Source organism: Kribbella sp. NPDC051952 (assembly GCF_040680855.1).
Classification (GTDB): domain Bacteria; phylum Actinomycetota; class Actinomycetes; order Propionibacteriales; family Kribbellaceae; genus Kribbella.
Map to the genome: position 1 here is coordinate 1 of NZ_JBFAXQ010000034.1, position 54,937 is coordinate 54,937.

Sequence of the window (54,937 nt, forward strand, 5' to 3'; positions counted from 1 at the left end):
GAGCCTGAATGTGTTGGTTTTGGACGATTGGCGCAGCGGTAGCGCGCTTCCCTGACACGGAAGAGGTCACTGGTTCGATCCCAGTATCGTCCACGCAAGACAAGGCGGTGTGTGCGCAAAGCACACACCGCCTTCGTCGTTCCACGGACGCGTTAGGCCCATGGCTCGGCGGGTGGGCTCTACTCGCGGAGCGCCTGGAGTAGCACGGCGGCTAGGAGTACGGCGATGCCGGCGAGGCTTCGTGGGGTCAGGTGTTCGTGGAAGAGGAGTACGCCGAGGGTGGCGGCTACGGCTGGTTCTATCAGGGCTACTACTGCGGCGGTGGAGGCTCTGAGGGTGGTCAGGCCCGCGTAGAACAGGGTGTAGGCGAGGGCTGTGGGGACCAGGCCGAAGTACGCGATCAGCGGCCAGCCGATGTGGGTCGGGAGGATGGTGCCGGTGAGCGTTAGGGGCAAGAGGATTGCGGCTCCGTAGGCGAAGCCTAGGAACGCGCCGGTGATGGGGTCCGCTTCGGTGCGGTTGAGGAGTGTGGTCAGGGCGTAGCCGGCTGCGGAGAGGAGGGCGAAGGCGATGCCTGCGACTTCGGCGGAGCCTGACTGGCCGCCGGAGACCAGTAAGGCCAGGCCTATGACCGCGAGCGCCAGGGTGCTGGTGACTCGTTCGCGGGCGCCGAGGGCGATGAAGAGCGGGCCGGCGCCCAGGGCGATGACGGTGGCGACCGCTACGCCTACTCGTGGGATGGCGGCGAAGTAGCCAAGTTGGCAGAGCGCTAGTCCCAGGCCGCTGAAGAGGTAGCGCGGTGCGAAGCCGTGGCGGAGCCGGCCTCGGCGCAGGATGCGGCGGGCGAGTGCTAGCCAGAGAGCAGCTGCGGCGAGGCGCCAGAACGAGACCGCGGTTGAGTCGAGGCCGGTGTACTGGAAGAGCAGCGCGCCGGTAGGGCCGCCGGTCCCCCAGGCCAGGCCGGCAATGACGACGTACAGGAGACCGCGCGCGGTTGAGCGCGCGACAGGGTGGTGCATCAGACACTCCAGGGTGTTCGCAACGAGAGATTGGGGCGTCTGCGAACAGCCCGAAGAAGCCCAGGTCAGTGACCTGGGCGGGGAAGCCGTCCGCTAAGCGGCGGCCGGCGGAGTGATGATGCGATGCACGAAGTGGACCTTAACCAGCCAACCGAAGCGCGGCGAACGATTTACATCCGCAGGTACGAACCACCGTTGAAATCCAGGACAGTGCCGGTGGCGAACTCGGCCTCGGGCGACGCGAGGTACAGGATGGCGGCGGCGACCTCGGACGGATCGGCGACGCGTTCCAGCGGACTCTCCAGACGGCGACGGTCGTAGCCCTCGCCGACCAGATTCACAGCCGCCATATCGGTCACCGTCCAGCCCGGCGCGATCGCGGTGACGGCAATCCCCTCCGGACCGAGGGCGCGGGCCAGGGATTGCGTGAAGGACACGATCGCGGCCTTGGAAGCGCCGTACGCGGGCTGGTTCGGTTCGCCGCGGAAGGCGCCGCGCGAGGAGACGTTGACGATCCGGCCGCCGCGACCCATGTGCCGGACCGCACACCAGGTGACGTTGGAGGGTCCCACCAGGTTGACCGCGAGAGTGTCCGCCCACGCCTGCTGCCATTCGGCGTACGTCGTCTCCCGGATGCGGTGCGGGTGGTAGACGCCGGCGTTGTTGACCAGTACGTCGATACTCCCGAGCGTGCTCGCAGCATCCGAGACCATCGTCTGGATCGCGTCAGGATCGGCCAGATCCGCGTGCACCAGCACATGACCGTCGCCGGGTAGCTCGTCGAGCACCCGGGCAGCGGCATCCTTCGACGAGCTGTAATGCACCGCAACCCGGTCGCCGGCTGCGGCAAACGCCCGAGCCGCGGCCGCGCCGATTCCTCGAGACGCACCTGTGATCAGGACTGCACGATCCATGCCGCCAATCCTTGCATCCCCGCCGAAGCTACTGCCGTGGCTTGATGTCCCGGCGGTAGGACTTGCTTGCACGAACCCAGTCCTTCTTGGCCTCGGTGCGCAGCCGCACGTCCGCGCGGCGAGCCATGTACGCCGCCTCCCGCTGAAGCTTCACCCAGCTGTCATAGCGCCGGTAAGGCAGCGACCCGTCCTCCAGAGCAGCCTGCACCGCACAGTCCGGCTCGGTGACGTGCGCGCAGTCCTTGAACTTGCACTGCTCGGCCAGCGAAGTGATATCCGGGAACGCTGCCGCCAGCCCCTCCCCTGACTCCTGCAGACCGATCCCCCGCAGCCCAGGCGTGTCGATGACGACGCCACCATCAGGTAGCGGGATCAGCTCGCGCCGGACCGACGTATGGCGGCCCTTGCCGTCGTCACGGATGTCCTGCACGTCCAGAAGCTCAACACCGGCCAGTGCATTCACCAACGACGACTTACCCGCACCACTCGACCCCAGCAGCGCCAAGGTCGCGTTGCCGTCCAGCAACGACCGCACTGCCTCAATGCCGTCACCAGTGGTCGCACTGCACACAAGTACGTCGGCACCCGGCGCAGCATTGGCCACGTCCTCAGCAATAGCGTCCGCGTCCCCTACCAGGTCGGCCTTGGTCAGTACGACGACCGGCCGGGCACCGCTCTCCCACGCCAGCGCGAGGAACCGTTCGATCCGGCTGATGTTCGGCTCCGGATGCAGACCGACCACGATCGCGATCACGTCCACGTTGGCCGCGAGCACCTGGCCTCGCGACGAACCGCCGACCTCCGCGCGGACGATCGACGTACGGCGTGGTGCGACCGACTCGAGCGTGATCCGGTCGTCCGGCCAGAACCGCAGTACGGCCCAATCCCCTGTACATGGGCCGGCCTGGGCATCACTCGCGATCGCGGCGAGCAGCGCGCCGGACCAGGTCGCGCGGACCGGTCCGTCCTCGGTGAGTACCGTCGCCAGGCCCTTGTCGACCCGGGCGACGCGGCCCGGGACGAGGTCCTCCGGGACGGACTGCAGGAATTCGGCCGTGGAACCATCGAGTCCCAGGGCTTGGAGTGTGACTGACATGCGGCGAACCTTTCGGAGGGTCCGGCCGCGAGATCAGCTCAGCGGACGGACAACGTGGGAGACAACGGCCCGTCGGGCCCGTTGATGGCTCATGGCGGTGCCTCCCTTCCGGTCCTGCGGTCCTGATCGAGGACCGCTTGTCGCGATGCCGTCAGCGTAGGTCGTCGCCGTCGCTTTGCGCACCGGATTTTCCGACCGGCGCCGGCTTACGCTCCGGCGGGTCCTCGGCCGGAGCCTTGGGAGCAGCCTCAACAGCCGGAGCCTTCGCAGCAGGCTCCACAGCCGGCTCCGCGGCAGGCTCAACGGACGGCTTCTCAGCCGGCTCGCCCATCTTCTCGATCTTCTCCGCGACCCCGACCTCTGGCCGCTCCTGCACCAACGGGCTCACCGAGTCGTGGTGCGGGTCGTGCTCGGCCTTCATCACCGGCTCGACCTCCGCGTCCGCCTCCGCGGCCGCCTTCTCGATCACCCGCGCCTTGTGCGGCCACAGCCGGTCGACGACAGCATTCAGCGCTGCCCCGATCAGTACGGCGATCGCCGTCATGTACAGCCACATCAGTACGGCGATAGGCGCGGCCAGCGGCCCGTAGATCGACGTACCGCCGACTGTGCTCTGCAGGACCCAGCGGAGCACGAAGCTGCCCAGGATCCAGATCGACAGCGCGAGGAACGACCCCGGCAGGTCCGAGACCCACGGCGTCCGGATCGGGACCGACAGGTGGTACAGCGTGTTCAAGAAGCCCGCGGACAGGATCGTCACGACGGGCCAGTAGAGCTGGTTCAGGAAGTCCAGCCGGTGCGGCAGCAGCGCCTCGACCGCGTCCGGGCCGGCCAGCACCAGTGGCAGGACGATCACGCCGATGACGAGGGCCGCGCAGTACAAGCTGAACGACAGGGCGCGGGTCCGGACGATGCCGCGCTTGCCGCCCATCCCGTACATGATCGTGATGGTGTCGACGAACACGTTGAGCGCGCGGCTGCCGGACCAGAGGGCGAGGACGAAACCGATCGAGATGACGTCCGGGCGCCCGCCGTTCAGGACCTGGTTCAGCGTCGGCACGATCACGCTCTGGACCGAGTCGTCGGTCAGCGCGCGGGCGGCCAGCTGCGCGATCTGCAGCTTGATGTCGTCGATGGTCTCGACTTCGAAGTACTTGCTCGCGATGTAACCGAGACTTCCGGCCAGCCCGAAGATCAGCGGCGGCAGCGAGAGGATCGCGAAGAACGCTCCCTCGGCGGCCAGACCGGTGACGCGGTAGCGCAGACACACCCCGACCGTCTGGGTGAGGAGCTTCCAGGTGGTCGCGGGGACTTTGCGGACCCATGCCAATGAGAGGGAGCTCCCACCAACGGGTCCTGCCCCTGAGCGTGCCATACCGCTTACCGTACTGACATGGCGGACCCTTTCGCGGTAACGAATCAGGCTCCCCCACTGCGGGGCGTGAACTTCTTCACCCAGGACAGGGCGCTCGGTGACGCTCTGCGCCCGTACGCCGACCTCGCCGACGACCCCGGTCTGCACCGGATCGGAGCGGTCGCGGGGTCGGCGGAGGCGCTGTCCCAGGCCCTCCCGGCGAACCAGAATCCGCCGGTCCTGCGCACCCACGACCGCTACGGGAACCGGATCGACGAGGTCGAGTTCCACCCGTCGTGGCACTGGCTGATGGAGCGGGCGGTCGGGTTCGGGCTGCAGGCGGCGCCGTGGACGAGCGACCAGCCGTCGCCGCACCTGACCCGGGCGGCCGGCTTCTACGTCTGGTCGCAGGTCGAGCCGGGCCACGCGTGCCCGATCTCGATGACGTACGCCGCCGTACCCGCGCTCAGGGCGGATGAGCGGTTGGCCAAGGAGTGGATCCCGCAACTCGCGTCCAAGGAGTACGACGTACGACGCCTGCCTGCCGCGGAGAAGACCGGGGTCCTCGCCGGGATGGGGATGACCGAGAAGCAGGGCGGGTCGGATGTCCGGGCGAACCTGACCACGGCCACGCCCACCGGTGGCGACGGTGAATACCAGCTCAACGGTCACAAATGGTTCTGCTCGGCGCCGCAGGTCGACGTCTTCCTCGTACTGGCGCAGGCGCCGGACGGACTGAGTTGCTTCGTCGTGCCGCGGGTGCTTGCTGACGGCAACCGGAACGCGTTCGCACTGCAGCGGTTGAAGGACAAGCTCGGGAATCGTTCCAACGCCTCGAGTGAGGTCGAGTTCCACGGGACCATCGGCTACCGATTGGGTGACGAGGGCGCCGGCGTCCGCACGATCATCGAGATGGTTGCCGCGACGCGATTGGACTGCGTGCTGGGGTCCGCGGCGCTTCAACGTCGTGCGTTGGTCGAGGCGCTTTGGCACACCCGCCACCGCTCCGCGTTCGGTGGATTACTGGCCGACAAGCCGGCCATGCAGAACGTGCTCGCGGACCTCGCCCTGGAGAGCGAGGCGGCCACGGCCCTCGCCATGCGCCTCGCCGCAGCCGTCGACAGCCCGCTCCCCGAGGCCGCGGCCTTCCGCCGCATCGGGCTTCCGTTGGCGAAGTTCTGGGTCTGTAAGCGGACTCCGTTCATGGCTGCCGAGGCGCTCGAGTGTCTGGGTGGGAACGGTTTCGTGGAGGAGTCCGGGATGCCGCTGCTCTTCCGGGAGTCGCCGTTGAACTCCATCTGGGAAGGCTCGGGGAACGTCAACGCATTGGACGTTCTCCGGGCGCTCCGGCGACCGGAGTCGTTGGAGGCCTGGCTGCTCGAGGTTGGCGCGGCGCGTGGTGCCGACGATCGGCTCGACACCGCGGTGAACGACGTACTGCAAGCGCTTGCAGACGTCGAAGGGGCCGAAGCGGGAGCCCGTCGGCTGGCGGCCCGGATGGGCTTGTGCGTGCAGGCATCGCTGCTCGTGCGGCACTCGACACCGGAGGTGGCCGACGCGTTCGTGGCGTCCCGGTTGGCCGGGGATTGGGGCGGTGTCTTCGGCACCCTCCCGCGGACCACACCGTTCCAGACGATCCTCGACCGCACGATAGGGTGAGGCGTCGCGACTGGCGCGCTGAGGTGGAGAACCACCGGGGAGCGAAATCCGTCGGCACCGTGCGCCTGGGTGCCTTCGACCCACTGCAACCGCAGGAGAGACAACGATGACTCAGACCTTCGACGCAGCCGCCGCGTCGGCCGCGTACCGCAACGCGCTCGAGGTGATCGGCGCGGTGGAGCCCACCATCGCCGGCGCGATCAAGGCCGAACTGGCCGACCAGCGGTCCTCGCTGAAGCTGATCGCGAGCGAGAACTACGCCTCCCCCGCCACCCTGCTCACGATGGGCAACTGGCTCTCGGACAAGTACGCCGAGGGCACCATCGGCCACCGCTTCTACGCCGGCTGCCAGAACGTCGACACCGTCGAGCAGACCGCTGCGGATCACGCGCGGGCACTCTTCGACGCGCCGCACGCCTACGTCCAGCCGCACTCCGGCATCGACGCGAACCTGGTCGCCTTCTGGGCGATCCTGGCCCAGCGGATCGAGTCCCCGGCGCTGGCCGAGGCGGGCGCCAAGCACGTCAACGACCTGTCCGACGAGGACTGGACCAAGCTCCGCAAGGCGCTCGGCGACCAGAAGATGCTCGGCATGTCGCTCGATGCCGGCGGTCACCTGACCCACGGCTTCCGGCCGAACATCTCCGGCAAGATGTTCAACCAGCACTCGTACGGCACCGACCCGGAGACCGGGCTGCTCGACTACGACGAGGTCGCCCGGAAGGCGCGCGAGTTCAAGCCACTCATCCTGATCGCGGGCTACTCGGCGTACCCGCGGAAGGTGAACTTCGCCAAGATGCGCGAGATCGCCGACGAGGTCGGCGCGACGCTGATGGTCGACATGGCCCACTTCGCCGGCCTGGTCGCGGGCAAGGTGTTCAGCGGCGACTTCGACCCGGTCCCGCACGCGCACGTCACCACGACCACCACGCACAAGTCGCTCCGCGGCCCGCGCGGCGGCATGGTGCTCTGCCAGCCCGAGTACGCCGATTCCGTCGACCGCGGGTGCCCGATGGTCCTGGGTGGCCCGCTCAGCCAGACGATGGCCGCGAAGGCGGTCGCACTGGCCGAGGCCCGGCAGCCGTCGTTCCAGGAGTACGCGCAGGCGGTCGCGGACAACGCGGTCGTGCTGGCCGAGGGTCTGATGAAGCGCGGCGTGAAGCTCGTGACGGACGGCACCGAGAACCACCTGGTCCTGCTCGACGTCTCGTCGTACGGGATCACCGGCCGGCAGGCCGAGTCCGCTCTGCTCGACGCGGGCATCGTGACGAACCGGAACGCTGTACCGCGCGACCCGAACGGCGCCTGGTACACCTCGGGCGTCCGGATCGGTACGCCGGCGCTGACCACGCGCGGCTTCGGCGCCGACGAGTTCGACCGGGTGGCCGAGCTCATCGTCGACGTGATCTCCTCCACCACGCCGACCACGACGTCCGCCGGTGCTCCGTCGAAGGCGAAGTACGTCCTCGCCGACGGTGTCGCGGACAAGACCCGCGCCGCCTCGGCCGAGTTGCTCGACAAGCACCCGCTGTACCCGGGCCTCGAGCTCAGCTGACCCGAACGACAGCGCCCGCTCCCCCCTCCGGGAGCGGGCGCTGTCGTGTTCACGCGTCCTGCTGGACTCCCATCAGAACCTCCGGCGACGCCTTCTTCGCGCGCCGCGGCATCAGCAGCGCGGCCAGTACGGCGCCGACGACCGCGATGCCCGCTGACACCCACATGGTGGTGTTGAGGCTTGTCAGGAACGCATCGCGTACGTCGTTCAGCAATTCACCCGACCCGGTCTTCGCAGCGACCGCGAGCCCGCCGCCGACACCCTTCTCGACCGCGTCTGCCGCCTGACCGGGCAGCCCGGTCGTGTCCACGTTGTTGCGGTAGACCGAATTGAGCACCGTCCCCAGCACCGCGACGCCGACCGTGCCGCCGACCTGGCGGAACGCCTGCAGCAGACCGGATCCGGTCCCGGCCCGCTCCGGGTCGAGCACCCCGAGCGCCGCGTTCATTGCCTGCGGCATCGAGCAGCCCAGCCCGAATCCGACCACCACGAACCAGATCGCCGTGTACCCGTACCCGGTGTCGAGATCCGTGAAGGCCCCGAGCGCGAACCCGACCGCCATCACCACGAACCCGATCATCACGACCAGCCGCGTCCCTGCCTTCGCCTCCACCGGCTCGGCCAGCTTCGCGCCGAGCGTCATCCCGCCGATGAACGGCAGCAACTTCAGACCGGTGTGCAGCGCGTCGGATCCGTTGATGCCTTGGAAGTACTGCGGCATTGTGAACAGCAACCCGAAGATCGCGAACACCGAGACCGTGAGCAGGACCGCCCCGCCGGTGAAGGTCCTCTCGGCGAACAACCGCAGCTCGATCAACGGCTGCGTGTTGCGCCGCTGCCACACCAGGAAGCCGGCGATCAGTACGACGGCCAGCCCGAGGAACAGCACGGTCTCACCATCGCCCCACGAGGTCTCGCCGGCCTTCGTCACGCCGTACACCAAGGCGGCCAGACCGGCGCTGGACAAGATGATGCCGAGCCAGTCGATGGCGGGCCGCCTGGAGCTCCTGGTTTCGGGGATCAGCAGCGTGACCGCAAGGGCCGCGATCAGGGCGATCGGAACGTTCATGAAGAAGATCCACTGCCAACCGGCGTGGTCGAGCAGCAGGCCGCCGACGATCGGGCCGAGCGGCATACCGATGCTGTTGGCAACGACGAAGAACCCGATCGCCTTCTTCCGGTCCTCCTCGGTGCGGAACAGCACCGTGATCAGCGAGAGCGCCACCGGGACGATCATCGCGGCGCCGATCCCGAGGAAGGCGCGGGCCGCGATCAGGGTCTCGGCCGAGTCGGCCAGCGCACAGGCGAGCGACGCGGCGCCGAACAGGGTCAGCGCGATCGCGATGATCTTGCGCCGGCCGTACCGGTCGCCGAGCAGGCCGGCCGGCAGCAGGAGCGCCGCGAGGACCAGGTTGTAGCTGTTCGCCATCCACTGCAGCTGGCTGGTGGAGGCATCCAGATCGGAGGCCAGCGTCGGCAGCGCGACGTTGAGCACCGTCGTGTCCAGGCCGAGCACGAGCACGGCGAGGCAGAGCGCGATGAGTACGCCGAAGCGGCGGGCGCCGGTCAGCGTCGGCCCGTCGGCATGGGAGGTCGTGGTCATGGATTCAAGTTATCAAAAGTTTGTGATAGTTGCGATATATAAAATTACTGTAAGCTTCAACCATGGCGCCGCAACCCAGCCCGCAGGAGACCAGCCAGTTCGTCGAACGGTTCGCGGGCGTGCTCGCGAACAGCGGCGTACCGACCATGTCGGCCCGGGTGATGGGCGCGATGCTGGTCAGCCCGACCGGCACGATGACCGCCGCCGAGCTGGCCGAGTCCCTGAAGATCAGCCAGCCGGCCGTCTCCGGAGCGGTCCGCCAGCTGCTGCAGGTGTCCTTCATCTCGCGCGAGCGACTGCCCGGCTCGCGCAAGGACCACTACCGGATCCGTGACGACGTCTTCGCCGCGATCCTGGAGCGCCGCAACCAAATGCTCGGCGAATGGGAGTCCACCAGCCGCTCCGGCGCCGAACTCTTCGGCCCCGACACCACCGTCGGCCGGCGCCTCACCGAAGCAGCGGACTTCTTCGCCTTCATCCACGAAGACATGGACCTCATGATCAAAGGCTGGCGCGCCGAGCACCCACGCTGACCGGCGGCCGAGGCAGCCCGGCCTGAACCCGCCGAGCCACCGCCACCGCGGCATCGTCCGCCCAGTGCGGCGCGACGATCTGCGCGCCCACCGGCAGGCCGTCCAGCAGCCCGACCGGCACACTCACCGCGGGATGACCGGTCACGTTGAAGTACCAGCACGGATCGCCGGTGACGATGTTCGGCTCGTGCTGGTCGTAGCCGTGGGCAACATCCAGCGTGGTCGGGGTGACGAGCGCGTCCACCTCGGCGAACAGGTCGGCAAGCGCGGTGTTGTTGTGGTCACGGATCTCGCGAGCCCGGTTCGAAGCCGCCGCCTCCGCGCCTCGACCGGCATCCAGCCCTGACAACACCAACCACGCCTCCTCGGTCGGTAGAAGCTCGAGCGGTACGTCGACCACCGTCACGTCGGCCGCGCTGAGCCGGTCACGCACGACCTGATCGACCGCGGGATTGGCGGGACAAGCCCCCAGCGTCGAGTGATACGCAACGCGCCACGGCCGCTCGGACTCGACCGGCACCGGCCAATGCGGCAGAGCGGCTGGGTCCAGGCGATGCGGACCGCTGGCGATGCTCGTCGCCAGGATCACGTCATCGAGGTCCGCACCGATCAGCCCGATCGTGGTGAGTCCGCCGAGCGGACGACCGCCCGGCCGCGGGACCCGTCCGTAAGTCCCCTTCAAACCAACCACTCCGCAGAACGCCGCGGGAATCCGGAGCGATCCGCCCGAGTCTCCCCCGGTCGCCAGCGGCACGACCCCGGCCGCGACAGCCGCCGCACCACCCGCCGTCGAGCCGCCGGACGAGCGCGTCAGGTCCCACGGATTGCGCGTGTAGTCGGACCCGGTCCAGCCGAAGGTCTGCGACACCGCCCCGGGTCTGGCCCGCGTCGAGCGACCAATCGGTACGGCGCCCGCGGCCACCAACCGAGTCACGATCGGCGCGTGAACAGGCGTCTGCCCCTTGATCAAGAACGGAACGCCGGCAAGCGCACCACCCGGATCCACCCGCTCAGCGGCCGCGCGGGCACCACCAGGATCGAACTCCTCCAGAAAGTGCAGGACCGGGTCGAGGCGGCGAGCAGCGTCCAGCGCCGCTTCAACCACCTCGACCGCAGTCCGCGCACCCGAGTAGACGTCGGCCACGATCGCCGCCGCAGGACCGATAGCCACCGGGTGAGTCTAAATGTCAGCGCGTCAACGCATAGACCGCGATCGCGGCGAAGTCGTCGGCCGGTTCGGAAGCCTGCCAGGACCGTACGTCGTCGACGTACCGCGACCCGTGTCCGGTGAACTCGGCGTACCGATCGACACCATCCGCAGGACACGGCGTCATCCCGTCCAGGTGATCACCCAAACCTTCCTCGAACAGCTCCTCCGAGTTCGGCCCGTTCACGACCGCACCGACCAGTTGCTTACCGGTGATGTTCGCGATCTGGTGATGCGGGCACCGCTCGGCGTTCGTCCCGACGCCGACCATGAACGACACTCCCCAGGCATTCGCGCCGAAATTCCAGGCCAGCTGCTGTTCGCCGAAGTCGTCGTACCGACGGTCTCCCGTCACCTTGCGATACAGCTGCGCGGTCGCCGCGAGCCCGAACGCATGCGGTACGGCGTCGAAGTTGTCGTACTGCGCTCCGGCCCGGAACGGGTCCGCCGACGCACGCTCCAGCCCGATCTCGAGCTGCGCCTTCAGATCGCCCACCAACTGGCGAACCAGCGGCCGGTCCGACCGCGCGGCCTTGATCAGATCCGCGTGAGCCAGTGCGCTCACGTCGTACAGGTTGAGTGTGTCGCCGCCCGCTTCGTGCTCGATGTACTGCGTGGCCCAATAGCCGGCCTGCTTCAGCCAAGCACCCGCCCGCGGATCACCCAGCCGCCGCGCCGCGAGAGCAAGTTCTGTCGCGCCGAGCTCGAGGTCATCCCGCCACGCCGACTCCGGATAGAAGGCGAAGGGCAACGAAGTGACGAGCTGACCGACGTTCTTGGTCTGCGCCTGTGCGTAGATCTGCGCGGCCGTCTCCAGGTGACGACGCGCCTGCGCCCTGTTCGTCTCGACCTGCGCGGCCAATGCGAACGCTGCCGCCGTACGACCGGCCAGGTTCGGACTGATCGGCTTGCCCGGCGCCGCGGCCCGGAAGACCGGGCGGTTGCGCAGGAAGCGTTCGGACGGATCGGTCAGGTGATCGTCGACCTCGGGCAACCGCCACACATCGTGGTCACCGACGAACGTCTCCTCGACGTTCCCCGCACCGGCGCCGACCTGGATGTACAGCGTCTTCGTGCGCGAGTCCCACATCTTGTCCAGCCAGTTCAACCCGTGCCGAGCTTCGTCCAGCACCTTGCGATCCGGCGTCCGCGCATCCCGGGCCGATGCCCACAGCAACGATTCCGAGTACGCCGCGATATGGGTGAACTTCAGGTAGTCGCCGGCGTCGTACCAGCCGCCCTCGACATCCACCGGACCACCGATCCGGCGGAGCTCACCAACGGTCTGATCGCTGTCCGGATCGACGAACGTCGGCGTCTCGTACACGTACGCCGCCCGGTCCGTGAGGTGCGCCGGCTTGCGCCCGAGCGACCCGGGTACGACGTTCTTCCCGTCCCGCTGCTCGGTGAAGAACGTGACCGCCTTGTCCTTCGCACCGGTCGCCAGCGCGGCACCGTTGGCCCGCACGACGAAGCTCGACGCGGACGCGACCCCAGGCACCTCGAGCCGGTAGTTCCCCGGCACCTTCAGCGCGGACAGATCCAGCTGATAGACGTGCTGGTACGTCGCATTCCACTCCCCCGCGTCACCGCCGACCCGCCCGGTCAGCACCCGGCGCCCGTGCCCGTCGACCACTTGATAGCGAGCCCCCGCCGCGGCCGCCCGCGTCATCACGTACGCCGCTTTGCCGTCGAAAGCGCCGTACCCCAACTGGTTCACCCGGACCACACCATCGGCCGCGGCAGCTGCTACCGGGACGCTGCTGCTCATCGGTCCCACCACCAGACCCGCCGCCACCACCATCGATCCGACCCGACGCAAGGACCTCACGATTGCCGCCTCCCACCAATCGTTAGGAAACTTTCCTATTGCTTGGACGGAAGGTAGCGCACGCGATCCCCCGGAGTACAGAGTTCAGCTGCGCAGGCGCGAGGCCGACCACACCATCAGCCCGGCGAACGCGGTCCCGAGCAGGGCACAGGAGACCGCCACATCGGCCAGCGAGATCAGCGCACCGAAACCCGTCATCGCCAACGGCATCAGGCCGTCGTCGGAGAGGCTGACGATGCTCGAGGTACGGCCCAGGTACGCCGGCTCGATGGTCTGCTGGAACGCGCCGGACAGGTACGCCGACGCGAGGCCGGCGGTGAACCCGATCATCCCCATCGCAACGAGCACCAACGGCCGCGGCACGAACCCGATCATCACGCAGCCGGCCGCCTGGGGAATGAGCGCGAGCAGACCGGCCCGCGCGGGCCGTTGCGGCTTCCAGCGCATCGCGATCAGCGCGCCCGCCGCGGCGCAAATCCCGGAGCAGGCCTGGAACAGACCGAGCGACGCCGATCCCCACCCATCCAGCTGAGTGCGCTGGACCAGGCCCACGGCCAGCACCGGCCCGACGCAGAGGTTCAGTCCGAAGAACGCGATCACCAGCGTCCGGGCGACCTGGTCGCGACGCAGGTACTTGAAACCCTCGGACAGGTCGCGGCGGATCGAGTGTCCGCTGGGCGCGGGCCGCGGAAACCGGGGCCGGACCACGAACGCCAGCGCAAGCGCGATCACCCCGAACGAGACCGCATCCACGACCATCACAGTCATCAGTCCGCCGTGTGCCACGAGCAGACCGCCAAGCGGCGCACCCACGAACACGGCCAGCCGGTTGGCCAGCTGTCGTCCCGCCGCCAGCGGAACGAGGTCGTCGGAGCGCACCATCCGTCGCGGCAGCGTGCCCGACGCCGGGTTGTAGAGCGCATCCACAGCGCCGAAGAGAACCGCCACCGTCAGCAGCAGCGGCAACGAGACGCCGGCGGAAGCCACGACGACCGCGGCAGCGACGAGTACGGCGATCCGCCCGAGGTTGGCCGCGATCATCGTGCGGCGGGCATCGAGGCGGTCGGCCAGCGCACCGCCGAACAGCAGGAACAACGCCCGCGGCAGTGCACCGATACCCATCACCAGACCGGCGGCAGCCGGTGAGGCGACCTGCGCCGCACTCCAGGCCAGGCCGATGTACCAGGCGACGTCACCGGCCTCCGACACCGCGCCGGACAGGATCCAGGCATGCACTCGCCGATCCCGGCGCAGCGGTGGGAGGGTGCCCGTCTCGGGGGCAGCGGTGCTCATGGCCTGGCCGGAACACCGTGCGAGAACACGTACACCGGCACGGCGGACGGCTCGTCCGAGGGACTCTCGTAGTACTCCTGGATCAGATCCGTGATCCGGGTGGACAACTCGGTCAGCCGCTCCGGCGTCAGGGTCAGCCAGCTCTCGGTGGCGAACGCGGCCCGGACCCACTCGTCGCCGTACTCGCTGCGCCGCTCGAACCACTGCCGGACCTTGTCCGCGTGGTGAGTGAGATTCCTCTCCTCGGCCACGGTTGCGATCAGCTCGGCGGCCGGTTCACCACCCGCGTCGGCGACCGACCAGGAGTACGACGACCGGGTGCTGCGCCACCAGCGCTCGCGGCGGTTCTTGGCCAGCTCCGGCGCCTCCTCGATCACTCCGGCGGTCGCCAGCACCTTCAGGTGGTGGCTGATGTTGCCGACCAGTTCGCCGGTCCGCTCGGCCAGTTGTGAGGCGGTGGCGGGCCCGTCCACGCCGATCAGGTCGATCAGTCGGCGGCGCAGCGGATGGTGGATCGCGGCGATCACCGACGGGTCGGCCGGGCGCCTGTTCCGGGGGCTCATGCGGTCACCCTAGATTCCACAAGAGCTCTTGCACAAGAGCTCTTGTGAATCAGATTTCACGCTCGCGGCAATCCACACCCGACTGGTAGAGATAGCCACATCGTGAGATCTGGTCTCAAGATGCAGGATTGACAGTTGCAATGTACGGCTCTGGGACTGACGCTTGTGAGCATGCTCGCTGCCCGCTCCACTCACCTCGTAGGTCGGATTCATGTCGACCTCGGGCGGATGCGCAGCGCCATCTGTTGTCCTTCGATGTTCTGACAGCGACCCCGCCGGGCCCGACGACGGCCCCTGATCACCCCCGATCACCGCTGGGTGCGCACCGCGCGGAACGCATCGAACCGACGACGCTTCGATCCTGCCGCCAGCGGACGCACCTGTCACGAGGACTAGGACACCCCTCCGGATGACTGGCGTCACCTCTGCTCCTGCCTCCCGCAAGCCCGCCCGCCCGCGTAAGGGAAAGGGCGAAGGCCAGTGGGCGCTCGGCTACCGCGAGCCGCTCAACAAGAACGAGGAGAACAAGAAGAACGACGACGGCCTGAACGTGCGGGCCCGGATCGAGAACGTCTACGCGCACCGCGGCTTCGACTCGATCGACCCGGCCGACCTGCGCGGCCGCTTCCGCTGGTGGGGGCTGTACACCCAGCGCAAGCCCGGGATCGACGGCGGCAAGACCGCGACGCTGGAGCCGGAGGAGCTGGACGACAAGTACTTCATGCTCCGGGTCCGGATCGAGGGCGGCCAGCTCAGCACCGAGCAGCTGCGCGTGATCGCGGAGATCTCGACCACGTACGCGCGCGACACCGCCGACATCACCGACCGGCAGAACATCCAGCTGCACTGGATCCGGATCGAGGACGTACCGGCGATCTGGCACAAGCTCGAGTCCGTCGGTCTCTACACGACGGAGGCCTGTGGCGACGTACCACGCGTCGTCATCGCCAGTCCGGTCGCCGGGATCGCCGCTGACGAGATCATCGACCCGACGCCGGCCATCGACGAGATCGTCGAGAAGTACATCGGCTCGACCGAGTTCTCCAACCTGCCCCGGAAGTTCAAGACCGCGCTGACCGGTCACCCGTCGCACGACGTCGTACCCGAGGTCAACGACATCGCGTTCGTCGGCGTCGAGCACCCCGAGCACGGACCGGGCTTCGACCTCTGGGTCGGCGGCGGTCTGTCCACCAACCCGATGCTCGCGGTGCGGCTCGGCACCTGGATCCCGATCGAGGAGGTGGCCGAGGCGTGGTGGGGTGTCACCAGCATCTTCCGCGACTACGGCTACCGGCGGTTGCGGACGCGGGCCCGGCTGAAGTTCCTGGTCGCGGACTGGGGTGTGGAGAAGTTCCGCGAAGTTCTCGAATCGAAGTACCTCAAGCGGAAGCTGATCGACGGGCCTGCGCCGGAGGTTCCCGCCGTACAGGGTGATCACATCGGCGTGCACAAGCAGAAGGACGGCAAGTACTTCGTCGGCATCGCGCCGGTCGTCGGACGGGTGTCGGGTGCCAAGCTCGCGCAGGTCGCGGACGCCGTCGCGAAGCACGGGTCGGACCGGATCCGGACCACCGCGCAGCAGAAGCTCCTCGTGCTGGATGTCGAGGAGGCGGAGGTCGAACCGCTGATCGCCGACCTGAACGCGCTCGGGTTCCAGGCCCGGCCGTCGGCCTGGCGGCGGAACACGATGGCCTGCACCGGGATCGAGTTCTGCAAGCTCGCGATCGTCGAGACCAAGGCGAAGGCGGCCCAGCTGATCGACGAGCTGGAGGAGCGGATCCCGGAGCTCGACGTACCGATCACCGTGAACGTGAACGGCTGCCCGAACTCGTGCGCCCGGATCCAGGTCGCCGACATCGGCCTGAAGGGCCAGCTGGTGATGGATGCCGATGGCAAGCAGGTTCCCGGCTACCAGGTTCACCTCGGTGGTGGGCTCGGGCTGGACGCCGGCTTCGGCCGGAAGCTGCGCGGCCACAAGGTCACCGCGGACGGCCTGACCGACTACGTGGAGCGTGTCACCCAGAACTACCTGAAGGAGCGCAACGAGGGCGAGCGCTTCGCCCAGTGGGTCACCCGTGCTGATGAGGAGGCTTTGCAATGAGTGAGCGTGCGGCACCTCTTTACTGCCCCTACTGCGGAGATGAGGACCTTCGTCCTTCCGAGGAAGGCCATGGCGCGTGGGAGTGCCGGCCGTGTGCACGGGTGTTCCAGCTGAAGATGATCGGACTGCGGGTGAATGTGAAGTGAGTATCCGATGAACGCAGATCTGAAGACGCTGGCCGAGGAGGCCAACGAACGACTAGCCGACGCCTCGCCGCAGGAACTGCTGGCGTGGGCGCGGGAGACCTTCGGTGACGAACTGGTGGTGACCGCCTCGATGGCAGACGGGGCACTCCCCCACCTCGCGGCCGAGGCGGCCCCCGGTGTCGACGTCCTGTTCCTCGACACGGGCTACCACTTCGCCGAGACGATCGGCACCCGGGACGCGGTCGCGGCGACGCTGCCGATCCACCTGGTCAACGCCCTGCCGAAGCAGACGGTCGAGGAGCAGAACGCGGAGTACGGCGAGAAGCTGTACGAGCGCGAGCCCGACAAGTGCTGCGCGCTCCGCAAGGTCGAGCCACTGAACCGGTACCTGTCCGGCTACAAGGCCTGGGTCACCGGCATCCGCCGCGAGGAGGCGCCGACCCGCGCGAACACCCCGGTGATCGAGTACGACGCCAAGCGGGACATGGTCAAGCTCAACCCGATCGCACCGTGGACCCAGGACGACCTGGACACCTACATCTCGGACAACGGCGTACTGGTCAACCTGCTCCAGTACGACGGGTATCCGTCGATCGGCTGTGAGCCGTGCACCCAGCGCGTTGCCCCAGGTGAGGACCCGCGCAGCGGCCGTTGGGCCGGCCAGGGCAAGGTCGAATGCGGGTTGCACACATGACGGCGACTGTGGAGACGCCGACTGTCACCGAACTTGATGCGCTCGAGAGTGAGTCCATCTTCGTGTTCCGCGAGGTGGCGGCGGAGTTCGAGCGGCCGGTGATCCTGTTCTCCGGCGGCAAGGACTCGATCGTCATGCTGCACCTGGCCCGGAAGGCGTTCGCGCCGGCCGGGGTGCCGTTCGCGCTGCTGCACGTGGACACCGGGCACAACTTCCAGGAAGTACTGGACTACCGCGACGCGACCGTGAACACACTCGGGCTGCGGCTCGAGGTCGCCAGCGTCGAGGACTACATCGCCGACGGCCGGCTGCGCGAGCGGTCGGACGGCACCCGGAACCCGCTGCAGACCATTCCGTTGCTCGATGCAATCAACGGGCACCGGTTCGACGCGGTGTTCGGTGGTGGCCGGCGGGACGAGGAGCGGGCCCGGGCGAAGGAGCGGATCTTCAGCCTGCGGGACGAGTTCGGTCAGTGGGATCCGCGCAACCAGCGGCCGGAGTTGTGGTCGCTGTACAACGGCAAGCACCGGCCGGGCGAGCACGTGCGGGTGTTCCCGCTGTCGAACTGGACCGAGCTCGACGTGTGGAACTACATCGAGCGCGAGGGCATCGAGCTGCCGAGCATCTACTACGCGCACGAGCGGGACGTGTTCGAGCGCGACGGCATGTTGCTTGCCGTCGGCCCCTACTCGCAGCCGCGCTCGGGTGAGGTCGTGGAGCGCCGGGTGGTTCGCTACCGCACGGTCGGCGACATGTCCTGCACCGGCGCGGTCGCCTCGACCGCCTCGACCCCGGCCGAGGTCGTCGTCGAGGTCGCGGCCAGTGAGCTGACCGAGCGCGGCGCCACCCGCGCCGACGACCGGGTCAGCGAAGCAGCCATGGAAGACCGCAAGCGAGAGGGGTACTTCTGATGAGCACCCTGTTGCGGCTGGCAACCGCCGGATCAGTCGACGACGGGAAGTCCACGCTGGTCGGACGGCTCCTGCACGACTGCAAGGCGATCCTGGCCGACCAGATCGCGCACGTGAAGACGGTATCCGAGGCTCGTGGTGGTGACTTCGACTTCGCACTGCTCACCGACGGTCTCCGGGCCGAACGCGAACAGGGCATCACCATCGACGTCGCCTACCGGTACTTCGCGACCGACAAGCGCTCGTTCATCCTGGCCGACTGCCCCGGGCACGTGCAGTACACCCGGAACACCGTGACCGGTGCCTCCACGGCCGACGTGGTGATCATCCTGGTCGATGCCCGTCACGGCGTACTGGAGCAGACCCGGCGACACCTGGCCGTGGCCGGCCTGCTCCGGGTGCCTCACGTCGTACTCGCGGTGAACAAGATCGACCTGGTCGGGTACGACGAGGCCGTGTTCACCAAGATCGCCAAGGACGTCAGCGGGCTCGCCGACCAGCTCGGCATCGCGGACCTCCAGGCCATCCCGGTCTCCGCACTCGTCGGGGACAACGTGGTGGAGCGCTCCGCCGCGACCGGCTGGTACGACGGTCCCACGCTGCTCGAGCTGCTCGAGAACGCCTCCGGGCGGATCGACATCTCCCGCCAGCCGCTGCGGTTCCCGGTGCAGTACGTGATCCGGCCGCAGACCGAGGACGAGTACCGCGACTACCGCGGCTACACCGGAACCGTTGCCTCCGGCACCGTTTCGGTCGGTGACCCGGTGATCGTGCTGCCGGCCGGACGCCGTACGTCGATCGCCGGGATCGACCGCCCGGTCGTCACGGCCACCTCGACCGCGGTCGCCGAACGGCCGTCCGCGGTCGCCGGCGAGGCGGTCACCGTCCGGCTCACCGACGACATCGACGTCGCCCGCGGCTCGGTGATCGTCGCCGCGGAGGACTCTCCCGGCACCCGCCGGGAACTCGCCGCCACCGTGTGCTGGCTGTCGGACCGTCCACTGACCGTGGGCCACCGGCTGCTGATCAAGCACACCACGACCACCGCCCAGGCGATCGTCACCAAGATCACCGGGGCCTTGGATCTGGACACGCTCGGAGTCATCGACGCCACCGGGCTCGACCTCAACGACATCGGCAAGGTGCAGCTCAAGGTCGCCGCACCGCTGGCCGCCGACCCGTACTCCAGCAACGCCATCACCGGATCGTTCCTGCTGATCGACGCCCACGACGGGTGGACGCTCGCGGCCGGCATGATCGACGACGAAGAAGGGGAACTGCTGTGACTGCTCCAGCGCTCGTGATCCTCGCCCACGGCAGCCGCGATCCGCGTTCGGCCGCCACCGTCCACGCCCTCGTCAAGTGCCTGCGCGACCTGCGTGACGACCTGCGGATCGAAGCTTCCTTCCTCGATCACTGCCCGCCCACGCCGTACCAGGTGATCGGCAAGCTCGCCGCCGAAGGTGTGGAGGAAGTCGTCGTACTGCCGCTGCTACTGTCGTCCGCGTTCCACGCGCGGGTCGACGTCCCGGCGGTGGTGGACGAGGCGAGCAGCCGGTTCCCGTCGCTGCGGATCATCGCCTCTGACGTGCTCGGGTACGACGATTCGCTGCTCGACGTGCTGGACCGGCGGATGCGGGCCGAGCTCAAGGGCGGCCGGGTGCGGGAGCTGGACGCGCTCGTACTGGCGTGCGCCGGCTCGAGCGACTCGCAGGCGAACGCGAGCGTGACCCGACTCGCCCGCCTCTGGGGCCAGCGCCACAAGCTCCCGGTCACGGCAGCGTTCACCTGCGCGGCAACCCCGTCGCCGGCCGAGGCCGTACTGCAGTGGCGCCTGGAGGGCCGGCGTCACGTAGCCGTCGGCTCGCTCTTCCTGGCTCCCGGCGTACTCCCCGACCGAGCCGAGTCCACCGCCCGCCGCGCCGGTGCGGTAGCAGTGTCCGGCCCGCTCGGCGTCAGCGCCGAGGTAGCCCGCCTGGTCCTCCTCCGCTACGGCGTAGCCGGCCTGGACCTCCTAACCCTCACCCCAGCCCCCCGCACAGTAATCGCCCGCCCAGAACTGGTCCGCACCGCGTAAGACCAACTGCACGAGGAAGGCGTCTGCCCCCGCCCTTCCTATAAACCCAGTGCAGTTTGTTTAGCTGAAGCGAGTTGGGTCGACAAAGGAGACGTCGGTAAACGGCGTCTCCTTTGTTGTTATCTGGGCGAGCAACTCCCCCACGCCCGCACAGTGCTTGAAGCCGTGCCCGCTGTCCCCACCCGCGACCACCAGCCGCTCGTCGTACCGCCCGACCAAGAACTGCCCGTCGGGTGAGTCCGTCACCATGCACGGCGCCACCTTCACCGGCTCCGGATCGAGCTCCGGGAACCGATCCGCGATCACCGCGGACAACTCCGCGATGTCCTCCCGCGGATGGATGTACCGATCCAACTCCTCCGGATCGACAGCCGCAGCGGACTCGTCCCCATGCAACCCCACCTTGACGAGAAACTCCTCGTCCGACCCATGCCCCCACAACCCGCGCCCATCGTCGAACTCCCAGATGAACGACGGAAACCTCTCCAACTCGAACGCACGTGACCCCAGCTCCCGAGGCTGGAACCAGAACAACGGCGTACGCCGAGGTGACAACGGCAACCCGGGCACGAGCTTGCTCAACCAGGCTCCCGTGCTCACCACAACCTGCTCAGCCACGATGTCGACCATCGGCGTATGCACGGTCACCTCGCCGGCACCGACATCGATCCCGGTCACCATCGTGTGCGGATAAACCGTCGCCCCCAGCCGCTCAGCCTCCGCAACCTGCGCGCGCACCGTCGGCTCGGCGAAACAGATCCCAGCCCCCGGATCCCAAACAGCCACATCATCAGACCCCAGCCGGTACTGCGGAAACCGCTCAACAACCTCGTCGTGAGTCAGGTCCGTAGTAGGCGCCCCAGCCTCGGCAGCCGCCCGACGCGCACCCTGCACCGGCCGGCTCTCCGGCCCACCCACATTGAGCGATCCAGTCTGACGAACGTACGTCGCCCCGTTCCGCTCCCCCAGATCCGTCCACAACTCCAGCGACTTCCGCGCAATCGTCGTCAGCCCCGGATGCTCCATACAAGCCACCCGGAAGAGCCGGGTAGTCCCATGCGAGGACCCGAACGGATGCCCGATCCCCTGCCGCTCAACCCCGACAACCTTCACCCCCCGCTCAGCCAGCCGCCACAAAGCAGCCGACCCGAACGCCCCCAGCCCAACGACGACAACCTCGGTCCGCAGATTCTCCACTCCCCAACCCTCACTCATCTCCGCGCCTACTGCGACCGCAGATAGCGTGATATCTTGATAGCTATGACGAAGGACGGGACCAAGAACATCCTGTTGCGGCTTGATCCGGAGTTGGCCGAGCGGCTGCAGACGGTGGCGTCGGTGGAGGGCCGGTCGGTGTCGGATGTCGCGCGGGAGGCGATCACCGCGCTGGTGGATCAGCGGCGGCAGGACACGCGGTTCAGCCGGCTGCTCGAGGAGAACCTGGCGCGCCACGAGGAGTCGCTACGCCGGCTCCGCGGGGACGACTGATGCGTTATCTCGGCACGTACGACGTCGTCGCGATCGCGGCCCGGGTGTGGCAGTGCGAGTCGGAGGACGCCGTACGACGGACTGATCTGGATGCGGTCGATCGCGTGCTGAGCGACGTGCGGCATGCACTCGGGTTGGCCGAGGCAGCTGGGGTCCTGCTGGCAGGGCTGGTACGGGCGCGGCCGTTCGACGGAGCGAATCGGGTCGTCGCCGTCGCGGTGATGCTGCAGTTCGGATCGCTCAACCGGGTCGAGTTGCGACTCGAGCCGGTGGACGAGGTGGACGAACTGCTCGACCGGGTCGCTACCGGTAGCGCGACCGACCGGGAGGTCGGCGAGTTCCTGGTGGGCCGGCTCGAGCACAGCCCGGTGACCGCGGACGACCTGCAGGAGCATCTCCGGCTCGATCTGGTGCTGGAGGACGAGCTCGCGCGACTTGATGTCGGAGCTGAGAGGGAGTGGCACATGTTCGAGAAATTCACGGATCCGGCCAGGCGGGTCGTCGTCCTGTCGCAGGAGGAGGCCCGCGGGCTCGACCACGTCTACATCGGGACCGAGCATCTCCTGCTCGGGCTGCTCGTGGAGGGCCGGGACTATGCCGCGCGGGCGCTGTCCGGGATGGGGATCGATGCGCCGGCTGTCCGCAAACTCGTGGTGGAGATCATCGGCCGCGGTGGTCCTGGCGTGAGCGGTGGCGGGCACATCCCGTTCACGCCGCGGGCGAAGACCACCTTCGAGTACGCGTGGGACGAGGCCCGGCGGATGGGCGCCGACAAGCTCGGCACCGAGCATCTGCTGCTCGGCCTCCTTCGCGACGGCGAGGGTGTGGCCGGCCAGATCCTCACCAAGCTCACTTCCGACCCGGACCAGGTACGCCTGAAGGTCGAGGAACTGCTCGACCGACGCAAGCGGTCCGAGTCGGCTGTTGCCGGCATGCTCGACGAGGACTCGGCCACCTGGATGACGTTCGGCCGTCGTCATCACCTACTGGCCGAGCTCAACTCCCTGCTCAACGAGAACGAACGCCTGCACGAGCAGGTCGCCCACCTCCGCGACCTGCTCCGGCAGCACGACATCGATCCGGACAGCTGACCTACGTTGCGGCGAGGCGCTTCTTCTCGGTCGCTACGTCGAAGTCGGCCTCGGGCCACTGCGGGTCGAGGGACTTCAGGGTCTCCAGGAGCATCGTGGTGATGGCCCAGTTGCGGTACCACTTGCGGTCGCTCGGGACGACGTACCAGGGCGCCTTCTCAGTGCCGCACCGCTCGATGGCCGCGTGGTACGCGTCCATGTAGTCCGGCCAGAACTCGCGCTCGTCCACGTCACCGGGGTTGTACTTCCAGTGCTTGGTCGGGTTGTCCAGCCGCTCCTGCAACCGGACCTTCTGCTCGTCCGCCGAGATGTGCAGGTAGCACTTCAGGATCGTCACGCCGCTGTCGGCCAGCTCGGCCTCGAACTCGTTGATCTGGTCGTAGCGCTTGTCCCACACGCTCGGGGCGACCAGGTTCCGCACCCGGGCGATCAGCACGTCCTCGTAGTGCGACCGGTCGAAGATCCCGATCAGCCCGTGCGACGGCACCGCCTGGCGGATCCGCCACAGGAACCCGCGCCGCTTCTCGGCCGGTGTCGGCGCCTTGAACGACGTGATCTTCAGGCCCTGCGGATCCATCAGTCCTGCGCCGTGCCGAATCACTCCGCCCTTGCCGGACGTGTCCATCCCCTGCAGCACCAGCAGGATGCTCCGCTGCCCGCCCTTGCGCCCCTCGGCGAACAGCCGCTCCTGCCAGTCGGACACCTCGGCGCCGAGGCCCTCCATCGCGGCCTTGCCGTCGTCCTTGGACCCGGCGAACCCAGGCGTGGCACGCGTGTCGTACTTCGTCAGGTCCACCGGTCCGGACGGCATCCGCAACTGACCGAGCAGGCCGCCGTCCTCCGCCTTCTGACCCTTCTTCTGCTTCGCCATCTGCTCATCGTGCCTCATCAACCGCCGATTTCAGTGGAGATGCGGGTCAGGGCGATCAGGCGGGACAGGGCGCGGAGGTACTTCTTCCGGTACCCGCCTTTGAGCATGTCCGCGGAGAACAGTTGGTCCAGGGGTACGCCGCCGGCCAGCAGCGGCAGGTTGCGGTCGTACATGCGGTCGGCCAGCACGACCATCCGGAGCGCGACGTTCTCGTCGGTCAGCGGGCGGATGTCGGTGATCGCGACGGTCTCGACACCGTCGAGCAGAGCGCCGTACTTGCTCGGGTGCAGCTCGGCCAGATGCCGGTGCAGGTCGACGAAGTGATCACAGGACGCACCGGGTCGCTCGGCAGCCGTCCGCTCGACCCGCTCATCCGGCCACGGCTCGGGCGCCACCGGGAGACCGCGATGCCGGTAGTCCGGCCCATCGATCCGACGTACGTCGAAGTTCGCGGCGAGCGCCTGGATCTCGCGGAGGAAGTCGATCGCCTGGAACCGGCCCTCGCCGAGCTTGTCCGGCAGGGTGTTCGAGGTCGCGGCCAACTCGACCCCGGCCGCGACGAGCTGACCGAGCAGTCGCGAGATCAGCATCGTATCGCCGGGATCGTCGAGCTCGAACTCGTCGATGCAGATCAGCCGGTACGACGACAACGCGTCGACGGCGGCGCGCAAACCCAGGGCGCCGACGAGGTTGGTGAGTTCGACGAAGGTGCAGTACATCTTCGGGCCGGTCGACTCGTGCCAGAGCGAGGCGAGCAGGTGCGTCTTGCCGACGCCGAATCCGCCGTCGAGGTAGATACCGGGCTTCTCCGGGTCTTGAGGCCGGCGGCGGAGGCGGTCCCAGAGGGTCGGGGTCTGGCGTGGCTGGGCCAGCTGTTTGGCTCGCTCGGTCAGCACAGCAAGGGCTTCGGCCTGTGATGGCTCGTTCGGATCGGGCCGGTACGTCGCGAACCGGACCTCGGTGAAACGCGGCGGCGGCACGCACTCCGACAGCAGCCGATCGGAGCTCACCTCCGGCCACCGCTCACTCAACCGCATCACCATGAGCCCCACCCTATGAGCCCTCTCGCCGCCCGGTCGCCGGAGGTCAATCCACGCCTGCGGAGCCGGAGTATCCGCAGAAGCTGACCTGCCCATCCGGAAAAGGCCGGAAAGACGGCTATGACCTTGACCACTTTCTTACTTTCAGTTAGGAAGTTGAGGTGAGGTTCGTGAGTGACTGAGTAGGAGTCGGCGATGGGCGAACGGCACGTGCGGCGGCGGACGGTACTCAAGGGAGCAGTGGGCGCGCTCGGGCTGGGGTCCGCCCTCGGTTCCACACTGGCCGCCTGTGGTGGCAGTGACAGCGGCGGCACCACGAGCGGCGGGAAGGCCGTGGTGCGGATGTGGTCCTGGTACAACGACCAGGAGAAGCAGTTCCCGCAACTGATCGAGAAATTCCAGGCGCAACACAGCAACATCACGATCGAGAACCGCATCTTCGGCACCCCGGACCAGTACCTGCCGGCGCTGCAGGCCGCGGTCGCGGGTGGCGACGTACCGGAGATCTTCGCGCCGCACACGCGGGCGCTGACGTACGGGACCGGCGGGATCTCGGCAGACCTGAAGAAGGATCTCGGTGACGACTTCCTGAAGGACTTCTTCGATTCGGCCAACCAGGAGTACACCCTGGACGGCAAGCAGTACGCGATCGGCTGGATGGCGCAGACGTTCGGCATCTTCTACAACCCGGACCTGCTGAAGGCGGCCGGTGTCGGCGAGGACGAGATCGAGACCTGGGACGACCTGATCGCGGCCGCGGCGAAGATCAAGGCGACCGGCAAGTTCCCGGTGGCGCTGAGCTGCAATCCGACCACGAGCTCACTCGACTTCTTCCTTCCGCTCATCACCCAGGTCGCCGACGACCCCACCTTCTACCTGAAGCTCGACCAGCTGAAGGACGGGGCGACGTACGAGGACCCGAAGGTGATCCAGGCGATCGAGCTGCAGAAGAAGATCGTCGACGGCGGCGTCTTCCAGCCCGGCACGACGGGCACCAGTGGCGACCAGGCACCGCAGATCTTCTACACCGAGAAGGCGGCGATGCTGTTCAACGGCAGCTGGACGCCGCAGGGCCTGACCACGGACGCCACCCCGGCGTTCAACAAGAAGTACAAGGTGATGAAGACCCCGGCGATCGCGGCCGGGAAGCGGCACTGGACCGCCAACCAGGCCGGCGCCGGCTGGGCGGTCTCGGAGACGAGCAAGAACAAGGACGCCGCGCTGGAGTTCCTCAAGTTCATGTACTCGGCCGAGCAGTACTCCCCCACCATGAACGACTCCAACTCGATGCCTGCCACCAAGAGCGCGGCCAATCGGATCGAGCTGCCGATCATGAAGCAGATGACGTCCTGGCTGCTCGACGGCGACGGGTGCCCACACATCCCCTTCGGTCCCGGGTCGGTCGCGGCCGGTGATCCGCTCGCGAAGATCTTCGACGGCAAGGGGGATCCGGCCGCCGTCGCCAAGGAGATGCAGGCGGCCGTGCAAAACGCCAAGGGTGGCTGATCGGATGGCGACAGCACTCTCCAGCAAACAAGTGCCGGCCGCCGATCAGAGCCCGCTTCCGCGGCGGTCGTACCGGTTCGGTTCACCGCTGCGGAAGTCGCAGCGGCTGGCGGGCTTCCTCTTCGTCGGGCCGACGTTCGTCCTGTTCCTGGGCTTCGTGCTCTGGCCGATCCTGTACACGGCGTACCTGAGCCTCACCTCGTGGGGAGGCTTCGGTACGCCGAGGTTCGTCCAGTTCGACAACTACAGCCGGATGCTGGGCGACCCGGTCGCACGCCGCGCGATGATCATCACGCTCGTGCTGACCGGGGTGACCACGGCGGTCCTGGCGTTCCTCGGACTCGTCACCGCCGTCCTGGTGAACGTGGTCTGGTCGAAGGTCGGCGTACTGGTCCGGACGATCCTGTTCATCCCGGGCATCGTCTCGTTCGTGGTGTCGGCCGTGCTGTGGAAGCTGATCTACGACCCGAACATCGGCACGCTCAACCGGTTGCTCGGGGCAATCGGTTTGGACAGCCTGCAGCATCCGTGGCTGGCCGACCAGAAGACCGTGCTGCCGGCGATCGTCGTGGTGACGGTCTGGGGCGGTCTCGGCTTCAACATGCTGATCTACTTCGCCGGTCTGCAGAGCATCGACCCGAACCTGTACGAGGCGGCGGCGATGGACGGAGCCAACACGGTCCAGCAGTTCCGCCACATCACCGTGCCGAGTCTGCGGGTCGTGACCGGGCTGATCGTCAGTCTGGGTCTGCTCAACGGCTTCAAGGCTTTCGACATCATCTTCGTGATGACCGGCGGTGGACCGAACCACGCGAGTGAGGTGCTGGGCACCTATCTCTACTCGCTCGCGTTCGGTTCGACCTCGGGCTCGATCCCGCAGCTCGGCTACGCCAGCGCGTTCAGCGTGGTGACGATGATCCTCTGCACCTTGGCCGTGATCGCCCAACTCTGGCTGACGCGGAGGGCAGACCGATGAGTGTGACGAACGCGCAGAAGCCATGGGTCGGCAAATCGTTCGCGACCTTCGTCCTGCTCCCGTTCTGCCTGTTGATGGCCTTCCCGTTCGTGTGGATGCTGCTCACCTCGTTGCGGGACCAGAACACGATCTTCAACGGGCCGATCATCCCGCGGCACTTCACGGGTTCGGCGTACAAGGAAGCCTGGACGTCGATCGAGTTCCCGCTGCACTTCTGGAACAGCGTGTGGATCACCTCGGTCACCGTGATCGGTGTGCTGGTGTTCGCCACGCTCAGCGGGTATGCGTTCGCGAAGCTGGACTTCCCCTTCCGGAACACGTTGTTCGTGCTGCTGCTGACCACGCTGATGATGCCGTCGACGGCGCTGATCATTCCGCTGTACCTGGAGCTCAAGTCGCTCGGGCTGCTCGACTCGCAGGCCGGTCTGCTGATCCTGTACATCTCCGGCTCGGCGCCGTTCGCGATGTTCCTGATGCGCGCGTTCTTCCAGACCCTGCCCGACGAACTGATCGAGGCGGCCCGGGTGGACGGCGGCAGCGAGCTGACCATCTTCCGGCGGGTGATCCTGCCGCTGACCCGGCCCGGCATCGCGACCGTGGTGATCTTCCAGTTCCTCTCCACCTGGAACGAGTTCCTGATCGCGAACACGGTCCTGCGCAACACCGACTCACTCCCCCTTCAGCCGGTGCTGTTCACGCTGATGGGCCAGTACTCCACCAACTGGCCGGCGCTGACCGCCGGCCTCACGCTGTCCGTCGTACCGGTCATCGTCGTCTACGTCCGGATGCAGCGGCAGTTCGTCGCCGGGATGATGCTCGGCGCCGTCAAGAACTAGAACCCTGAAAGAGGTCCTATGCCGATCAAGAACGTTGTGGTCAACTGCACGGACGTACAGCGCTCGGTCGAGTACTACACGCGGTTCCTCGAGTTACCCGTCGTCGGCGAACCGACGGCTGAGCGTGCCGTCCTGGACGCCGTCACGGCGACGATCGAGTTGCGGGCCGTGGGCCACGGCCGGGACCGGACCACGTGGTCCCCGGACGATCTGCAGAAGGGATTCCGGCACATCGGTTTCAAGGTCGACCGGATCGACGAGCGGGCCGCCGTACTCAAGGAGGCCGGCGTCGAGTTCAAGCTCGACCCGCTCGATGCCGAGGGCAAGGTCCGGATCTGCTTCTTCTACGACCCGGACGGCACGTTGCTGGAGATGATCGCCGGCGACCTGCAGTACGCCGAGGTCCTGGACGCGGACGGTGTCGCCAAAGAGCGCGCGCTCGGCGTACCCACCCGACCCCGGTTCGACCACATCGCGGTGACGATCGAGGATCGCGAGCAGACCAGCTCGTACTACGACCAGCACTACGGCTTCTCCTTCATCGGCACGATCGAGCAGCCGCATGACACGCGCGGCTTCAACATCGGCTACCTGAAGGGCGGCGACACGGTCCTCGAGGTGTTCACGTACGACGTGGACAAGGAGTCCCGTGATCCCCAACTCGACGTGGCCGGGTTCGCGTACGCCGAACTCGTCGGCGACCCGCCGGACCTGCCCGCGGAAACCGCTCCGAACGGGACCAAGGTGTACGTCGACAGCGACGGGTTCGCGTTCGCCGTAGGCTCCGAGGCATGAGAGACAACTGGCTGCGTCCCCTCGGTTCCACCGGCCTGACCGTGTCCGCCGCCTGCGCCGGCGGCAGCGGGCTCGGCAGCATGCCCGCGGTGTTCGGGTACGACGTGACCCGCAAGGAAGCCGTCGGCCTGGTCCTACGTGTCTTCGACAGCCCGCTGACCTGGATCGACACCTCGAACGGGTACAGCGACGGCGAGAGCGAGCTGCGCATCGGCCTCGCGATCAAGGAGTACGGCGGTCTCCCGGACGGCTTCCTGGTGGCGACCAAGGTCGATGCGCGTGGCAAGGACTACTCCGGCGCCCGGGTCCGCGCGAGCATTGCCGAGAGCAAGGAACGACTCGGCCTCGACGAGCTCCCGCTGGTCCATCTGCACGACCCGGAGTTCCACGACTTCGAGTCGATGCGGGAAGCCGTCGACACCCTGATGCAACTGCGGGCGGACGGCGAGATCGGGCATGTCGGCCTGGCGGGCGGGAACACGACCGAGCTCGGCCGGTACCTCGACCTCGGCGGGTTCGAGGTGCTGCTCGTGCACAACCGGTGGAGCCTGGTCGACCACACGGCCGGCCCGCTGATCCGTCGGGCTGTTGCCGACGGTCTTGCGGTCATCAACGCGGCGATCTACGGCGGCGGGATCCTGGCCAACCCGCAGGGCGCGACGAAGTACGGCTACCGCGACGCTCCGGGCGCTGTACTCGAGGCTGTCGCGGCGATGGACAAGGCGTGCCGCGAGTACGGCACCGACCTCGCCACGGCCGCGCTCCGGCACTCGGTGGACAACCCGGACATCACCGCCACCGTGGTCGGCATCACCAAGCCCGCCCGCGTCGACGCACTCCTCGAGGCGATGGAGGTGGACCTTCCCGACGAGTTGCTTAACCGGTTAGGTAGCCTTCTTCCCGACGAGCGGTTCTGGGTAGAGCGCACCAAGGAGACGACATGACGAACGGGTTCCCCGAGGGATTCACGTGGGGTGCGGCGACCGCGTCGTACCAGGTGGAAGGTGCGGTGTCCGAGGACGGGCGCGGCCCGAGCATCTGGGACACGTTCGCGCACACGCCCGGCCGGATCGCCGACGGCACGAACGGTGACGTTGCGGACGATCACTACCACCTGTTCGCCGAGGACATCCGGCTGCTGGCGGACCTGGGGCTGAAGGCGTACCGGTTCTCGATCGCGTGGCCGCGGATCGTCCCGACCGGCTCCGGTGCGGCGAACGCTCCCGGACTCGCGTTCTACCGGCGCCTCGCCGAGACGTGCCTGGAGTACGGCGTGACGCCGTACGCGACCCTCTATCACTGGGACCTGCCGCAGGCGCTCGAGGATGCCGGCGGCTGGCTGGTTCGCGATACGGCCGAGCGGTTCCGGGACTACGCGGCGATCACCCACGGCGAACTCTCGGACGTGATCAAGCATTGGATGACGCTGAACGAGCCGTGGTGCTCGGCGTTCCTTGGGTATGGGAACGGAGAGCACGCTCCTGGGCGGACCGAGGGCGCGGATGCGCTCAAGGCGGTCCACCACCTCCTGCTCGGGCATGGTCTGACGTTGGACGCGATCCGGGCGGAGGGCGGCACGTACGGGATCGCGCTGAACCCGGCGCCGATCCACGCCGCGTCGGACTCGGCCGCGGACCGCGACGCCGCGCGGCGGGTGGACGGGCTGCGGAACCGCATGTTCCTCGAGCCACTGCTGAGCGGTGCGTATCCGGCCGACGTACTCGCGGACACCGGGATGACCGAGTGGTTCGGTGCGCAGGAGGGCGACCTCCCGCTGATCGCGGCGCCGCTGGACTTCATCGGCGTGAACTACTACTGCCCGACGACCGTGGCCGCACCGGACGGGCCGATCTCCACGCCCGGCCCGTCGACCCAGCCCGGCAGTGAGAATGTCGTTGCCGTTGACACCGGTCTCCCCCGCACCCAGATGGGCTGGCCGATCGAGCCGCGCGGACTGCGGGACATCCTGGTCACCATCAACAAGCTGGCGCCGGAGCTGCCCCTGTACGTGACGGAGAACGGGTCGGCGTACCCGGACGTCCTGACCGCCGAGGGCACCGTCGAGGACGACGAGCGGCTGGACTACCTCCAGCAACACGTCGCGGTCTGCCGCGACCTGGTCTCCGAAGGCTTCCCGCTCAAGGGCTACTTCGCCTGGACCCTGATCGACAACTTCGAATGGAGCTGGGGCCACAGCCGCCGCTTCGGCATCGTCTACGTCGACTACACCACCCAGGCCCGCATCGTGAAGAAGAGCGGCCAGTGGCTGAAGGACTTCCTCAGCTAGCGTCCAGGCGCCGTAGCGCCGTCTCGATGGCGACCTCGACCCGGGCAGTCATGCCGGGCACGTCGACGGGACGGCGCCCGGCGACCTGACGGTCAATCCACTTCGCCCCGCTGTCGTCGTAGTGCAGCAGGGCATACAGGTCCCACCACGGATCGAGAGTCACCCCGGCATTCGACTCGTACAGCGACCGAAGCTGCTCCGCCCACTCGGGCGAGTAGAGCGCCGCCAGGTAACGCCGGCAGTGCCCGACGTCGATCGCGCGCGATCCCCGATAGATGCCGTTCCAGTCGGTCAGCCCGGTAATCCGCCCGCGCGACCACAGCAGGTTGACGGGCAGAAAATCGCAGTGCAGAAAGACGGCAGTGTCCTTCGGCGGCGGCGTCGCCATGACACCGAACGCCGCCTTCCACACAGCCGGCTTCTGTGCGCCGACCGGCACCTGGAACCCGTCCAGCGGAGCGATCCAGGAATCCGTCCACGGTCTGAACGTCTTGGCGGGGAGATCGAGGGAATGCAGGAAGGCAGCCAGCTCCGCGATCCGCGTCAGCCACGACCGAGGTTCCGTCGGGTTGAGGTGAACATGCCCCGGCAACCGTGTCATCAGCAGCGATGGCGCCCCTCCCGTCGAAGCACCGGCGACATCAGCAGCCAGGATGCTCGGAACCGGGAGCCCGCTTCCCGCCACCACGCCCAGGTTGGCGATCTCCTGCTCCAAGGTCTCTTGCAGGTCAAGCCCGCCCGGGTACTGCCGCAGTACGACGAACGTCCGCACTCCGCGTCGCTCGACAGTCAGCCGGTTGACCGCCGAGCAGACGCCACCGGTCAAGCGGCGATAGCCAACGACACGACTGCCCCGACCCATCGATGCCGCAACCCAGGCAAGGGTCTCCGCGGAGGGCCGACGCTGCCTGAATCCGCCATCCCTCCAGTCGCCCTCGGTCATGACCGCGAGCCTATTCGTCAGAAGCCCACGGCGATAAGGGTTTTCCAGCCCGTCGCTAGCGGGTGGACTTTTGGTGCGGCGTCAGTTGGCTGTGGAGGACCAGGGAGGCGGCCCCGAGGGCGGCGGCGCTCGGGCCCAGTTTGGAGAGTTCTACTCGGGTGGGGTGCATCGCGCGGACGAACGAGAGGCGGTTGATCTCAGCAGTGGCGATGCGGACGTAGAGATCTCCCGCGTCGCTGAAGCCTGGGCCGGCCAGAATGATCTGGTCCAGGTCGAGCAGGTTCGTGATCGACAGCAGGGCCTTGGCCAGGTACGTCGCGGATTCCTCGAGCAACCGCACGCAGCGTGGATCGCCGGCTGCCGCGAGGCGGGCGATCTTCGCGAAGTCGGAGCGGACCGCCGTCTGCCGGCCGCGGAGAGCAAGCTCCTTGACCAGGGTCTCGTCCTCCTCGGCCAGCTTCACCACGCGGGCGGGCGCGGCCAGGCTCTCCAGGCAACCGCGTCCACCACACCAGCACTCCGGTCCGTTCACGTCGAGGACCATGTGCCCGATCTCCCCGACATTCGAGGAGGAGCCCCGGTACACATCGCCGTTGGTGACCAGCCCGAGCCCGAAACCAGCAGCCAGGTAGATGGTCGCGAAGTCGTTCACCGACGGGATCCGGCCGGCCCAGAACTCGCCGATCGCAGCGCAGGTCGAGTCGTTCTCCACCACGATCGGATGCTCGATCGCTTCCTTGAGGATGTCGCGGACGGCGAACGGCTCCCACGCGTACTTCGACTTGTTCGTCCGCAGCAGCCGCGTCCCTCCCCCGCCTTGCCGGCCAGCGAGAGCCACGCCGACACCAACCAGCGTGGACGGCGCGATCTCGGCCTTCACGATCAGGTCCTCGAGCTCCGCGGTGATCCGCTGCACGGCCGTGGCGGGCGCGTCCCGGCCGATGCCGCGCGAGGACACCTGATCGAGGACCCGCCCGCTCATGTCGGTGACGACGTACGTCGTGCTCATCGTGTCGATCGAGATGCCGACGGCGTGCCGCGCACGTGGGTTGAACTGCAGCAGGGTGGCGCGCTTCCCGCCGGTCGGGTCGCCGAGTCCGGTCTCGACGATGAGGCCGTCGGCGAGCAACTGCTTGACCACCCGGGAGATCGACGCACCGGTCAGGCCGGATCTGTCCGCCAGGTCGACCCGCGTGACCGTGCCGCTGGAGCGGATCAGATCCAGGATCGCGCTGTGCGTCTCCTGTGCGTTCGCGCCCTTCAGAATCCTTGCCACATCACCCTCCCTCACTTCGCACTTTAATACACAAAGTAAGAAAGTGGGATGGCTTGACCTGAAGCAATGTTGAGGTCGTAGCGTCCTGGGTCGTGAAGGCGATCAGATTGCATGCGTTCGGTCCGGCGGAGAACCTGGTGTTCGAGGAGGTTCCGGATCCCGTTCCCGGTGAGGGGATGGTACTGATCCAGGTGGAGGCGGCCGGCGTCCACCTGGTCGACACGATGATCCGGTCCGGCCTGAACGGCGGGAGCCCGATCCCCGTACCGGACCTACCCACGATCCCTGGCCGTGAGGTCTCCGGACGGGTGATCGAGGTCGGGCCCGGCGTCGACGACGCGTGGGTTGGGAAGCGGGTCGTGGTGCACCTGGGCATGGTGCCCGGTGGGTACGCCGAACGCGCGGTCGCGAAGGTGGTATCGCTGTACGAACTCCCGGACCACGTCGACGCGGCACAGGCGGTCGCGGCGATCGGAACCGGGCGGACGACCGCCGGGATCCTGAGTCAGGCCAGGCTGACTGCCGATGACGTCGTACTGGTGACCGCGGCCGCGGGCGGGATCGGGAGCTACCTGGTCCAGGCCGGGCGGAACGTCGGCGCGACGGTGATCGGGTTGGCCGGTGGTGAGGCGAAGGTCGAGACGGTCCGGTCGCTGGGTGCGCAGTACGCCGTCGACTACCGGGATCCTAGGTGGGCCGACAAGCTGACGGCCGAGCTAGGCGGTCGGGAGATCACCGTGCTGCTCGATGGCGTTGGTGGGGCGAACGGACAGCGGGCCTTCGATCTGCTGGGCACCGGCGGACGGGTGCTGATGTTCGGCTGGTCCGGTGGCGGGGCGATCCAGTTCAACCAGGACGACCTGATGAGCCGAGGCCTCACCGCAGGCTGGGCGATCGGCGCCAAACTAGCCGCCCAACTCCGCACGCTGGAAGCAGCCGCCCTGGAAGAGACCATCTCCGGCCGCTGGCACGCGCTAACCACAACCTTTCCCTTGTCCGAAGCCGCCACTGCCCACCAGGCCCTCGAAACCCGATCCACGACAGGCAAGGTCGTACTCCTCCCCTAACCAGTTCAGGAGGTGCGTGGTTCATGGGCTGTGTGCGCGTCTCCTTGCCCGCAGCAAGAGCCGGTTGGTGGCTTGGCCGGCGGGCGACGTGATCAGCCAGCCCTGGTCTGTTCGATTCACGGCGGCATTGGAGAAGCGAAGGACCCCTACACGCGCAAGCTGCTGGCGGCCATCCCGCACCTCAGGTACGGCGGTAGTTCCGGGGCGCGACGCCGAAGTGGGCCCGGAACCGCCGGGACAGGTGGAACTCGTCAGCGAACCCGAGGGTCCGCGCGATCTCGCGATGCGTCAGGTCGGTCAGGCGCAGCAACGTGGCCGCCGCGTGCAGCCGGTGCTCGTTCCGGAACGCGGCCGGCGTCTGGCCGACCTGTGCCGTGAAGCGACGCCGGAACGTGTCGTAGCTCAGACCTGCCGCGGCCGCGACCGTGGCCAGATCCGTGGTCGCGGAGAGGTCGTCGCCCAGCCGGCCCATCGCATCCATGATCTCCGGACTCACGTCCGGACTCTCGACGGTGTCGTCGGTGTCGATCAGCCAATCCGCCAACGCCAGCAGCTGGTGCTCCGCGACCCGGCGGTTCCGTGGCGGTGAACGCAGTACGGTGCGCAGCGCTTCGATCGAGGGGGCCGGCACCGGGTACCGCGGGCCGGCGCCGGCCAGATGGCCGAGGGCGTCGAACAGCGGTCCGGTGAAGACGACGAACAACTCGGTCCACCGCTCCCCCGGATCGGTGCCGTACGTGTGCGGGAAACGGGGCGGCGTGATCGTGTGCGCACCCGGCCGGATCCGCTCGTTCCGCCCGTCCGCGTCGCGATAGTTGCCCTCGCCATCGATCAGCACGGAGAGCACGTACGCGTCCAGCACCCGCAGCGTCGACGGCATGATCGGCTCGCCGTCGTCCAGTTCGCCCGCGAGCACGAGCTGACCGAGCCTGGTCACCGGGCCGTCCGAGATCGCGATGACTGTCCGCTCGGCCATGCGGGTCACGGTACGCCAAAATGTTCATGTCCGGGCCGCACGCAGACATTCTCCGGAGGTCGCCGTACGCCTAGCGTCGTAGCGGTAGGGACGAGGCGACCGACCGGAGGACCGCACGATGACACTGACCAAACTGGTCACACCCGAGCACCTGGCCCAGTTCCGCGACGAGGGCTACTTCGTGCTGGAGCGCGTACTCACCGACGACCAACTCGAACTGCTGCGCGGCGGAGCCCAGTTCTCGATCGACAAGCTCGACGCGGCCATGGACGCGGCGGGGACCGACTCGCTCGGGATCAATCACCGGGGCAAGCGGTACTTCAGCAGCATGATCTACCAGGACCGGCCCGAGCTGCGGCAGTTCCTGTTCAGCGACATGATGGCCGAGATCTGCCAAGCCACGCTGGGCGACGACGCCTTCCTGTTCTGGGAGCAGTACGTGATCAAGGCCGGCGACCCGAACACGGCGTTCGCCTGGCATCAGGACTCCGGCTACGTGCACGAGGACCACGACCCCTACCTGACCTGCTGGATCGCCCTCGACGACGTCACCGAGGAGAACGGCTCGGTCTACCTGCTCCCCTACTCGCGGTCCGGCATCAAGTCCTACATCAAGCACATCCGCGACCCGAAGCTGAACGACATGGTCTGCTACTTCGGCTCGGATCCCGGCATCCCGATGACCGCGCCGGCCGGCTCGATCGTGGTCTTCTCCAGCGTCGTCATCCACCGCAGCGGACCCAACCTCACCGACAAGCACCGGCGGGCCTACATCGCGCAGTACTCCAAAGAAGTCATCCCGGCCAAGGACGGTACGACGGCACACGGCTCGTTCGACCCGTTCCTCGAGGGCGGCCGCATCATCGCCGAGCCCTAAGAACCGAGCCCTGAGAACCGAGCCCTGAGAACCGTTCAGCCGGGCTGGTCGGTCCAGATGAGTACGTACGCGACCGCGCCGAAGCGGACGTGGTCACCTGGACGCACCCGGACCGGCGTGGTGATGCGCAGGCCGTTCACCTCGGTCCCGTTCATCGATCCGAGATCACGCAGCATCCAGGTCTCGTTGACCTGCCGGAGCTCTGCATGGAACCGGGACACGGACACGTCGGCCATCCGCAGCGTCGCGCCCGGCCCACGCCCGATCCGCACGGTCGGCGAGCCGGGCGCCGGCAACGCAAGCCCTTGAGGCGGCACAGCCAGCGGCTTCCGCGCGGCCGTGACCCGCGGCAGCCCGCCGAGTCGCTCGAGGAAGGTGTTCCACGGCCGCACCACGCCCGACGCCCAGGTGGTCCTGGCTCGTCGGGCCCAGCCGGTGACGCGAGGTTCCTCGGGTGGCAGGTCCCGGATGGCGTCGGCGAGTTCGCCGCGACTCTGGGCCCGGAGCACGAAGTTCATCCGGCGGATGAAGGTGTCGTGGGACAGCCGGCCCGAGCCGGCGCCGTCGCGCAGGACGGCCAGGACACGGTCCCGTTCCGCGTCCGACGGACGCGTTCCCTCCAGCGGCACCGATGTCATGCTCCAAATTGTCGATGCGGCGCGGCTCACTGTCCACCAGCCCCGGGGGCGGCCGGGGGAAATCGGGCGGACAGCCTGGTCAGCGGTACTGGATCCGGTAGGCGACATGGGCGTCGCCCTGGGAGAGTCCGACGTTCGAGATGCCGACGACCAACTGGTGACCCGTGGAGAGGTTCTTGTAGGTCACGTACGTCGTACCGGCCGCACCCTCGGTCGCGATCCGCTGCCAGGACGCACCGCCCTTGGCCGCGACCTGCCGCAAGGACTTCGTCGCCGCAGGGGTCGCGTAGTACGACATCCACTTCGTGTCGCCGCGGCCCCAGGCGCGGACCAGGTTGTCGGACCACTGCACCGCGGTCCAGGCGCGCGGTTCGTTGACGAAGCGAACGCTGTTCGCAGCATGCCAGCCGCCGGGACCGCGCAACTCCGGCGCGGCGTTGGCGACGCCGACGACGAGATTCCCGCCACGGGCATCGTCGTGGTAGGTCACATAGATTGTCCCGGCCGCGCCTTCCGCCGAGACCCGGCGCCAGTGGATGCCGCCTGGCGTCGCCTGCGCGGACAGCGCCCGCACAGCAGTGGTTGATCCGTAACAGGCTGTCCTTGCCGCGTCTCCGCGACCCCAGGCGAGAACCAGCCGGTCCGCGTAGGTGACAGCATCCAGTCGGGTGACGGACTGCCCACACGACGTCGCTGCCGTCGTCTGAGCGCTGGCAGGAGCAGCCGAACCGCTCAGGACGAGCGGTGCAGCCACGGCCAGTGCGGCTGCTGCGCCGCCTGCCTTGGTAAGACCCTTGATCTTCATGATCAACCTCCCGAGTTGGTCATTTCGTCCTTACCAGTGCGACGCGCCCGATCGCCCAAGAGTTGGCCGTGGGTAAGAATGACGGGATGCGACTGCCTGTCATGCCGCCGGTCAAGCCGATGCTCGCCAAACCGGTCAAGGAGATTCCCCGCGGGGAACTGAGCTACGAACCCAAGTGGGACGGGTTCCGGTCGATCATCTTCCGCGACGGCGACGACGTGGAGATCGGCAGCCGGAACGAGAAGCCGATGACGCGCTACTTCCCCGAACTGGTCGAGGCGGTGAAGGCGAACCTGCCGGAGCGATGCGCGATCGACGGCGAGATCATCGTGATCGGCGAATCCGGGGACCGGCTCGACTTCGAGGTGCTGCAGCAGCGGATCCACCCCGCCGCGAGCCGGGTGAACATGCTGTCCGAGAAGACCCCGGCCCGGTTCGTCGCGTTCGACCTGCTCGCTCTCGGTGACGACGATTACATGGAGCGGCCGTTCGCTGAGCGTCGTACGGCGTTGATCGATGCGCTGGCCGGTGCGAAGGCGCCGATCCACGTCACGCCGGCGACGACCGACCACGAAACGGCAGGGCAGTGGTTCGAGCAGTTCGAGGGCGCGGGTCTGGACGGGTTGATCGCGAAGCCGCTGGACGGCCTCTACCTGCCGGACAAGCGGACCATGTTCAAGGTGAAGCCGGAGCGTACGGCGGACTGCGTGGTCGCCGGGTACCGCATCCACAAGAGCGGCCCGGACCGGATCGGCTCGCTGCTGCTCGGGCTGTACAACGAGGACGGCACGCTGGCGAGTGTCGGCGTGATCGGTGCGTTCCCGCTCGAGCGCCGCAAGGAGCTGTTCGAGGAGATGCAGCCGCTCGTCACCACGTTCGACGAGCACCCGTGGGCGTGGGCCAAGCAGGAGGAAGGCGTTCGTACGCCGCGCAACGCCGAAGGTAGCCGTTGGCAAGCAGGTAAGGACCTCTCGTTCACCCCGCTGCGGCCCGAGCTCGTGGTCGAGGTCCGCTACGACCACATGGAAGGCATCCGGTTCCGGCACACGGCACAGTTCGTCCGCTGGCGCCCGGACCGTACGCCGGAGTCGTGCACCTACGAGCAACTCGAGGAAGCGGTCAAGTTCGACCTGGCCGACGTACTCTCGAGCGCCAAACGCTGATGCTTTACCGCCTCTACGCAAGGATCCTGCGCCGGCAACTTGCCGGCCTGCCGATGCCGGAACATGTCGCGATCGCCATGGACGGCAACCGCCGCTGGGCTCGCGGCGCCGGGTACGACGACGGTCCTGGCCGATCACGTCCGCCGTGACCCGGGCTGGCGGCTCCATGTCGCGGGGCAGCTCGATCTGTTGCCGGACGCAACCGCTCGGGCCTTGAAGGACGCGGTCGAGGAATCGCGGGACCGCATCGGTGTGGGTGAGTTGACGATTGCCATCGGCTACAGCGGTCGCGGTGAGGTGCTGGACGCCGTCCGCGAGCTTCTCGCTGAGGCTGCCGAGGCGGGTCGTTCGCCCGAGGAGGTCGCGGCTGAGCTCAGCGAGGACGACATCCGGCGCACCTGTACCTGCCGGATCTGCCCGACCCGGAGCCGCGCGCTGCGGACCTACGGCCGGAGAAAACTGGATCGTTCCAGCTGACGCCGACCGGGTACAGAGGCATCATGGAGTCGTACCGACTGGTAGAAACCGGAGGTTACGAGATGTACGACGTCGTACTGCTCGTCGAACAGGAATTGTCCGAGCCAGACGCGAAACGCGTCGTCGAACTCCACAACGACATGCCCGAGCCGGTGAAGTACCACGTGCTCGTGCCGTGCCACAACGCCGAGGCCGGTGTCGAGGCCTCGATCAGTGCACTCGGCACCGCGGATCTCTACGGGCCGGGGCTGGCCACCCAGCGTCAGGACCTCGCCGAGGCGCAGCAGGCGATCGACAGCGAGGCGAAGGGTTGCAGCGGGCGGAGCGTCGAGCGGCTGCGCGACCTCGGCCAGACCGCCGAGGGCGGGATCTCGCACGAGCGCGCGATCGATGCGCTGGTCGCGACCGTGCAGCACGTTCAGGGCCAGGAGGTCATCATCCTGACCCGACCGCACGTCGTGGCGGAGTTCTTCCACCTCGACTGGACGAATTCGGCCCGCCGGCACCTCGGCGTACCGGTCCTGCACATGCTGGAGCACGACTCGGAGAAGACGCCGCCTAGTGCGGGAGCAGAGCAGCGTACATAACGCCGCCGGCGAGGGCGGCAATCAGCAGGGAGAGCGTGAGCCGGACGGCGCGGTCGCCGGTCTCGCCGTAGTGACGGCCGTCCTCGGAGTTGTACGCGAGCTTGTAGCCCGCGTACCCCGCGGCGAGGGCCAAGGCGAATTTGATCACGGTCCCCTCCCTTCCTCAGCACAAATCTAGCCGCACCTACACGCCCGCGGCAGTCCCGGACTCCTTGAACTGTGTGTGGTACAGGTCGGCGTACTCACCGCCGGCCGCGAGCAGCTGCTCGTGCGTGCCGCGTTCGACAACGTTGCCGTGGTCAACGACCAGGATCAGGTCGGCGTTGCGTACGGTCGACAACCGGTGCGCGATCACCAACGACGTCCGCCCTTCCAGCGCGGTGTCGAGCGCCCGCTGCACAGCCACCTCGGACTCGGAATCCAGGTGCGCGGTCGCTTCATCGAGTACGACGATCTGCGGTGCCTTGAGCAACAGTCGCGCGATCGCAAGTCGTTGCCTCTCGCCACCAGACAGCCGGTGACCGCGATCCCCGACCACCGTGTCGAGTCCATCGGGCAACGACGACACCAGCTCCCAGATCTGCGCCGCCTTCAACGCCTCGACCATCTGCTCCTCGGTCGCCTCCGGCTTGGCATAGATCAGGTTGGCCCGGATCGTGTCGTGGAACATGTGCGCGTCCTGCGTCACATACCCGATGGCATCGCGCAACGACTGCAGCGTCACATCCCGTACGTCGTGCCCGCCGATCCGGACCGCTCCCCCGGTCACGTCGTACAGCCGCGCGACCAGGTTGGTGATCGTGGTCTTACCGGCACCGGACGGCCCGACCAACGCGACCATCTGACCAGGGCGTACGACGAAACTGACATCCTCGAGCACCTGCGCCGACACGCGCTTGTCCAGCACAGCAACCGATTCGAGGCTCGCCAGCGATACTTGGTCGGCAGTCGGGTAAGCGAACGCGACGTGATCGAACTCGACGCCGGCCGAACCGGCCGGCACGTCCTTCGCCTCGGGCGCGTCCTTGATCATCGGCTCGAGGTCGAGCACCTCGAAGACCCGCTCGAACGAGATCAACGCGGTCATCACGTCGACGCGGATGTTGGAGAGTGCGGTCAGCGGACCGTAGAGCCGGCCCAGCAGTGCGACGAGTGCGAGCAGCGTCCCGACGGTCAGGGTCTGACGGACCGCGAGGTTGCCGCCGACGCCGTACACCAGCGCCGTGGCCAATGCCGCGACCAGGGTCAGCGCGGTGAAGAAGACGCGACCGAGCATCGCGATCCGGATGCCCAGGTCGCGGACCCGACCGGCACGCTCGCCGAAGTCGCGGTTCTCGATCGACGGGCGGCCGAACAGCGTGACCAGCAGCGCTCCCCCGACGCTGAACCGCTCGGTCATGCCGGTGGACATCTCGGCGTTCAGTTGCATCTGCTCGCGAGTCATCGCGGCCAGCCGGCGGCCGAGGATCCGGGCCGGGAGCAGGAAGATCGGCAGCATCAGGATCGCAACGACGGTCAACTGCCAGCTCAGCACCAGCATCGCGCCGACCACGAGGATCAGGCTGATGATGTTCGAGACCACGCCGGACAGCGTGGACGTGAAGGCTTGCTGCGCGCCGATCACATCGTTGTTCAACCGGGAGACCAGCGCGCCGGTCTGCGTCCGGGTGAAGAACGCGATCGGCATCCGCTGGACGTGCTCGTACACCTTGGTGCGCAGGTCGAAGATCAGTCCTTCACCGATGCGCGCCGAGAACCAGCGCTGCACCAGGCCGAGGCCCGCGTCGAACACAGCGAGCAGGGCGACCACCAGGGCGAGCGCGGTCACCAGGCCGGCGTTCCCCTTCGTGATGCCGTCGTCGACGATCTTCTTGAACAGCAGCGGCGACGCGATCACCAGCAGGGCCGAGACGATCACGAGCAGCAGGAACAGCGTGATGTGCAGGCGGTAGGGCTTCGCGAACCGCGCAATCCGCGGCAGCGTGCCCTTTGCCAGCTTCTGGCCGGCCACTGAAGCGTCCTGGCGCCGCCAGCTCGCCGCACCCATCCCCGGGCCGCGCATCATCCCCGACATCCGCTCTCCTCCCTCTCGTGAACCTTGATAACACTCGAGGTCGCCCCGAGCTTCCCCCAGAACTCTTCACGCAACCAATGGTTGCGCATCGCCGATTCCTGACCTACAGTCATAGGCAACCAAAGGTTGCGAAAGGAATGAGGCGGGATGAGAAGCATCGAGCGGGAGATCCAGGTGAACGCTACGCCCGAGGTGGTCTACGAGGTGGTCAGCTCGCCGAAGCACCTGCGCGAGTGGTGGCCGGACGACGCGGACCTCGAGGCGAAGCCCGGCGCGACCGGCACGGTGTCCTTCGGCCCGGACAAGGTCGTCGACCTGACGGTGGTCGAGGCGGATCCGCCGCGACGCTTCTCGTTCCGGTGGGACTACGAGGACGAGGTTCCGACCGAGACCAACTCACTCCTGGTCACTTTCGACCTGATCGCCAAGGACGGCGGCACCTTGCTGCGCTTCGCCGAGACCGGGTGGGACGAGGCGTCGCGGACCGACGACAACTACAACGACCACGCCAGCGGCTGGGGCTACTTCCTGCCCCGGCTCGCGCCGTACGTCGACCGGCTGGTGTCCACGCCGTGATCGACGACGAGCTCTGGTCCGCGATCGGCGATCCGATGCGGCGGCGGATGCTCGACCAGCTACTGGCCGACGGCGGCGGTACGGCGACAACGCTGAGCGGGCGGCTGCCGGTCACCCGGCAAGCAGTCGCCAAGCATCTCGCCGTACTGGATCGGGCCGGTCTGGTGCACGGCACGCCAGCCGGGCGGGAACGCCGCTACACGGTGGACGAGTCCCAGCTCGCCCGCGCGGTCGCCCAGATGGCGACCGTCAGCGAGACCTGGGACCGACGGCTCCAGCGCATCAAGCGCATCGCAGAAACCATTCAACGCAGTCGAGAAACCTAACCGAGAAAGGCATTCCCATGGTCGACATCCTGCACCGCATCGGCATCACGGCGTCCCCCGAGGACGTCACGAAGGCCCTCACCACGATCCCCGGCCTGGCCGGCTGGTGGACCGACGACACGCAAGGCGACGAGACGGTCGGCGGCGTGATCACGTTCCACTTCCCGGTCGCCGGCGGCTCGTTCAGCATGAAGGTGCTGGACGTCGAGCCGGGCAAGCTGGTCCGCTGGCAGGTCGTGGACGGCCCCGAGGAGTGGATCGGTACGCACGTCAGCTTCGAGCTCAGCACGGCCGACGACTACACGATCGTCCTGTTCAAGCACGAGGGCTGGAAGGAGCCGGTCGAGTTCATGTACCACTGCAGCACCAAGTGGGGCTCGTACCTGCTGAGCCTGAAGAAGTACGTCGAGATCGGTCAGGGCGACCCGGCTCCGCGCGACCTGCAGATCAGCAACTGGCACTGAGGCTCCACCCCGGCTTTAGTGTCAACCTCAGCTTCACCCGAAGGCCGCGATGAGCTCCTTGAGCCGGCGCTCCTGGGCCTCGCGCTCCGCCTTCAGCTGGTCCTGATAAGAGCGATCCGCGGCACCGAGGAGCAACGCCTTGGTCTCGCGGATCGCTCCCGGCAGTGGTGTCAGCAGCGCCTCGGACAGATCCTTGACCGTCCCGGCCAGCTCTTCGGCCGGTACGACGATGTTGGCCAGGCCGAGCTCCTTCGCCTCGTCCGCCTCCACCCACCGCGTGGTCGCGCACAGCTCGAGCGCCCGCGAGTACCCGACCAGTTGCACGAGCGGTTGGGTGCCGCCGAGATCCGGGACCAGACCGAGCGCAGTCTCGCGCATGCTGAACCGGGCGTCCGGCGTGACCACGCGCAGATCGCAGGCCAGCGCCAACTGGAAGCCGGCGCCCACCGCATGTCCCTGGACCGCGGCGATACTGACGATCTCCGGCCGGCGCAACCACGAGAAGCCGGCCTGGAACCCGGCGATCAGCTCGTGCACCTCGGCGGTCGGCTTCGCCCCGAGCGACAGCAGCGGCTCCTCGCCGCCGGGGTTGTCGCCCATCATCAGCCGCCGGTCGAGTCCGGCCGAGAACGACGGCCCCTCACCCGACACGATGACCACGCGGACCTCGGGCGGCAGCGTCGTACCGAACTCCGCCAGGGCGCTCCACATCGCCGGTGTCTGGGCGTTGCGCACCTCGGGCCGATCCAGCACTACCCGCGCGATCGGGCCTTCCACGGTCAACCGGAGTTCCTTCATACGAGGAACATTACTCGCGATTAACTTAGGCGAGCGACACCAGGTCGGCGTAGTCGGGCGACCAGAGATCCTCGACGCCGTCGGGGAGCAGCAGCACGCGCTCGGGTTCGAGCGCCTCCACAGCGCCCTCGTCGTGGGTGACCAGGACGATCGCACCGGCGTACGAGCGGATCGCGTTCAGCACCTCGGCGCGGGACGCGGGGTCGAGGTTGTTGGTCGGCTCGTCGAGGAGCAGTACGTTCGCCGCCGAGACGACGAGCGTGGCCAGCGCGAGTCGCGTCTTCTCGCCGCCGGACAGCACCCGGGCCGGCTTGTCCGCGTCGTCACCGGTGAACAGGAACGAGCCCAGCACGCTGCGGGCCTGGGTCTCGTTGAGATCCGGCGCGGCGGTCTTCATGTTCTCCAGGACGGTCCGGTTGACGTCGAGCGTCTCGTGCTCCTGCGCGTAGTACCCGAGCTTGAGGCCGTGCCCGTCGATCACCTCGCCGGTGTCGGACTTCTCGATCCCGGACAGGACCCGGAGCAGCGTGGTCTTGCCGGCGCCGTTCAGGCCGAGTACGACGACTCGCGAGCCCTTGTCGATCGCCAGGTCGACATCGGTGAAGATCTCCAGGGAGCCGTACGACTTGGACAGCTCGCGCGCCATCAGTGGCGTCTTGCCGCAGGGCGCCGGGGTCGGGAACGAGATCTTCGCGACGCGGTCCTGCTTGCGCTCGTCCTCGAGCGAGGACATCAGCCGCTCGGCCCGGCGCAGCATCTGCTGGGCCGCCACGGCCTTGGTCGCCTTGGCGCGCATCTTGTTCGCCTGGTCGACCAACTGGGTCGCCTTCTTCTCCGCGTTCGCCCGCTCGCGCTTACGGCGCCGCTCGTCGGTCTCGCGCTGCGTCAGGTACGCCCTCCAGCCGACGTTGTAGACGTCGATCTCGGCCCGGTTCGCGTCCAGGTGGAAGACCCGGGTGACGGTCTCCTCGAGCAGGTTCACGTCGTGGCTGATCATGATCACGCCACCGGGGTACGACTTGAGGAAGTCGCGCAGCCAGATGATCGAGTCGGCGTCGAGGTGGTTGGTCGGCTCGTCGAGCAGCAGTGTCTCGGCCTGGGCGAACAGGATCCGGGCGAGCTCGACCCGGCGGCGCTGACCACCGGAGAGGGTGCCCAGCGGCTGGCCGAGGACGCGCTCCGGCAGGCCCAGGTTCGCGGCGATCCGGGCCGCCTCGGACTCAGCGGCGTACCCACCGGCGGCGTGCAGGTCGGCCTCGGCCCGCTCGTACCGGCGCATGCCCTTCGCGCGGGTCTTCTCATCCGCGCTGGCCATCGACTTCTCGGCACTCCGCAGCCGTCGTACGACCTCGTCCAGACCGCGCGCGGACAGGATCCGGTCCCGCGCGAGCATCTCCAGATCGCCCGTGCGCGGGTCCTGCGGCAGGTACCCGATCTCACCGGACGTGTTCACCGAACCACTCGCGGGCAGGCCCTCGCCCGCGATGATCTTGGTCAGCGTCGTCTTCCCGGCGCCGTTCCGCCCGACCAGCCCCACCTTGTCGCCCGGTCCGACCCGGAACGAGGCGGGTGCGAGCAACTGACGCGCACCGACGCGGACCTCGAGATTGGAGACAGTAATCATCGCGGTGCAGGCGTCCTCAAGGTCAGGGGTCGGGCGGCGCTGTGTCAGGACATGGCAAAATCCCCCGCGCTCGGGTCTAGTCTAATGGGTGTGAAATTCAACCCGGACGCGGATCTCGACACCAGTGGTGTCGAGGACACTCGCGGAAGCGGTGGTGGCGGCAGTCGGCTGCCGGGCGGGGCGATCCCGGTCGGCGGCGGCATCGGCGGCATCATCCTGCTGGTCATCATCCTGCTGCTCAACGGTGGTCTACCCGGTGGGAGCGGCGGCAGCGAAGAGCCCGCAGTCCGCAACACCGCGGCCGGCAACCTGGACTCCTGCAAGAAGGGGTCGGACCTGCAGACGAACTCCGACTGCCGGTTCGTCTTCTACCAGAACTCGATCCAGACCTTCTGGGCCGCGGAGCTCCCCCGGCGCGGGAAGAAGTACACCGCGGCCCCGATGCGGGTCTTCGACGGCTCGGTCAACACCGGCTGCGGACCTGCGACCAGCGCGGTCGGCCCGTTCTACTGCCCGCCGGACCAGCGCGTGTACCTGGACCTCGGGTTCTTCAAGACCCTGCAGACGGACCTTGGCGCCCGCGGCGGCGACTTCGCCGAGGCGTACGTCGTCGCCCACGAGTACGGCCACCACATCCAGAACCTGTACGGGATACTCGGCCGGATCAAGAGCCGCAGCGGCCCCACGTCCGACTCGGTCCGGTCCGAGCTCCAGGCCGACTGCCTGGCCGGGATCTGGACGAACCACGCCACCACCGTGCCGGACAAGAGCGGCAAGCCGCTGATCACGGAGCTGTCCGAGTCCGATATCGCGGACGGCCTCGACGCCGCCGCCGCGGTCGGCGACGACCGCATCCAGTCGAAGACCCAGGGTCAGGTCACCCCGGAAAGCTTCAGCCACGGCACCGCCGAACAGCGGATGAAGTGGTTCAAGGCCGGTATGGACTCCGGCGACATGACCCGCTGCGACACCTGGAGCGCGAGCTCCCTCTAGGTCACACAACAAACCGCCCTGCACTCGAGAGAGTGCAGGGCGGTTGCTGTTTGGTGATCAGGCGACCGCCGCTGGGCGGTGGTAGCCCGGGAGCAGTTCGTCGACGAGGGCATCGGTCTCGGCCTCGGGCCCGCGGGGAGCGCCGTGTTTGGCGAGAGCGGCGTACATCTGGCCGGCGACGTTGGTGACGTCGGCGGTGGTGCCGAAGTGCGCCGCCAGCCGGAGCGTGGCTCGCCACAGCTCCTCTGAGGCCGGCGAGAAGCTCAGGCCGGTCTGGAGTGCGGTGCGGGCCAGGTTGCCGTCGTTGTGGTTCAGCGAGGCCTCGGCCAGCCGCAGCGCGGCGTCGACCACGGACTCAACCATCCGCCGCTCGATCCCCGAGGCTGCCAGCCACGAGTACCGCCCGGCCGGCAGGTTCGACCACGCAGCGCCGTGCACCAAGCTGAGCGCCGTCGACAGCGGACCGCGCGGGTCGTCCATCATCGTCGCCTGCTTGGCCAGCGTGCGGAACACGTCCCAGTCGACCCGGACGATGCTGCGGTTCAGCATCCACCGACCGGACTCATCGGCGTACATGGCGTCCACGCCGACCCAGCGACGGGTGTGCTCCAGCGCGGCGTCACGCAGCTCCTCGCTGATGCCACGCGGCCAGATCGAACCGGCCAGGACGTTCGGGTGTACGCCGTAGTCCTGACTGGCCAGGAACGCGATGATCTCCGTCGACAGCGACACCCGGCCGTCGTCGATGGCGCCGCGGGCGTCCACCTCGACCGGCCCGAGCAGGTCGACCTCGACCGGTGCGGGCCGGCTGAGATCGGTCCCGGAGAACTCGTACGCCGGCATGTCCTGCTCGGCCCGGCGCTTGTCCCGGGCATCCGACTCGGCCGCGTCGAACAGCGCGACCAGGTCGGCGAACTGCTCCGGGTTGACGCTGTGCGCGTCGACCTCGAGCCCGAGCAGCCGGCAGACGGCCTGGTTCTTCTCGTCCACCACGAACCGCCACGGCGAGCTGATCACGTCGCCGACCACGACGACCGCGATGCTGCGCTGGTGGTCCGCGGCCAGCCGGTTCAGCTGGTCCTGCTCCTCCGGCGACGGCGGCGCGGACACGAAGATGATCTCCGCACCCCACAGCACCGGATCCGGGTAGGACATCCGGGCCTCGGCCACCGAGCTCAGGTCCCGGCGCCCGCAGGCCTGCACCTGCGCGTCGGTACGACGGCCGACCTCGGCGATCGCGTCGTCGAGCCGGATCCAGTAGCTGAGCCGTCCCGGCGCCAGCGACGACAGGTCGTCACCGAACCCGACCATGCTGATGTGCGCACCCTCGGACCACAGGTTCGTCGCCAGCTCGACCGCGAGCGAACCGACCACGTCGCGGGACGCGTTGGTCACGCCGCCGAAGCTGACGATGCCGTTCGCGGTGTCGAGGTCGACCAGCACAGTGGCGCCGTCGGCGTTCTGGCCGATCGTGACCAGCGTCGGGTACGGCGCGGGCGCGTCGACCTCACCGGTCGGGCCATAGGCCCGGCGCAAGGTCCACCGGGTGCCCTCGGCGATCGCCTGCCACGGGCCGGGCGGTGGGGACTGCGCCTCGTACGGGTCGAGCACGAGCGTGAGCGCCCGGTCGGTCACCAGCGCGGCGACGACCTTCGGCATCGGCCGCTCGATCTGGGTCAGGTCGGCGCCGAGCTTGCGCAGCGCGTTGTCGACGAACTGCGCGGTCGGGATGTCGGACGCAAGCCGCAGACCGATCTCGGTCTGCCGATAGCCGACGGCCTTCGGACCCGGGCCCTGCGCCCAGCCGCGGCGCCGCTTCAGCGCCAGGGCCAGACCAGCCGCGAGGAGTGCGGCACCGAAGCCGTAGATGCCGGCCTCGGTCAGGCTGATGCCGTTGTCGGTCGCCGCCGGATCCGCCACGGGCACCTCGGTGCCCCCGGCGGCCGGGTCGCCCGGCTCGGAGGACGTCGTACCCGGCTCGTGCGGGCCGACCGTGATGCCCGGCTCGCCCGGCTTGATGTTCTTCGCGTTCGGGTCGCCCTTCACGCCGCCGATGACGATGGACGAGCCGGACTCGGTGCCCTGCTCGGACCAGCGGGTGCCCGGACCAGTCGTCGTCTTGGTCCCGGTGGTCTCCTTGGAGCCAGTCGTCGTCTTGGTCCCGGTGGTGGTCTTCGTCCCGGTCGTGGTCTTCGTACCCGTGGTGGTCTTGGTGCCGGTCGTGACCTTCGTGCCGGTCGTGACCTTGGTGCCGCTGGTGAGCCGCGTCCCGGTGCTGTGGTCGTCGATCTTCACGCGGACCGTGTGCACGCCCGGACCCTTGGCGTCGCCCGGCAGCCGGACCTGCCAGCCCGGCAGGATCAGGTCGGGGTTGGTGAGCCGGCGACCATCGGGCTGGAGCTTGTTCTTGTTGAGGTCGTAGATCTCCTTGTACCGACGGCCCTCACCCAGGTACCGCTCGGCGATGTCCCACAGGCAGTCGTAGTTCCGGCCGGCCGGCGGACGGACCTCGGTGTACTTGATCACCGTGCCCTTGTCGTCGCTGTTCGTCCGGACACCGGTGTGACTGGTGGTCTTGACGGTCTGGTTGCCGCTGAGCACCTTGCTGCGGGTCTCGGTCTGGCGGAACTGGTTCCCGCTCCCCTGGTCGCCGCCCTGCGTCACGCTCACCGAGGTGGGGACGTTGGCGGTCGTGACCGCGCTGGCTACCGGCAGGCTGACGCCGGCACCGGCCGCGATCAGTACGACGGTGCCGATCAGCCGGCGGGCGAGCGTCTGCGAGCCGCCGCCGAACGGAACGCGTGGCGACAACCCGTGCCCGCGGACCTCGGCGACCGCCTCGGCGATCAGGCAGATGACGAAGTGCAGCCAGGCCACCCAGATGAAGAACGCGATGATGCCCAGCACGGTCTCGATGCTCAGCTCGCTGAACAGCATGCTGGTGGTTGGCATCTTGTCCGGCCACGGCGTTCCGAAGAAGCGCAGCAAGATGTACGGGACGCCGCCGACGATCGCCAGGATCGCGAGCAGCGCGACGAAACCCTTCAGCCGGTCCGCGCCCGGGCTCCCCGACCGCCGCTGCGGCAGCCGCGCCGCCCGCACCGGTTCACTCGTCCTTACCATCGCTCCTCCATACCCCCACCGTTACCCACCGATGGCCTGCGCTTCCTGCACGGGCAACCGCTGCACCGCGGTCACGTTGGCCTTCCCGATCGGATGCCAGCCGCCTTGGTCCCGCCCGATCCAGTACGAGACTTCCCACGTGATCGTCAGCTTGACGGTATACATACCGTCCGGCTGGTTCGCGCTGGACCGCTCGTAGATGTGCTTGCACGGGTTGATCTGGTTCTCCGGGGGCTGGCTCTGGTCGTACCCATCCGGATCGTCGACCGGCGTCACGCCCACAGGGCACTTGAACGGCTTGCTGCCGTCACCGGGGTCGATGGTCATCTCGACCACCATGCCGCGCATGGTCAGGTTGTGCGCCGGGCCGTAGTAGCTGCTCTGGGTGCCGTCGCTCGCGTTGGCCATCGAGCTTTCCGGCGTCAGCGTGAAGAAGGCCGGCACGTTGACCCGCGGCGTGTACGTGGGCATGACCTGAAGCGCCGGAGCCGGATAGCTGCTCCTGAACGGCCACCAGAACTGCTCCATGTAGTCCGGGAACGGGCACTGCGCCCGGTCGGCGTCGTCCACCGGGACATACGCGCGCTCGAGGTGCGCGTTGCGGCCCCCGTTGTAGCTGTTCAGGTCGTAGTCGGTGATCGTGACCCGCAGCACCCAGGCCTTGCCGTCCGGCGCCTTGGGCAACCGGATCCCGTCGGGGATGTCGAAGTCGCGGCACGGTACGAAGGGCCGGCCATGCAAACGCTCTCGCCAGGTGGGCGGCGGACTGCCGCCGCCGAGATACGCCCTGCCGGAGCTGCAGTAGGCGCCGAATCCGACCGAGTTGACGTACATGCTGCAGACCGAGTTGCCGGTCTGGATGGTGTCGGCGGAGGCTGTCGAGGCAGGAATGGCCATCAGCAGCGCGAGTACGGCGCTCAGGACGAGCACTCCGCGGCCCACTCGGTTGTGCATCCTCACTCCCCAGACTCGTCTTCCGGCAGATTATCTTCGACCAGGGGCATCATGCCCGTTGCCCAGTACCCCGTCACCTATTCGGGACCTGAATTCTCTTGTTCCGATCTAGGCCGGATAGTGCACGCTCGCGCAGTTCACGCCGGTGGAAGGCGCCAGGCGGTACGGCAGCCAGCCGACTCCGGTCTTGATCATGTCGATCACCTCCGGCGCGCCCTTCGGCGCCACCTCGGCCCACTTCTTCGCCTTCGGATCCCAGTACTGCGTGGTCTGTGAGCGGCACGTCTTCACCCGAACCGTGCCGTCCGACTGGCCCTGCGTGCCGACGACCACCACGCTGCCCGGCGGGCGCATGACCCAGCCGTTGCGCTTGGCATCCACAATCACCTCCGAGACATCCGCGTAGAAGAACGACGGGAACGACTTCTTCAGAACCGTGTCGTCCTTCTTCACGAGGGCGTCGAAATACAGGGGGTACTTGGCCACGAGCCCTTGGACGGCGGGGTTCGCACCGAAGTTCCCGGCAACCACGTAGATGTCCTTCTTCGCCGTGGTGGGCTTCGTGCTGGTGGCCGGCTCCGACGGCTCGGTGCTGCTGCTGGTGCTGGTGGTCGGGGTGTTCGACGTCGTCGTACCCGAGTCGCCGCCGACCGGGACCGGGCGGCCACCGTCGTTGCCGTCGCTGCCACCGCAGGCGGTCAGGACAAGGGCGCCGGCCAGCAGTGCGGTGGGGAGAGTGAACCTGCGCACGGATGAAGTCCTTAGCTGGTCGGAGGAGAAGAGGGCGGGGTGCTGGTCGGTGGCGTGGGTGCCGACGGGTCCGGTGTCGGGGTCACGTTCGGCGAGCAGCTCGCCGGGAACGGGAACGGCGAAAGGGTCCAGATCGGGGTGGGCGAACCGATCGTCCAGGTCGGGCACGGAAGATCGATCGTCGGCGGCTGCGCGATGCTGGTCGGCGCGCCCGGGCCGTCGGTGGTCGGGTTGACCACGATCGGCGGGATGGACGGGCTGTCGTCGGCCTTCTTCACGCCTTGTTCGGCGTGGGCCTGGCCGGTGCCGGAGGCCTTCAGCGAGTTCTTGCCGATCAGGCCGAGGAACGTGGTCTTGTTGGTGATCGCGACCGTGATGTCGACGTCGTCCTCGGTCAGGACGGTCGGCACGCACGAGGTCACACTCGGGTCGTTGGACGTCACCTGGGCACAGAACGCGGCGATCGCCGCCGCCGCCTTGACCTTGTCGATCTTGGCCTGGGCGTTGTTCACCTGGATGGCGGCCGCGCCGACCCGGGCCGCTTCCTGGGCGTAGCCGACGGCGCGGGAGCGGGCGCCGAGCTGGCGACCACCGTCGATCACCAGGCCGGCCAGGGTGAAGATCATCACCGCGAGAATCGCGACCGCGGGGCTCAAGGCGCCGCGGCCGAGCAGCCGATGGTTGCCGGGGGCATCGATCCGGAAGAACTCGACGATCCGGGACCGGTGCCGATCAGGTCGGACGACCATCAGCGCACCCCCCGGTACGGGTCGAGCGAGGAGGTGAACCGCTTGGTGATCGTGGTGTCGCCGCCGAGACCGAGCAGGCCGAGGTCGCGGTAGTTGATCGTGCACGTAACCTCGACGGACAACGGTGAACCGGCGGTGAACGCGGTCGTGATGCCGCCGGACGCGGTGTCCTTGCAGGACTTGACCGCCTGGCTCATCGTGCCGGTGACCGCCTCGTCGACCCGGCCCTGGGCCTCGTTCAGCGAGCGTGCCTGGCTGGCCGAGCGGGCACCGTCACGGGCAGCGCTCTCCAGCAGCGAGCTGGTCTGGAAGTAGCGCCCACAGGCGAGCAGGAACATGAACAGCACCAGCAGGACCGGCGCCAGGATCGCCAGCTCGAGCGCGAGCGCGCCTCGCTCACGGGCCCTGTCGCGGCCCCTGTCACGATTGCCGTCACGACCTCGACGGCGGCGGATCCCCAGCTTCCGCGTCATCTCTGCGGCCTCACTTGTCGTCGGCCTCGAACTGCTCGATCGGGCCGGTGGCGGTACGAGTCACCTTCAGCGTCAGGCCGGGCACGAGCGAGACCGTCTCGCCGGTGACGGTGAAGGAGACCATGCCTTCAGGGTTGTTGTACGACGGTGGTGGGACCGCGGCATGCTGCAACGTCGTCCCGCCGAGCTGCTGCGCGTACGACTCGATGTCGGCCCGGACCTTCTCCCCCACCGCCGGGCTGTAGACCGGCGGCTGGACGAGCCGCAACCGCGAAACACCTTCCTGTGCAGCGTTCAGCGCCACGGATCGCCCGTACAACCAGAGAGCGGTCTGGATCGACACGAAGATCAACGCCAGGATGGCCGGCGCCAGGATGGCCAGCTCGAGCGAGCTGACCCCCCGCTCCGACCGCCGGCGGTGCCTTCGCAGCCGAACAGACATCTCCTGGGTCAGCCTTGGTCGATTTCGGCGGTGCGCTTGCTGATGACGCGCTTCACCACGACGCCGATCGCGAGCGCGGCGGCGACCAGAATGGCGGAGATGATCGCCCACTCCAGCGCGGAAGCCCCCAGCTCGGTCTGGCCCTGCCGGGCTCGCGCGCGTTGAGCCTGGGCCCGCGCCATCGCGTAGCCGGTCATCGCCCGCCAGAACATCAGTTCTGAGATCATCCGATCGCCTTTCCCAAATCATGAGGCCCGCAGGAGGCCTCAGTATGCCCTGTACGACGGACAGCTTCGTCCGTTGGATCCCATGCCCTGATCACCATCTGGCCTAACTCCCGAGGATCGCGATCGCGGCCGGGAAAGCGAGGAAGAGGAAGAACGCCGCGATCATCACGAGCTGGGCCACCAGCATCGATTGCGACCGCTCTCCGGCCTTGCCTTCCACGTCGGCCAGCTCCTTGCGCCGCAGCGATGCGGCCCGCGCCAGCAGCGAGGCCCGGATCTTCGCGCCCTCGTCGCCGGCCAGTGCCAGCGCCGATGCCAGGTCGCGCAACTCCTCGACGCCGAGGTCCTCGCCGAGCCGCGCCATTGCGTCCCAGGGCGTGATGCCGATCAGGCGCGCGTTCGCGAGCGCCTGCCGGATCCGGGCCATCGCCCAGTGGTCGCCGATCGTCGACGCCGTCATCAGTGCCTCGGGCAACCCGCGGCCGCCGGCCAGGTTCATCGCAACCAGGTCGAGGAAGCTGCCGACCACGTGCCGGAAGTCGCGCCGCCGCTTCTCCGCCTCCTGCCGCAACGCCAGGTCGGGCAGGAAGAACGCCAGTACCATCACGGCCAGGGTCACGATCGCCGGGCTCGCACCGGGGGCACTGAGGCCCAGCGCGCCGAACAGGAACAGGACGAGCGGGATGAAGATCATCGCCCCGAGTGCGAAGAACACCTTGGTGGCGAGCATCGCGGCGAACGGCTGGTTCATCACCGCGAGATCGCGGCGCAGCTTGCCGAACGCCCAGCCCCGCGCGTTCGCCTCGGCCTCGAGTCGCCGGCCGAGCGACTCACGCGCCCGGTCCACCGATCCGAGCACACGTTCGCCGGCCGCACTCGTGGTCGCGCCACTCGTGTAGCCGCCGCGACCCGCGTCGATCCGGGCGATGGTCGAGAGCACGTTCGCCTGCGGCTTGATGAACATCCGCGCCAAGAGGTACGCACCCAGACCGACCAGGCCGCCGGTGATGAAGGCCCACATCATCGGTCCACCACCTCCATCCGCGCGTCGATGTCCCGGCTCGTCCGCTGGGTATCGCTGCTACGAATCAGGAACCGCTCAGGCACCT

General features: G+C 68.0%; 55 protein-coding genes, 1 tRNA gene and 1 riboswitch (1 of these 57 cut by a window edge). Of the genes, 26 read left to right on the plus strand and 30 right to left on the minus strand.

The window, feature by feature from the left end:
- Positions 1-21 precede the first annotated feature (21 nt).
- Positions 22-93 (plus strand) — tRNA-Val (locus tag AB0L70_RS37115).
- Between the two features lie 86 nt (positions 94-179).
- On the opposite strand, the gene AB0L70_RS37120 is transcribed toward AB0L70_RS37115, so the two are convergent.
- From AB0L70_RS37120 to AB0L70_RS37135, 4 genes are all read right to left on the minus strand, one after another.
- Entirely contained in the window at positions 180-1,019 is an 840-nt protein-coding gene (locus AB0L70_RS37120; RefSeq protein ID WP_363691540.1) for an EamA family transporter, read from the minus strand.
- A gap of 170 nt (positions 1,020-1,189) precedes the next feature.
- Complete coding sequence (locus AB0L70_RS37125; protein ID WP_363691541.1) at positions 1,190-1,933, minus strand: SDR family oxidoreductase; 744 nt, start codon at positions 1,931-1,933, stop codon at positions 1,190-1,192.
- 28 nt (positions 1,934-1,961) lie between these two features.
- Complete coding sequence (gene rsgA / locus AB0L70_RS37130; RefSeq protein ID WP_363691542.1) at positions 1,962-3,029, minus strand: ribosome small subunit-dependent GTPase A; 1,068 nt, start codon at positions 3,027-3,029, stop codon at positions 1,962-1,964.
- A 151-nt stretch (positions 3,030-3,180) separates the two neighbouring features.
- Positions 3,181-4,404 (minus strand): YihY/virulence factor BrkB family protein, encoded by a 1,224-nt coding sequence (locus tag AB0L70_RS37135; protein WP_363691543.1) that lies wholly within the window; start codon positions 4,402-4,404, stop codon positions 3,181-3,183.
- Between the two features lie 18 nt (positions 4,405-4,422).
- Here AB0L70_RS37135 and AB0L70_RS37140 point away from each other — a divergent pair, with 18 nt between their 5' ends.
- Together AB0L70_RS37140 and AB0L70_RS37145 are read left to right on the plus strand one after the other, a co-directional pair.
- Positions 4,423-6,042: an acyl-CoA dehydrogenase family protein gene (locus tag AB0L70_RS37140; RefSeq protein WP_363691544.1), complete on the plus strand. Its 1,620-nt coding sequence runs from the start codon at positions 4,423-4,425 to the stop codon at positions 6,040-6,042.
- Positions 6,039-6,120: riboswitch (ZMP/ZTP riboswitch) on the plus strand. It overlaps the preceding gene by 4 nt.
- A gap of 28 nt (positions 6,121-6,148) precedes the next feature.
- Positions 6,149-7,597 carry a glycine hydroxymethyltransferase gene (locus AB0L70_RS37145; protein WP_363691545.1) on the plus strand — a complete coding sequence of 483 codons (1,449 nt, stop codon included), beginning with the start codon at positions 6,149-6,151 and terminating at the stop codon, positions 7,595-7,597.
- A 49-nt stretch (positions 7,598-7,646) separates the two neighbouring features.
- On the opposite strand, the gene AB0L70_RS37150 is transcribed toward AB0L70_RS37145, so the two are convergent.
- On the minus strand, positions 7,647-9,200 hold the full coding sequence (locus AB0L70_RS37150; protein WP_363691547.1) for a DHA2 family efflux MFS transporter permease subunit: 1,554 nt from the start codon (positions 9,198-9,200) through the stop codon (positions 7,647-7,649).
- Between the two features lie 62 nt (positions 9,201-9,262).
- On the opposite strand from AB0L70_RS37150, the gene AB0L70_RS37155 reads away from it, so the two are divergent.
- Complete coding sequence (locus tag AB0L70_RS37155; protein ID WP_363691548.1) at positions 9,263-9,733, plus strand: MarR family transcriptional regulator; 471 nt, start codon at positions 9,263-9,265, stop codon at positions 9,731-9,733.
- Here the strand turns inward: AB0L70_RS37155 and AB0L70_RS37160 are convergent.
- From AB0L70_RS37160 to AB0L70_RS37175, 4 genes are all read right to left on the minus strand, one after another.
- Positions 9,702-10,904, minus strand: coding sequence for an amidase (locus AB0L70_RS37160; RefSeq protein ID WP_363691549.1), 1,203 nt, complete (start codon positions 10,902-10,904; stop codon positions 9,702-9,704). The genes AB0L70_RS37155 and AB0L70_RS37160 overlap by 32 nt on opposite strands.
- A gap of 16 nt (positions 10,905-10,920) precedes the next feature.
- Positions 10,921-12,711 carry a glycoside hydrolase family 9 protein gene (locus AB0L70_RS37165; RefSeq protein WP_363691550.1) on the minus strand — a complete coding sequence of 597 codons (1,791 nt, stop codon included), beginning with the start codon at positions 12,709-12,711 and terminating at the stop codon, positions 10,921-10,923.
- A 144-nt stretch (positions 12,712-12,855) separates the two neighbouring features.
- Positions 12,856-14,064, minus strand: a complete 1,209-nt coding sequence (locus AB0L70_RS37170) for an MFS transporter (protein ID WP_363691551.1) — start codon at positions 14,062-14,064, stop codon at positions 12,856-12,858.
- Positions 14,061-14,627: a helix-turn-helix domain-containing protein gene (locus AB0L70_RS37175; RefSeq protein ID WP_363691552.1), complete on the minus strand. Its 567-nt coding sequence runs from the start codon at positions 14,625-14,627 to the stop codon at positions 14,061-14,063. Before AB0L70_RS37175 ends, AB0L70_RS37170 begins: the two co-directional genes overlap by 4 nt.
- A 409-nt stretch (positions 14,628-15,036) precedes the next feature.
- Between AB0L70_RS37175 and AB0L70_RS37180 the strand changes: the two genes are divergently transcribed.
- The 5 genes from AB0L70_RS37180 to AB0L70_RS37200 all read left to right on the plus strand — a co-directional run bounded on the left by AB0L70_RS37180 (position 15,037) and on the right by AB0L70_RS37200 (position 20,556).
- Positions 15,037-16,728, plus strand: coding sequence for a nitrite/sulfite reductase (locus AB0L70_RS37180; RefSeq protein ID WP_363691553.1), 1,692 nt, complete (start codon positions 15,037-15,039; stop codon positions 16,726-16,728).
- 153 nt (positions 16,729-16,881) lie between these two features.
- A complete protein-coding gene (locus AB0L70_RS37185) occupies positions 16,882-17,568 on the plus strand; it encodes a phosphoadenylyl-sulfate reductase (protein WP_363691554.1) in 687 nt (228 codons plus the stop codon).
- A complete protein-coding gene (cysD, locus tag AB0L70_RS37190) occupies positions 17,565-18,479 on the plus strand; it encodes a sulfate adenylyltransferase subunit CysD (protein ID WP_363691555.1) in 915 nt (304 codons plus the stop codon). Before AB0L70_RS37185 ends, cysD begins: the two co-directional genes overlap by 4 nt.
- Positions 18,479-19,765, plus strand: a complete 1,287-nt coding sequence (locus tag AB0L70_RS37195) for a GTP-binding protein (protein ID WP_363691556.1) — start codon at positions 18,479-18,481, stop codon at positions 19,763-19,765. The genes cysD and AB0L70_RS37195 overlap by 1 nt, the downstream gene beginning before the upstream one ends.
- A complete protein-coding gene (locus AB0L70_RS37200; RefSeq protein WP_363691557.1) occupies positions 19,762-20,556 on the plus strand; it encodes a sirohydrochlorin chelatase in 795 nt (264 codons plus the stop codon). Before AB0L70_RS37195 ends, AB0L70_RS37200 begins: the two co-directional genes overlap by 4 nt.
- Before the next feature lie 60 nt (positions 20,557-20,616).
- Here the strand turns inward: AB0L70_RS37200 and solA are convergent, their stop codons facing one another.
- Positions 20,617-21,771, minus strand: a complete 1,155-nt coding sequence (solA, locus tag AB0L70_RS37205) for an N-methyl-L-tryptophan oxidase (RefSeq protein ID WP_363691558.1) — start codon at positions 21,769-21,771, stop codon at positions 20,617-20,619.
- Between the two features lie 45 nt (positions 21,772-21,816).
- Between solA and AB0L70_RS37210 the strand changes: the two genes are divergently transcribed.
- Positions 21,817-22,044 carry a ribbon-helix-helix protein, CopG family gene (locus AB0L70_RS37210; protein ID WP_363691559.1) on the plus strand — a complete coding sequence of 76 codons (228 nt, stop codon included), beginning with the start codon at positions 21,817-21,819 and terminating at the stop codon, positions 22,042-22,044.
- A complete protein-coding gene (locus AB0L70_RS37215) occupies positions 22,044-23,135 on the plus strand; it encodes a Clp protease N-terminal domain-containing protein (RefSeq protein ID WP_363691560.1) in 1,092 nt (363 codons plus the stop codon). The genes AB0L70_RS37210 and AB0L70_RS37215 overlap by 1 nt, the downstream gene beginning before the upstream one ends.
- Position 23,136: 1 nt before the next feature.
- Here AB0L70_RS37215 and AB0L70_RS37220 read toward each other — a convergent pair whose 3' ends face one another.
- Entirely contained in the window at positions 23,137-24,006 is an 870-nt protein-coding gene (locus tag AB0L70_RS37220; RefSeq protein ID WP_363691561.1) for a PPK2 family polyphosphate kinase, read from the minus strand.
- 17 nt (positions 24,007-24,023) lie between these two features.
- A complete protein-coding gene (gene zapE, locus AB0L70_RS37225) occupies positions 24,024-25,049 on the minus strand; it encodes a cell division protein ZapE (protein WP_363691562.1) in 1,026 nt (341 codons plus the stop codon).
- Positions 25,050-25,241: 192 nt separating this feature from the next.
- Here zapE and AB0L70_RS37230 point away from each other — a divergent pair, with 192 nt between their 5' ends.
- From AB0L70_RS37230 to AB0L70_RS37255, 6 genes are read left to right on the plus strand one after another with little or no spacing between them, the layout of a single operon-like run.
- The gene (locus AB0L70_RS37230; RefSeq protein WP_363691563.1) at positions 25,242-26,552 is read left to right on the plus strand and encodes an extracellular solute-binding protein; all 1,311 of its coding nucleotides are present in this window, start codon (positions 25,242-25,244) and stop codon (positions 26,550-26,552) included.
- A gap of 4 nt (positions 26,553-26,556) precedes the next feature.
- Positions 26,557-27,528 (plus strand): sugar ABC transporter permease, encoded by a 972-nt coding sequence (locus AB0L70_RS37235; RefSeq protein WP_363691564.1) that lies wholly within the window; start codon positions 26,557-26,559, stop codon positions 27,526-27,528.
- Positions 27,525-28,364: a carbohydrate ABC transporter permease gene (locus tag AB0L70_RS37240; RefSeq protein ID WP_363691565.1), complete on the plus strand. Its 840-nt coding sequence runs from the start codon at positions 27,525-27,527 to the stop codon at positions 28,362-28,364. The genes AB0L70_RS37235 and AB0L70_RS37240 overlap by 4 nt, the downstream gene beginning before the upstream one ends.
- 18 nt (positions 28,365-28,382) lie before the next feature.
- Complete coding sequence (locus tag AB0L70_RS37245) at positions 28,383-29,159, plus strand: VOC family protein (RefSeq protein ID WP_363691566.1); 777 nt, start codon at positions 28,383-28,385, stop codon at positions 29,157-29,159.
- On the plus strand, positions 29,156-30,103 hold the full coding sequence (locus AB0L70_RS37250; protein ID WP_363691567.1) for an aldo/keto reductase: 948 nt from the start codon (positions 29,156-29,158) through the stop codon (positions 30,101-30,103). The genes AB0L70_RS37245 and AB0L70_RS37250 overlap by 4 nt, the downstream gene beginning before the upstream one ends.
- Positions 30,100-31,446 (plus strand): GH1 family beta-glucosidase, encoded by a 1,347-nt coding sequence (locus AB0L70_RS37255; RefSeq protein ID WP_363691568.1) that lies wholly within the window; start codon positions 30,100-30,102, stop codon positions 31,444-31,446. The genes AB0L70_RS37250 and AB0L70_RS37255 overlap by 4 nt, the downstream gene beginning before the upstream one ends.
- Here the strand turns inward: AB0L70_RS37255 and AB0L70_RS37260 are convergent.
- Positions 31,439-32,308, minus strand: coding sequence for an aminoglycoside phosphotransferase family protein (locus tag AB0L70_RS37260; RefSeq protein WP_363691569.1), 870 nt, complete (start codon positions 32,306-32,308; stop codon positions 31,439-31,441). The genes AB0L70_RS37255 and AB0L70_RS37260 overlap by 8 nt on opposite strands.
- A gap of 136 nt (positions 32,309-32,444) precedes the next feature.
- Entirely contained in the window at positions 32,445-33,665 is a 1,221-nt protein-coding gene (locus AB0L70_RS37265) for an ROK family transcriptional regulator (RefSeq protein ID WP_363691570.1), read from the minus strand.
- A gap of 92 nt (positions 33,666-33,757) precedes the next feature.
- On the opposite strand from AB0L70_RS37265, the gene AB0L70_RS37270 reads away from it, so the two are divergent.
- Positions 33,758-34,732 (plus strand): zinc-binding dehydrogenase, encoded by a 975-nt coding sequence (locus AB0L70_RS37270; protein ID WP_363691571.1) that lies wholly within the window; start codon positions 33,758-33,760, stop codon positions 34,730-34,732.
- Positions 34,733-34,913: 181 nt separating this feature from the next.
- Here AB0L70_RS37270 and AB0L70_RS37275 read toward each other — a convergent pair whose 3' ends face one another.
- Positions 34,914-35,708 (minus strand): AraC family transcriptional regulator, encoded by a 795-nt coding sequence (locus tag AB0L70_RS37275; protein ID WP_363691572.1) that lies wholly within the window; start codon positions 35,706-35,708, stop codon positions 34,914-34,916.
- A 118-nt stretch (positions 35,709-35,826) separates the two neighbouring features.
- Between AB0L70_RS37275 and AB0L70_RS37280 the strand changes: the two genes are divergently transcribed.
- Positions 35,827-36,585: a phytanoyl-CoA dioxygenase family protein gene (locus AB0L70_RS37280; protein ID WP_363691573.1), complete on the plus strand. Its 759-nt coding sequence runs from the start codon at positions 35,827-35,829 to the stop codon at positions 36,583-36,585.
- A 35-nt stretch (positions 36,586-36,620) separates the two neighbouring features.
- On the opposite strand, the gene AB0L70_RS37285 is transcribed toward AB0L70_RS37280, so the two are convergent.
- The gene (locus AB0L70_RS37285) at positions 36,621-37,223 is read right to left on the minus strand and encodes a DUF1707 and FHA domain-containing protein (protein ID WP_363691574.1); all 603 of its coding nucleotides are present in this window, start codon (positions 37,221-37,223) and stop codon (positions 36,621-36,623) included.
- 79 nt (positions 37,224-37,302) lie between these two features.
- Entirely contained in the window at positions 37,303-38,028 is a 726-nt protein-coding gene (locus tag AB0L70_RS37290; protein ID WP_363691575.1) for a hypothetical protein, read from the minus strand.
- An 86-nt stretch (positions 38,029-38,114) separates the two neighbouring features.
- On the opposite strand from AB0L70_RS37290, the gene AB0L70_RS37295 reads away from it, so the two are divergent.
- The 3 genes from AB0L70_RS37295 (at position 38,115) to AB0L70_RS37305 (ending at position 40,255) form a co-directional block, all read left to right on the plus strand.
- Positions 38,115-39,191 (plus strand): ATP-dependent DNA ligase, encoded by a 1,077-nt coding sequence (locus AB0L70_RS37295; RefSeq protein WP_363691576.1) that lies wholly within the window; start codon positions 38,115-38,117, stop codon positions 39,189-39,191.
- Between the two features lie 63 nt (positions 39,192-39,254).
- On the plus strand, positions 39,255-39,668 hold the full coding sequence (locus AB0L70_RS37300) for an undecaprenyl diphosphate synthase family protein (RefSeq protein WP_363691577.1): 414 nt from the start codon (positions 39,255-39,257) through the stop codon (positions 39,666-39,668).
- Positions 39,669-39,691: 23 nt separating this feature from the next.
- Complete coding sequence (locus AB0L70_RS37305; RefSeq protein WP_363691578.1) at positions 39,692-40,255, plus strand: hypothetical protein; 564 nt, start codon at positions 39,692-39,694, stop codon at positions 40,253-40,255.
- Here the strand turns inward: AB0L70_RS37305 and AB0L70_RS37310 are convergent.
- Both AB0L70_RS37310 and AB0L70_RS37315 read right to left on the minus strand, forming a co-directional pair.
- Positions 40,227-40,403 carry a hypothetical protein gene (locus AB0L70_RS37310; protein WP_363691579.1) on the minus strand — a complete coding sequence of 59 codons (177 nt, stop codon included), beginning with the start codon at positions 40,401-40,403 and terminating at the stop codon, positions 40,227-40,229. The two genes, AB0L70_RS37305 and AB0L70_RS37310, sit on opposite strands and share 29 nt — an antisense overlap.
- A gap of 36 nt (positions 40,404-40,439) precedes the next feature.
- Positions 40,440-42,329, minus strand: a complete 1,890-nt coding sequence (locus AB0L70_RS37315; RefSeq protein WP_363691580.1) for an ABC transporter ATP-binding protein — start codon at positions 42,327-42,329, stop codon at positions 40,440-40,442.
- Between the two features lie 147 nt (positions 42,330-42,476).
- Here AB0L70_RS37315 and AB0L70_RS37320 point away from each other — a divergent pair, with 147 nt between their 5' ends.
- Genes AB0L70_RS37320 through AB0L70_RS37330 form a run of 3 tightly spaced genes read left to right on the plus strand, consistent with a single transcriptional unit; the run spans position 42,477 to position 43,695 of the window.
- Positions 42,477-42,905: an SRPBCC domain-containing protein gene (locus AB0L70_RS37320; RefSeq protein WP_363691581.1), complete on the plus strand. Its 429-nt coding sequence runs from the start codon at positions 42,477-42,479 to the stop codon at positions 42,903-42,905.
- Complete coding sequence (locus AB0L70_RS37325) at positions 42,902-43,231, plus strand: metalloregulator ArsR/SmtB family transcription factor (RefSeq protein ID WP_363691582.1); 330 nt, start codon at positions 42,902-42,904, stop codon at positions 43,229-43,231. The genes AB0L70_RS37320 and AB0L70_RS37325 overlap by 4 nt, the downstream gene beginning before the upstream one ends.
- 17 nt (positions 43,232-43,248) lie before the next feature.
- Positions 43,249-43,695 carry an SRPBCC domain-containing protein gene (locus tag AB0L70_RS37330; protein ID WP_363691583.1) on the plus strand — a complete coding sequence of 149 codons (447 nt, stop codon included), beginning with the start codon at positions 43,249-43,251 and terminating at the stop codon, positions 43,693-43,695.
- 33 nt (positions 43,696-43,728) lie between these two features.
- On the opposite strand, the gene AB0L70_RS37335 is transcribed toward AB0L70_RS37330, so the two are convergent.
- Both AB0L70_RS37335 and abc-f read right to left on the minus strand, forming a co-directional pair.
- Positions 43,729-44,493: an enoyl-CoA hydratase/isomerase family protein gene (locus AB0L70_RS37335; RefSeq protein ID WP_363691584.1), complete on the minus strand. Its 765-nt coding sequence runs from the start codon at positions 44,491-44,493 to the stop codon at positions 43,729-43,731.
- Positions 44,494-44,518: 25 nt separating this feature from the next.
- Positions 44,519-46,117 (minus strand): ribosomal protection-like ABC-F family protein, encoded by a 1,599-nt coding sequence (gene abc-f / locus AB0L70_RS37340; protein ID WP_363691585.1) that lies wholly within the window; start codon positions 46,115-46,117, stop codon positions 44,519-44,521.
- Between the two features lie 84 nt (positions 46,118-46,201).
- Between abc-f and AB0L70_RS37345 the strand changes: the two genes are divergently transcribed.
- Entirely contained in the window at positions 46,202-47,110 is a 909-nt protein-coding gene (locus tag AB0L70_RS37345; RefSeq protein WP_363691586.1) for a neutral zinc metallopeptidase, read from the plus strand.
- A 57-nt stretch (positions 47,111-47,167) separates the two neighbouring features.
- Here the strand turns inward: AB0L70_RS37345 and AB0L70_RS37350 are convergent, their stop codons facing one another.
- The 9 genes from AB0L70_RS37350 to AB0L70_RS37390 form a co-directional block, all read right to left on the minus strand.
- A complete protein-coding gene (locus AB0L70_RS37350; RefSeq protein WP_363691587.1) occupies positions 47,168-50,233 on the minus strand; it encodes a hypothetical protein in 3,066 nt (1,021 codons plus the stop codon).
- 21 nt (positions 50,234-50,254) lie between these two features.
- On the minus strand, positions 50,255-51,187 hold the full coding sequence (locus tag AB0L70_RS37355; RefSeq protein ID WP_363691588.1) for a hypothetical protein: 933 nt from the start codon (positions 51,185-51,187) through the stop codon (positions 50,255-50,257).
- Between the two features lie 108 nt (positions 51,188-51,295).
- On the minus strand, positions 51,296-51,937 hold the full coding sequence (locus AB0L70_RS37360) for a hypothetical protein (RefSeq protein WP_363691589.1): 642 nt from the start codon (positions 51,935-51,937) through the stop codon (positions 51,296-51,298).
- A gap of 11 nt (positions 51,938-51,948) precedes the next feature.
- Positions 51,949-52,686 (minus strand): Tad domain-containing protein, encoded by a 738-nt coding sequence (locus AB0L70_RS37365; protein ID WP_363691590.1) that lies wholly within the window; start codon positions 52,684-52,686, stop codon positions 51,949-51,951.
- The gene (locus AB0L70_RS37370) at positions 52,686-53,159 is read right to left on the minus strand and encodes a TadE/TadG family type IV pilus assembly protein (RefSeq protein WP_363691591.1); all 474 of its coding nucleotides are present in this window, start codon (positions 53,157-53,159) and stop codon (positions 52,686-52,688) included. Before AB0L70_RS37370 ends, AB0L70_RS37365 begins: the two co-directional genes overlap by 1 nt.
- 10 nt (positions 53,160-53,169) lie before the next feature.
- Positions 53,170-53,601, minus strand: a complete 432-nt coding sequence (locus AB0L70_RS37375; RefSeq protein WP_363691592.1) for a TadE family protein — start codon at positions 53,599-53,601, stop codon at positions 53,170-53,172.
- Positions 53,602-53,609: 8 nt separating this feature from the next.
- Positions 53,610-53,828: a hypothetical protein gene (locus tag AB0L70_RS37380; RefSeq protein WP_363691593.1), complete on the minus strand. Its 219-nt coding sequence runs from the start codon at positions 53,826-53,828 to the stop codon at positions 53,610-53,612.
- Positions 53,829-53,931: 103 nt separating this feature from the next.
- Positions 53,932-54,852, minus strand: a complete 921-nt coding sequence (locus AB0L70_RS37385) for a type II secretion system F family protein (protein ID WP_363691594.1) — start codon at positions 54,850-54,852, stop codon at positions 53,932-53,934.
- Positions 54,849-54,937: the final stretch of a type II secretion system F family protein gene (locus AB0L70_RS37390; protein WP_363691595.1), read on the minus strand. It continues 817 nt past the right edge of the window; 89 of the gene's 906 nt are visible here — the last part of the coding sequence; its start codon lies off the right edge, out of view; the stop codon is at positions 54,849-54,851. Before AB0L70_RS37390 ends, AB0L70_RS37385 begins: the two co-directional genes overlap by 4 nt.

Excerpts from the sequence above, each read along its gene's own strand:
- AB0L70_RS37120 (WP_363691540.1), bottom strand. The coding sequence starts at position 1,019 with ATGCACCACCCTGTCGCGCGCTCAACCGCGCGCGGTCTCCTGTACGTC.
- AB0L70_RS37125 (WP_363691541.1), bottom strand. The coding sequence starts at position 1,933 with ATGGATCGTGCAGTCCTGATCACAGGTGCGTCTCGAGGAATCGGCGCG.
- rsgA (WP_363691542.1), bottom strand. The coding sequence starts at position 3,029 with ATGTCAGTCACACTCCAAGCCCTGGGACTCGATGGTTCCACGGCCGAA.
- AB0L70_RS37135 (WP_363691543.1), bottom strand. The coding sequence starts at position 4,404 with ATGGCACGCTCAGGGGCAGGACCCGTTGGTGGGAGCTCCCTCTCATTG.
- AB0L70_RS37140 (WP_363691544.1), top strand. The coding sequence starts at position 4,423 with ATGGCGGACCCTTTCGCGGTAACGAATCAGGCTCCCCCACTGCGGGGC.
- AB0L70_RS37145 (WP_363691545.1), top strand. The coding sequence starts at position 6,149 with ATGACTCAGACCTTCGACGCAGCCGCCGCGTCGGCCGCGTACCGCAAC.
- AB0L70_RS37150 (WP_363691547.1), bottom strand. The coding sequence starts at position 9,200 with ATGACCACGACCTCCCATGCCGACGGGCCGACGCTGACCGGCGCCCGC.
- AB0L70_RS37155 (WP_363691548.1), top strand. The coding sequence starts at position 9,263 with ATGGCGCCGCAACCCAGCCCGCAGGAGACCAGCCAGTTCGTCGAACGG.
- AB0L70_RS37165 (WP_363691550.1), bottom strand. The coding sequence starts at position 12,711 with ATGAGCAGCAGCGTCCCGGTAGCAGCTGCCGCGGCCGATGGTGTGGTC.
- AB0L70_RS37170 (WP_363691551.1), bottom strand. The coding sequence starts at position 14,064 with ATGAGCACCGCTGCCCCCGAGACGGGCACCCTCCCACCGCTGCGCCGG.
- AB0L70_RS37175 (WP_363691552.1), bottom strand. The coding sequence starts at position 14,627 with ATGAGCCCCCGGAACAGGCGCCCGGCCGACCCGTCGGTGATCGCCGCG.
- AB0L70_RS37180 (WP_363691553.1), top strand. The coding sequence starts at position 15,037 with ATGACTGGCGTCACCTCTGCTCCTGCCTCCCGCAAGCCCGCCCGCCCG.
- AB0L70_RS37185 (WP_363691554.1), top strand. The coding sequence starts at position 16,882 with ATGAACGCAGATCTGAAGACGCTGGCCGAGGAGGCCAACGAACGACTA.
- cysD (WP_363691555.1), top strand. The coding sequence starts at position 17,565 with ATGACGGCGACTGTGGAGACGCCGACTGTCACCGAACTTGATGCGCTC.
- AB0L70_RS37195 (WP_363691556.1), top strand. The coding sequence starts at position 18,479 with ATGAGCACCCTGTTGCGGCTGGCAACCGCCGGATCAGTCGACGACGGG.
- solA (WP_363691558.1), bottom strand. The coding sequence starts at position 21,771 with ATGAGTGAGGGTTGGGGAGTGGAGAATCTGCGGACCGAGGTTGTCGTC.
- AB0L70_RS37210 (WP_363691559.1), top strand. The coding sequence starts at position 21,817 with ATGACGAAGGACGGGACCAAGAACATCCTGTTGCGGCTTGATCCGGAG.
- AB0L70_RS37215 (WP_363691560.1), top strand. The coding sequence starts at position 22,044 with ATGCGTTATCTCGGCACGTACGACGTCGTCGCGATCGCGGCCCGGGTG.
- AB0L70_RS37220 (WP_363691561.1), bottom strand. The coding sequence starts at position 24,006 with ATGGCGAAGCAGAAGAAGGGTCAGAAGGCGGAGGACGGCGGCCTGCTC.
- zapE (WP_363691562.1), bottom strand. The coding sequence starts at position 25,049 with ATGGTGATGCGGTTGAGTGAGCGGTGGCCGGAGGTGAGCTCCGATCGG.
- AB0L70_RS37230 (WP_363691563.1), top strand. The coding sequence starts at position 25,242 with ATGGGCGAACGGCACGTGCGGCGGCGGACGGTACTCAAGGGAGCAGTG.
- AB0L70_RS37235 (WP_363691564.1), top strand. The coding sequence starts at position 26,557 with ATGGCGACAGCACTCTCCAGCAAACAAGTGCCGGCCGCCGATCAGAGC.
- AB0L70_RS37240 (WP_363691565.1), top strand. The coding sequence starts at position 27,525 with ATGAGTGTGACGAACGCGCAGAAGCCATGGGTCGGCAAATCGTTCGCG.
- AB0L70_RS37245 (WP_363691566.1), top strand. The coding sequence starts at position 28,383 with ATGCCGATCAAGAACGTTGTGGTCAACTGCACGGACGTACAGCGCTCG.
- AB0L70_RS37250 (WP_363691567.1), top strand. The coding sequence starts at position 29,156 with ATGAGAGACAACTGGCTGCGTCCCCTCGGTTCCACCGGCCTGACCGTG.
- AB0L70_RS37255 (WP_363691568.1), top strand. The coding sequence starts at position 30,100 with ATGACGAACGGGTTCCCCGAGGGATTCACGTGGGGTGCGGCGACCGCG.
- AB0L70_RS37260 (WP_363691569.1), bottom strand. The coding sequence starts at position 32,308 with ATGGGTCGGGGCAGTCGTGTCGTTGGCTATCGCCGCTTGACCGGTGGC.
- AB0L70_RS37275 (WP_363691572.1), bottom strand. The coding sequence starts at position 35,708 with ATGGCCGAGCGGACAGTCATCGCGATCTCGGACGGCCCGGTGACCAGG.
- AB0L70_RS37280 (WP_363691573.1), top strand. The coding sequence starts at position 35,827 with ATGACACTGACCAAACTGGTCACACCCGAGCACCTGGCCCAGTTCCGC.
- AB0L70_RS37285 (WP_363691574.1), bottom strand. The coding sequence starts at position 37,223 with ATGACATCGGTGCCGCTGGAGGGAACGCGTCCGTCGGACGCGGAACGG.
- AB0L70_RS37290 (WP_363691575.1), bottom strand. The coding sequence starts at position 38,028 with ATGAAGATCAAGGGTCTTACCAAGGCAGGCGGCGCAGCAGCCGCACTG.
- AB0L70_RS37295 (WP_363691576.1), top strand. The coding sequence starts at position 38,115 with ATGCGACTGCCTGTCATGCCGCCGGTCAAGCCGATGCTCGCCAAACCG.
- AB0L70_RS37300 (WP_363691577.1), top strand. The coding sequence starts at position 39,255 with ATGTCGCGATCGCCATGGACGGCAACCGCCGCTGGGCTCGCGGCGCCG.
- AB0L70_RS37305 (WP_363691578.1), top strand. The coding sequence starts at position 39,692 with ATGGAGTCGTACCGACTGGTAGAAACCGGAGGTTACGAGATGTACGAC.
- AB0L70_RS37315 (WP_363691580.1), bottom strand. The coding sequence starts at position 42,329 with ATGTCGGGGATGATGCGCGGCCCGGGGATGGGTGCGGCGAGCTGGCGG.
- AB0L70_RS37320 (WP_363691581.1), top strand. The coding sequence starts at position 42,477 with ATGAGAAGCATCGAGCGGGAGATCCAGGTGAACGCTACGCCCGAGGTG.
- AB0L70_RS37330 (WP_363691583.1), top strand. The coding sequence starts at position 43,249 with ATGGTCGACATCCTGCACCGCATCGGCATCACGGCGTCCCCCGAGGAC.
- AB0L70_RS37335 (WP_363691584.1), bottom strand. The coding sequence starts at position 44,493 with ATGAAGGAACTCCGGTTGACCGTGGAAGGCCCGATCGCGCGGGTAGTG.
- abc-f (WP_363691585.1), bottom strand. The coding sequence starts at position 46,117 with ATGATTACTGTCTCCAATCTCGAGGTCCGCGTCGGTGCGCGTCAGTTG.
- AB0L70_RS37345 (WP_363691586.1), top strand. The coding sequence starts at position 46,202 with ATGGGTGTGAAATTCAACCCGGACGCGGATCTCGACACCAGTGGTGTC.
- AB0L70_RS37350 (WP_363691587.1), bottom strand. The coding sequence starts at position 50,233 with ATGGTAAGGACGAGTGAACCGGTGCGGGCGGCGCGGCTGCCGCAGCGG.
- AB0L70_RS37355 (WP_363691588.1), bottom strand. The coding sequence starts at position 51,187 with ATGCACAACCGAGTGGGCCGCGGAGTGCTCGTCCTGAGCGCCGTACTC.
- AB0L70_RS37365 (WP_363691590.1), bottom strand. The coding sequence starts at position 52,686 with ATGGTCGTCCGACCTGATCGGCACCGGTCCCGGATCGTCGAGTTCTTC.
- AB0L70_RS37370 (WP_363691591.1), bottom strand. The coding sequence starts at position 53,159 with ATGACGCGGAAGCTGGGGATCCGCCGCCGTCGAGGTCGTGACGGCAAT.
- AB0L70_RS37375 (WP_363691592.1), bottom strand. The coding sequence starts at position 53,601 with ATGTCTGTTCGGCTGCGAAGGCACCGCCGGCGGTCGGAGCGGGGGGTC.
- AB0L70_RS37380 (WP_363691593.1), bottom strand. The coding sequence starts at position 53,828 with ATGATCTCAGAACTGATGTTCTGGCGGGCGATGACCGGCTACGCGATG.
- AB0L70_RS37385 (WP_363691594.1), bottom strand. The coding sequence starts at position 54,852 with ATGATGTGGGCCTTCATCACCGGCGGCCTGGTCGGTCTGGGTGCGTAC.